This window comes from Variovorax flavidus, from assembly GCF_030317145.1.
Classification (GTDB): Bacteria; Pseudomonadota; Gammaproteobacteria; order Burkholderiales; family Burkholderiaceae_C; genus Variovorax; species Variovorax flavidus.
This window is the reverse complement of sequence record NZ_JASZYE010000006.1, coordinates 55,997-111,288: the sequence shown is the minus strand read 5'-3', so window position 1 is coordinate 111,288 and position 55,292 is coordinate 55,997. Positions and strand designations below refer to the sequence as shown.

Annotated in this window: 55 protein-coding genes and 1 tRNA gene (2 of these 56 running past the window's edge); 42 read left to right on the top strand and 14 right to left on the bottom strand. The window is 65.8% G+C overall.

The annotated features are described in order from the left end of the window. The 12 genes from QTH90_RS24175 to QTH90_RS24120 form a co-directional block, all read left to right on the top strand. On the top strand, window positions 1-373 hold the 3' portion of the coding sequence (locus QTH90_RS24175) for a type III PLP-dependent enzyme domain-containing protein (protein WP_286667115.1). Its footprint begins 797 nt before the window's first position; 373 of the gene's 1,170 nt are visible here — the last part of the coding sequence; its start codon lies off the left edge, out of view; it ends in the stop codon at window positions 371-373. A gap of 5 nt (window positions 374-378) precedes the next feature. Then, window positions 379-960, top strand: a complete 582-nt coding sequence (locus tag QTH90_RS24170; RefSeq protein ID WP_286667114.1) for a hypothetical protein — start codon at window positions 379-381, stop codon at window positions 958-960. Beyond that, entirely contained in the window at window positions 957-1,829 is an 873-nt protein-coding gene (locus QTH90_RS24165) for a hypothetical protein (protein ID WP_286667113.1), read from the top strand. The genes QTH90_RS24170 and QTH90_RS24165 overlap by 4 nt, the downstream gene beginning before the upstream one ends. Next, window positions 1,826-2,719, top strand: a complete 894-nt coding sequence (locus QTH90_RS24160) for a hypothetical protein (protein WP_286667112.1) — start codon at window positions 1,826-1,828, stop codon at window positions 2,717-2,719. Before QTH90_RS24165 ends, QTH90_RS24160 begins: the two co-directional genes overlap by 4 nt. Window positions 2,720-2,731: 12 nt before the next feature. Further along, entirely contained in the window at window positions 2,732-3,700 is a 969-nt protein-coding gene (locus tag QTH90_RS24155; RefSeq protein WP_286667111.1) for a beta-ketoacyl-[acyl-carrier-protein] synthase family protein, read from the top strand. Next, a complete protein-coding gene (locus tag QTH90_RS24150; protein ID WP_286667110.1) occupies window positions 3,673-4,701 on the top strand; it encodes a 3-oxoacyl-[acyl-carrier-protein] synthase III C-terminal domain-containing protein in 1,029 nt (342 codons plus the stop codon). Before QTH90_RS24155 ends, QTH90_RS24150 begins: the two co-directional genes overlap by 28 nt. Before the next feature lie 13 nt (window positions 4,702-4,714). Continuing rightward, entirely contained in the window at window positions 4,715-5,185 is a 471-nt protein-coding gene (locus tag QTH90_RS24145; RefSeq protein ID WP_286667109.1) for a DsrE family protein, read from the top strand. A 14-nt stretch (window positions 5,186-5,199) separates the two neighbouring features. Then, window positions 5,200-5,997 (top strand): c-type cytochrome, encoded by a 798-nt coding sequence (locus QTH90_RS24140; protein ID WP_286667108.1) that lies wholly within the window; start codon window positions 5,200-5,202, stop codon window positions 5,995-5,997. 7 nt (window positions 5,998-6,004) lie between these two features. Further along, window positions 6,005-7,297, top strand: coding sequence for a SulP family inorganic anion transporter (locus QTH90_RS24135; RefSeq protein ID WP_286667107.1), 1,293 nt, complete (start codon window positions 6,005-6,007; stop codon window positions 7,295-7,297). Window positions 7,298-7,315: 18 nt separating this feature from the next. Beyond that, complete coding sequence (locus tag QTH90_RS24130; protein ID WP_286667106.1) at window positions 7,316-8,671, top strand: serine hydrolase domain-containing protein; 1,356 nt, start codon at window positions 7,316-7,318, stop codon at window positions 8,669-8,671. Window positions 8,672-9,250: 579 nt separating this feature from the next. Beyond that, window positions 9,251-12,994: an Ig-like domain-containing protein gene (locus QTH90_RS24125; RefSeq protein WP_286667105.1), complete on the top strand. Its 3,744-nt coding sequence runs from the start codon at window positions 9,251-9,253 to the stop codon at window positions 12,992-12,994. Between the two features lie 123 nt (window positions 12,995-13,117). After that, window positions 13,118-14,092 carry an OmpA family protein gene (locus QTH90_RS24120; protein ID WP_286667104.1) on the top strand — a complete coding sequence of 325 codons (975 nt, stop codon included), beginning with the start codon at window positions 13,118-13,120 and terminating at the stop codon, window positions 14,090-14,092. A 108-nt stretch (window positions 14,093-14,200) separates the two neighbouring features. Here QTH90_RS24120 and lipA read toward each other — a convergent pair whose 3' ends face one another. Genes lipA through QTH90_RS24100 form a run of 4 tightly spaced genes read right to left on the bottom strand, consistent with a single transcriptional unit; the run spans window position 14,201 to window position 17,106 of the window. Beyond that, window positions 14,201-15,202 (bottom strand): lipoyl synthase, encoded by a 1,002-nt coding sequence (gene lipA, locus QTH90_RS24115; RefSeq protein WP_286667103.1) that lies wholly within the window; start codon window positions 15,200-15,202, stop codon window positions 14,201-14,203. A 19-nt stretch (window positions 15,203-15,221) separates the two neighbouring features. Further along, window positions 15,222-15,905, bottom strand: a complete 684-nt coding sequence (gene lipB / locus QTH90_RS24110; protein ID WP_286667250.1) for a lipoyl(octanoyl) transferase LipB — start codon at window positions 15,903-15,905, stop codon at window positions 15,222-15,224. Further along, entirely contained in the window at window positions 15,905-16,204 is a 300-nt protein-coding gene (locus tag QTH90_RS24105) for a YbeD family protein (RefSeq protein ID WP_286667102.1), read from the bottom strand. Before QTH90_RS24105 ends, lipB begins: the two co-directional genes overlap by 1 nt. After that, complete coding sequence (locus QTH90_RS24100) at window positions 16,201-17,106, bottom strand: D-amino acid aminotransferase (protein WP_286667101.1); 906 nt, start codon at window positions 17,104-17,106, stop codon at window positions 16,201-16,203. Before QTH90_RS24100 ends, QTH90_RS24105 begins: the two co-directional genes overlap by 4 nt. Before the next feature lie 171 nt (window positions 17,107-17,277). Between QTH90_RS24100 and QTH90_RS24095 the strand changes: the two genes are divergently transcribed. The 14 genes from QTH90_RS24095 (at window position 17,278) to QTH90_RS24030 (ending at window position 30,656) form a co-directional block, all read left to right on the top strand. After that, a complete protein-coding gene (locus tag QTH90_RS24095) occupies window positions 17,278-17,766 on the top strand; it encodes an ATP synthase subunit I (RefSeq protein ID WP_286667100.1) in 489 nt (162 codons plus the stop codon). Window positions 17,767-17,778: 12 nt separating this feature from the next. Then, a complete protein-coding gene (gene atpB / locus QTH90_RS24090) occupies window positions 17,779-18,636 on the top strand; it encodes a F0F1 ATP synthase subunit A (protein ID WP_286667099.1) in 858 nt (285 codons plus the stop codon). Between the two features lie 58 nt (window positions 18,637-18,694). Then, complete coding sequence (atpE, locus tag QTH90_RS24085) at window positions 18,695-18,958, top strand: F0F1 ATP synthase subunit C (protein WP_019657641.1); 264 nt, start codon at window positions 18,695-18,697, stop codon at window positions 18,956-18,958. Window positions 18,959-19,038: 80 nt separating this feature from the next. Continuing rightward, window positions 19,039-19,509, top strand: a complete 471-nt coding sequence (locus QTH90_RS24080) for a F0F1 ATP synthase subunit B (protein ID WP_286569560.1) — start codon at window positions 19,039-19,041, stop codon at window positions 19,507-19,509. 6 nt (window positions 19,510-19,515) lie between these two features. Then, window positions 19,516-20,049 (top strand): F0F1 ATP synthase subunit delta, encoded by a 534-nt coding sequence (locus QTH90_RS24075; RefSeq protein ID WP_286667098.1) that lies wholly within the window; start codon window positions 19,516-19,518, stop codon window positions 20,047-20,049. A gap of 36 nt (window positions 20,050-20,085) precedes the next feature. Then, on the top strand, window positions 20,086-21,639 hold the full coding sequence (gene atpA, locus QTH90_RS24070; protein ID WP_286667097.1) for a F0F1 ATP synthase subunit alpha: 1,554 nt from the start codon (window positions 20,086-20,088) through the stop codon (window positions 21,637-21,639). Between the two features lie 21 nt (window positions 21,640-21,660). Further along, on the top strand, window positions 21,661-22,536 hold the full coding sequence (gene atpG, locus QTH90_RS24065; protein ID WP_286667096.1) for a F0F1 ATP synthase subunit gamma: 876 nt from the start codon (window positions 21,661-21,663) through the stop codon (window positions 22,534-22,536). Window positions 22,537-22,579: 43 nt separating this feature from the next. Beyond that, window positions 22,580-23,995 carry a F0F1 ATP synthase subunit beta gene (gene atpD, locus QTH90_RS24060; protein ID WP_286667095.1) on the top strand — a complete coding sequence of 472 codons (1,416 nt, stop codon included), beginning with the start codon at window positions 22,580-22,582 and terminating at the stop codon, window positions 23,993-23,995. A gap of 12 nt (window positions 23,996-24,007) precedes the next feature. Further along, window positions 24,008-24,427, top strand: coding sequence for a F0F1 ATP synthase subunit epsilon (locus QTH90_RS24055; protein WP_286569566.1), 420 nt, complete (start codon window positions 24,008-24,010; stop codon window positions 24,425-24,427). A gap of 225 nt (window positions 24,428-24,652) precedes the next feature. Next, a complete protein-coding gene (locus tag QTH90_RS24050) occupies window positions 24,653-25,822 on the top strand; it encodes an ROK family protein (protein WP_286667249.1) in 1,170 nt (389 codons plus the stop codon). Then, window positions 25,819-27,351 (top strand): sugar ABC transporter ATP-binding protein, encoded by a 1,533-nt coding sequence (locus tag QTH90_RS24045; RefSeq protein ID WP_286667094.1) that lies wholly within the window; start codon window positions 25,819-25,821, stop codon window positions 27,349-27,351. The genes QTH90_RS24050 and QTH90_RS24045 overlap by 4 nt, the downstream gene beginning before the upstream one ends. Further along, on the top strand, window positions 27,320-28,342 hold the full coding sequence (locus QTH90_RS24040) for an ABC transporter permease (protein WP_286667093.1): 1,023 nt from the start codon (window positions 27,320-27,322) through the stop codon (window positions 28,340-28,342). Before QTH90_RS24045 ends, QTH90_RS24040 begins: the two co-directional genes overlap by 32 nt. Window positions 28,343-28,395: 53 nt before the next feature. Further along, window positions 28,396-29,358, top strand: coding sequence for a substrate-binding domain-containing protein (locus tag QTH90_RS24035; protein WP_286569570.1), 963 nt, complete (start codon window positions 28,396-28,398; stop codon window positions 29,356-29,358). Between the two features lie 131 nt (window positions 29,359-29,489). Further along, window positions 29,490-30,656, top strand: coding sequence for a Gfo/Idh/MocA family protein (locus QTH90_RS24030; protein ID WP_286667092.1), 1,167 nt, complete (start codon window positions 29,490-29,492; stop codon window positions 30,654-30,656). A 21-nt stretch (window positions 30,657-30,677) separates the two neighbouring features. On the opposite strand, the gene QTH90_RS24025 is transcribed toward QTH90_RS24030, so the two are convergent. The 3 genes from QTH90_RS24025 to QTH90_RS24015 are packed head-to-tail and all read right to left on the bottom strand — an operon-like array spanning window position 30,678 to window position 32,531. Continuing rightward, a complete protein-coding gene (locus tag QTH90_RS24025; RefSeq protein ID WP_286667091.1) occupies window positions 30,678-31,034 on the bottom strand; it encodes a hypothetical protein in 357 nt (118 codons plus the stop codon). A 25-nt stretch (window positions 31,035-31,059) separates the two neighbouring features. Next, window positions 31,060-31,962 carry a DUF6402 family protein gene (locus QTH90_RS24020; protein ID WP_286667090.1) on the bottom strand — a complete coding sequence of 301 codons (903 nt, stop codon included), beginning with the start codon at window positions 31,960-31,962 and terminating at the stop codon, window positions 31,060-31,062. Next, window positions 31,959-32,531 carry a PAAR domain-containing protein gene (locus QTH90_RS24015; protein WP_286667088.1) on the bottom strand — a complete coding sequence of 191 codons (573 nt, stop codon included), beginning with the start codon at window positions 32,529-32,531 and terminating at the stop codon, window positions 31,959-31,961. Before QTH90_RS24015 ends, QTH90_RS24020 begins: the two co-directional genes overlap by 4 nt. A gap of 196 nt (window positions 32,532-32,727) precedes the next feature. Between QTH90_RS24015 and QTH90_RS24010 the strand changes: the two genes are divergently transcribed. The 5 genes from QTH90_RS24010 to QTH90_RS23990 are packed head-to-tail and all read left to right on the top strand — an operon-like array spanning window position 32,728 to window position 39,377. Next, window positions 32,728-33,789, top strand: a complete 1,062-nt coding sequence (locus QTH90_RS24010) for a ligase-associated DNA damage response exonuclease (RefSeq protein ID WP_286667087.1) — start codon at window positions 32,728-32,730, stop codon at window positions 33,787-33,789. Next, window positions 33,786-35,432: an ATP-dependent DNA ligase gene (locus tag QTH90_RS24005; RefSeq protein WP_286667086.1), complete on the top strand. Its 1,647-nt coding sequence runs from the start codon at window positions 33,786-33,788 to the stop codon at window positions 35,430-35,432. The genes QTH90_RS24010 and QTH90_RS24005 overlap by 4 nt, the downstream gene beginning before the upstream one ends. Continuing rightward, window positions 35,429-38,074 (top strand): ligase-associated DNA damage response DEXH box helicase, encoded by a 2,646-nt coding sequence (locus QTH90_RS24000; RefSeq protein WP_286667085.1) that lies wholly within the window; start codon window positions 35,429-35,431, stop codon window positions 38,072-38,074. Before QTH90_RS24005 ends, QTH90_RS24000 begins: the two co-directional genes overlap by 4 nt. 39 nt (window positions 38,075-38,113) lie before the next feature. Further along, window positions 38,114-38,776: a ligase-associated DNA damage response endonuclease PdeM gene (pdeM, locus tag QTH90_RS23995; protein ID WP_286667084.1), complete on the top strand. Its 663-nt coding sequence runs from the start codon at window positions 38,114-38,116 to the stop codon at window positions 38,774-38,776. 25 nt (window positions 38,777-38,801) lie between these two features. Beyond that, window positions 38,802-39,377, top strand: coding sequence for a Crp/Fnr family transcriptional regulator (locus QTH90_RS23990; RefSeq protein WP_286667083.1), 576 nt, complete (start codon window positions 38,802-38,804; stop codon window positions 39,375-39,377). A gap of 19 nt (window positions 39,378-39,396) precedes the next feature. Here the strand turns inward: QTH90_RS23990 and QTH90_RS23985 are convergent, their stop codons facing one another. The 3 genes from QTH90_RS23985 to QTH90_RS23975 are packed head-to-tail and all read right to left on the bottom strand — an operon-like array spanning window position 39,397 to window position 41,492. After that, entirely contained in the window at window positions 39,397-39,915 is a 519-nt protein-coding gene (locus tag QTH90_RS23985) for a TPM domain-containing protein (RefSeq protein WP_444814754.1), read from the bottom strand. 2 nt (window positions 39,916-39,917) lie between these two features. Beyond that, the gene (locus tag QTH90_RS23980) at window positions 39,918-40,877 is read right to left on the bottom strand and encodes a TPM domain-containing protein (RefSeq protein WP_286667082.1); all 960 of its coding nucleotides are present in this window, start codon (window positions 40,875-40,877) and stop codon (window positions 39,918-39,920) included. An 18-nt stretch (window positions 40,878-40,895) separates the two neighbouring features. Continuing rightward, window positions 40,896-41,492 (bottom strand): LemA family protein, encoded by a 597-nt coding sequence (locus QTH90_RS23975; RefSeq protein ID WP_286667081.1) that lies wholly within the window; start codon window positions 41,490-41,492, stop codon window positions 40,896-40,898. A gap of 45 nt (window positions 41,493-41,537) precedes the next feature. Here QTH90_RS23975 and QTH90_RS23970 point away from each other — a divergent pair, with 45 nt between their 5' ends. The 4 genes from QTH90_RS23970 to QTH90_RS23955 all read left to right on the top strand — a co-directional run bounded on the left by QTH90_RS23970 (window position 41,538) and on the right by QTH90_RS23955 (window position 44,419). Then, entirely contained in the window at window positions 41,538-42,311 is a 774-nt protein-coding gene (locus tag QTH90_RS23970; protein ID WP_286667080.1) for a Rossmann-fold NAD(P)-binding domain-containing protein, read from the top strand. A gap of 77 nt (window positions 42,312-42,388) precedes the next feature. After that, on the top strand, window positions 42,389-42,841 hold the full coding sequence (locus QTH90_RS23965) for a YybH family protein (RefSeq protein ID WP_286667079.1): 453 nt from the start codon (window positions 42,389-42,391) through the stop codon (window positions 42,839-42,841). Next, window positions 42,841-43,818 carry a YheT family hydrolase gene (locus tag QTH90_RS23960; RefSeq protein WP_286667078.1) on the top strand — a complete coding sequence of 326 codons (978 nt, stop codon included), beginning with the start codon at window positions 42,841-42,843 and terminating at the stop codon, window positions 43,816-43,818. Before QTH90_RS23965 ends, QTH90_RS23960 begins: the two co-directional genes overlap by 1 nt. A 55-nt stretch (window positions 43,819-43,873) precedes the next feature. Continuing rightward, window positions 43,874-44,419, top strand: a complete 546-nt coding sequence (locus tag QTH90_RS23955) for a DUF2946 family protein (RefSeq protein WP_286667077.1) — start codon at window positions 43,874-43,876, stop codon at window positions 44,417-44,419. A 70-nt stretch (window positions 44,420-44,489) separates the two neighbouring features. Here the strand turns inward: QTH90_RS23955 and QTH90_RS23950 are convergent, their stop codons facing one another. The 4 genes from QTH90_RS23950 to QTH90_RS23935 all read right to left on the bottom strand — a co-directional run bounded on the left by QTH90_RS23950 (window position 44,490) and on the right by QTH90_RS23935 (window position 51,030). After that, window positions 44,490-45,134, bottom strand: a complete 645-nt coding sequence (locus QTH90_RS23950; RefSeq protein ID WP_286667076.1) for a c-type cytochrome — start codon at window positions 45,132-45,134, stop codon at window positions 44,490-44,492. A gap of 80 nt (window positions 45,135-45,214) precedes the next feature. Further along, window positions 45,215-46,618, bottom strand: a complete 1,404-nt coding sequence (locus QTH90_RS23945) for an efflux transporter outer membrane subunit (protein ID WP_286667075.1) — start codon at window positions 46,616-46,618, stop codon at window positions 45,215-45,217. Then, on the bottom strand, window positions 46,608-49,769 hold the full coding sequence (locus tag QTH90_RS23940) for an efflux RND transporter permease subunit (RefSeq protein WP_286667074.1): 3,162 nt from the start codon (window positions 49,767-49,769) through the stop codon (window positions 46,608-46,610). Before QTH90_RS23940 ends, QTH90_RS23945 begins: the two co-directional genes overlap by 11 nt. Before the next feature lie 13 nt (window positions 49,770-49,782). Further along, a complete protein-coding gene (locus QTH90_RS23935) occupies window positions 49,783-51,030 on the bottom strand; it encodes an efflux RND transporter periplasmic adaptor subunit (protein ID WP_286667073.1) in 1,248 nt (415 codons plus the stop codon). Window positions 51,031-51,190: 160 nt separating this feature from the next. Here QTH90_RS23935 and QTH90_RS23930 point away from each other — a divergent pair, with 160 nt between their 5' ends. The 7 genes from QTH90_RS23930 to QTH90_RS23900 all read left to right on the top strand — a co-directional run. Further along, window positions 51,191-51,829, top strand: coding sequence for a TetR family transcriptional regulator (locus QTH90_RS23930; protein WP_286667072.1), 639 nt, complete (start codon window positions 51,191-51,193; stop codon window positions 51,827-51,829). A gap of 44 nt (window positions 51,830-51,873) precedes the next feature. Continuing rightward, window positions 51,874-51,948: transfer RNA gene (locus QTH90_RS23925), tRNA-Arg, on the top strand. A gap of 175 nt (window positions 51,949-52,123) precedes the next feature. Then, entirely contained in the window at window positions 52,124-53,350 is a 1,227-nt protein-coding gene (locus tag QTH90_RS23920) for a tyrosine-type recombinase/integrase (protein WP_286667071.1), read from the top strand. 84 nt (window positions 53,351-53,434) lie between these two features. Beyond that, window positions 53,435-54,436 (top strand): hypothetical protein, encoded by a 1,002-nt coding sequence (locus QTH90_RS23915; protein WP_286667070.1) that lies wholly within the window; start codon window positions 53,435-53,437, stop codon window positions 54,434-54,436. 90 nt (window positions 54,437-54,526) lie between these two features. After that, on the top strand, window positions 54,527-54,817 hold the full coding sequence (locus tag QTH90_RS23910; protein ID WP_286667069.1) for a helix-turn-helix transcriptional regulator: 291 nt from the start codon (window positions 54,527-54,529) through the stop codon (window positions 54,815-54,817). Between the two features lie 8 nt (window positions 54,818-54,825). After that, window positions 54,826-55,068 (top strand): hypothetical protein, encoded by a 243-nt coding sequence (locus tag QTH90_RS23905; RefSeq protein ID WP_286667068.1) that lies wholly within the window; start codon window positions 54,826-54,828, stop codon window positions 55,066-55,068. Further along, window positions 55,065-55,292: the 5' end (the start) of a toprim domain-containing protein gene (locus QTH90_RS23900; RefSeq protein WP_286667067.1), read on the top strand. Its footprint extends 2,247 nt past the window's final position; only the first 228 of its 2,475 coding nucleotides appear in the window; its start codon is at window positions 55,065-55,067; the stop codon falls past the right edge of the window. Before QTH90_RS23905 ends, QTH90_RS23900 begins: the two co-directional genes overlap by 4 nt.

Sequence of the window (55,292 nt, the reverse complement as noted above, 5' to 3'; positions counted from 1 at the left end):
CTTCTCGCGCGCAGGCCACTTCGCGACTCGCGTGGTAGCGACCAAGGAGCTGCGCGACGGCCCCATCGTCGTGTGCGATGGCGGCCTGGCCCAATGCTTCAGCCTCGCGCAGACGGAGCATTTCGTGAAGCGCCGGCGTGAGCCCGCGTTGGTGCGGCTGTCGGACGGCCCCGTGCAGGCGGCGACTGGCACGCAGCCCTTCAAGGTGGTCGGCAGCAGTTGCAGCCCGGCGGACGTCATCGGCAGCCTGCCGGCCTCGGCCCTGCCGAACCCCGGCGACATGCTGGTGTTCGACCACTGCGGCGCGTACCACAGCTATTCGCCGACCGGATTTCTCAGTCTGCGCCAGGCCCGGCGCTACATCGCGGCATGAGCGGGATGGCGAGCCATCTGGCCGGCCTGGGCCCGCTGAGCGGCTGGTGCGCCGGCGGCGTCTACGTGCGTTCGCCTTTCGCCGGCAGTTACCACGAGGCCGAACTGCAATGCGTGCCGATAGGCCGGGCCGAGGAATACGCCCACGTTGCCGAGTTCGAGCATCGCGGCGAGGCGCCCGTGCTGATGTCGCTGAGCGAGCGCAATACGATGCTGGCGGACATCGTGCGGGATCTGCGAACCCATGTGCCGGACTTGAGCTGCGTGCTGATCCGCACCTACGGGCCGGACTTCAACGTGCAACTGCCGGCCGGCCTGCTGTCGGCCGATGTGGTCCTGGTGCACTGGCCGGCGGACGCATTGCCGATCGTGCTCGCATCCGGGCGCCGCAACGTGGCAGTGATCCATCACGATCTCCGGGCCGATGGCATCGAGCGCGGACGCAACGCGCTGTCGGTTGCGCTGCTGGCGCCATCCGAGCCCGGGTCCGGGCTGGCGGCCTTCTCACGTTTCGTCGCGGAGTGTTCATTCATGCAGCGCCTGGACGGGTTGCGCATGCACTCGCTCTGCGAGGCATCGGCGGTATGAGCGAACCCGCTTCTGCGGCGGTTGGCCGCCCTCTGGCGAAGGTGCGTGCCATCGTGCACGCCCCCATCGCTGCGCCCTTGCTGGGCGCCGAGGCCTCTTTCGCGGATCGCCACGCCTGGCTGCGGGACGAAGTCGGCAGCCAGGCCGCGCGCGTGGCCGAAGCCTTGCACGACGGCGCTCGCCTGCACCTGATCTGCACCTCGATGTTGAGCAAGGTGGCGACCGGATGGGACGAGCCCCGGCAAAGCTTCTTCGATGCGGTGACAGCACGCAGCGGGCAACGGCCTGCGGGGCTGCTGCAGGCCTACCAATGCGCGGGCTGGGGTTATGCGATCCGCTTTGCGGCGCAACACACGGATTGCCGCTGGCTGACCCTCACGATCCTGGATGCGGACCTGCACGAACTCTTCTCCGGGGAATACGAAGTCAACCTCGGAAGGATCGGCTACGGCGTCACCACCGTCGCGCTGGAGCTTCCGCCGGGAATGGTGCCGCCGGACTGCGATGGGCCGCTTCCGAACCATGGCTTTACCGACATGCTGCACGCGCTGCGTGCGCGCCGCAAGGCGACCGGCCCCGCGACCACCTTCCTGCCGTTCATGCCTGAAGGTCTTGACGGCATCGCCAGGCGTTCCATTGGTGACCGCATGGCGCCCAACCTGCATGCCGACCATGGCCACTGCTTCGGCGCGGACCCGTGGATCGGCCTCCTTGAACGGCTGCGCGTGCAGGCGCCGGCAGCGGCGGAGCGAGTCGTGCTCGGCTCCTTCGCCTTCAGCGGCTACTACGCGATCGGCAGCGTGGAGGTCGGGCCCTGGACCTCGGTGGAACTTCGCGAGGCGCCCATGTGCGAAGGGCAGTCATCATGAGCCCCGTTGCATCCGCGTCGGATCGGTCCGCCGTGCCGCAGCTTTGCGGCGTGTGGCACTGGCGTGCCGAGCCACCTTTCGCGGGCGAGCAGGGCGATTGGCTGGAGCGTGCCGCGCTGGCCGGCCAGCTTGCCGGCGAGCAACTCCACGACGCCTGCGCCACGGCCGGCTTCGTGCCGGAAACGGTGGTGGTCGCGTCAAGCATCCTCGGCCCGAACTTCACGAGTTCGTCTCCCGCGGTGGAACGGTTCGTGTCGGCCGTCGAGACGTATTCGGGCCACCGGCCGCGAGGCATCCTCAACGCCTACCAGTGCGCCGGCTGGGGCTACGCGCTGCGGCACTTGATGCGGCACACCGCGGTGCGCCGGGTGGCGCTGCTGCTGGTGGATGTCGATTTGCACCAACTGGATTGGATGCTTGAGCATCCCGTGGTCGGCCGCTCCGGATTCGGCCTCACCAGCCTCCTGTTCGATCTGCCCGCAGGCGCGGAACCGCCGGAATGCGGCGGGCCGTTTGCCAACAGCGCCTACGGCGAACTGCTGATCGCGCTGCGCAAGCGCAACGTCGAGCGCGGCGCCGCCGTGCCGGTCTTCATGCCGTTCAGCCGTCCGCCGTTGTATGCCACGGCGCAGCGGGTGGTGGGCCAGGAGGCGCTGATGCCCAATTTCTACGAGCAATGGGGGCACTGCTTCGGCGCCGATCCCTGGATCGGATTGGTCCGCTGGCTCAACGCCGATGGGGCGGTCGACGCCTCCGCCGGCTGCCGCGTGCTGGCCGGGGCGGTCGGCTTTGCCGGCTACTACACCCTCTCCGACGTCGAAGTGCGGTCCGACATGCCGCGCCGGATGGCCCCGCTGAGCGGTGCGCGCCTGCCGACCCTCGACGCCTGAACTGCACACGTCATGGCTTACCTCTCTCCCATCGTCTCGCACGAAGGCCGCATCGACCGATGCATGGGCTTGCGCCGTGCCCTTATCACCCGGCGCGCGAACCTGGCTGACGGCTTCGATGTGCCCAGCGTCGTTCGCCGGCTGTTGTCCGAGTCGTCCATGCGCTATCCAGCCGCGGTGATTCCGCTGGCGCGGAAGCGATCCGGCGAGCACAGCGCGGTGGAACTGGCGCTGCAGGTTTCGGCGCATGCGCTGGCCGCGATCGACAGGGAGACGATCGGTGGCATCGCCTATTGCCACGCAGCGCCGGACGAACAACCGACAGACTCCAGCGTGGGCCGCCTGCAGTTCGAACTGGGGTTGCACCGTGCCTTCCCGTTCTCGGTCTCGCAGGCGCACAACACCGGTGTGCCGATCGCGCTGGACCTCGCCGCTGCGCTGATTCACGGACCGGAGGCAGCACAGAACGTGCTCGTGGTCGCGACCGACAAACTGCTCTTCGGCCCGGCGCCCCATCAGGCCCATCGGATGCGATGGCGCGACGTGGCGGCCGCAGTGGTCGTCGGCCGCGAGAAACGGGGCGGTTGGCAATTGCATCAGATTGCCGTTCACCATTTCGCCACCGACGTCCAGGCGCATCAACGCTGGCCCGAGGCTGAGGTGGATGCCTTTGCCGCCTTCTGCGCAGACCGCATCGCGGGCTGCATGGATGCGCTGGGCCTTGGAGGCGACGAGCTGGCGGCAGTGGTCCCGGTGTGCCCCGACGCCACCCTGGAGCGCAAGGTCCATGCACTGGCCGGACTGGGCACGCGGCGGCACGAGAAGCCTGCCGGATTCCGCGCCGCGCACATTGCATCCGCCGATCTGCTCGTGCGCCTGTCCGGGCTCGAAAGCCAACTCGACATCGATCGCCCGGTCCTGGCCTGGTGCACTGGCAACAACGGAGAGTTCGCATGCTGCGTCCTGACACGAACGGCCTGAAGCCTGTCGACCCTTCGGAGATTCCGCAGTTCGGCATCGCGGCCGGCGCCAGCTATCTGCCGCCGATCAGGAAGCGCATCGACGAATGGGCGGCCGAGGCAGGGCCGGCCGCACGCCAGCTGCTGCCGTCGATGGTCGCCTTCGGCATGGCGAACTACCACGTGGCGCCGGACCTCGACGTCGAAGGCTTGAGCTGCGCGGGCGTCCAGAAGCTGCTGGACGCTGGCGGCTTCGCGCCGGGCGACATCGACCTGGTCATCTTCTGCCATGCCGGCACGATGAGCACGATGGCGGCGCCGGCGAGCATCCCCGCCGTGCTCATGAAGCGCTTCGGCATGCGCAACGCCATCGGCTATTCGATCTCCCAGCAGAACTGCGCATCGATCGTGTGCGCGATCCGCCTGATCCGGACCCTGATGTGGCGGCACCGGACTCTGGAGAACGTGCTGATCGTCGGCGCCGACAAGGTCTTCGGCGAGCCGTTCAGGAATGTCGGCGCCTACGCGATCCAGAGCGATGGCGCACTGGCGCTGCTCATCCGCCGCAACAATCCGCTGAACCGGATCGGGCGCATCGTCTACTCGATCGACAGCCGCTACTACCGCGGCACGGCCAAGAGCGCCGAACTGGGCAAGCGCTACGTGCTCAGGTATCCGTTGCTTGCACACCAGATGATGGCGCAGGTGATGGACGAATCGGGATGGCAGGCCGAGGACGTGGACGCCGTGCTGCCGATGAACGCCAACCTGTCGGCGTTCCAGCGCGTGATGGAACTGCTCGGCCTGCCGCCGCACAAGCTGCACAGCCGGAACATCGGCGAGGTCGGCCACGTCTTCTGCTGCGACCCTTTCGCGAACTTCCTGCAGCGCTTTGCCGAGCCGGATGCCGTCGGCACCGGCAATGCGGTGGTGTTCGCCTCCGCGACCTCGGGCATCTTCTGCGCCCTTGGCATCAGCCGCTCCTGGACCGGCGCCACTGAATCGTCACCCTTTTCATCCTGAACCTGGAACTTCCATGAACCCGAAAAGCGCTTTTCTTCTCTCGAGTGTCGTTGCCTGTTTCTTCATCGCTGCAACGCCTGCGGCCAGTGCACAGGCCAACCCGGCTGCACCGGCCTCGGACACTGCCGTGCCTGCAGGTCTGCGCGTGGCCTACCACGTGGACGACGTCGGATCGCTGCGCAATGCGATGAACAACATCAACAACCAGTTGACCGCCACGCCCAATGCCAGCATCTCGCTGGTGGCCAATGGACGCGGGATCTTCTCGCTGGTCGGCGGTGAGCGCGACCGCCAGGGCGAGTTCGCCAGCGCCATCGCGGGCCTGCAGGCCAGGGGCGTGCGCTTCGTGGCTTGCGGCATGTCGATGAAGAAGCACAACATCGCCGAGTCCTCGCTCATTGCGAACGTCTCCACCGTTCCGTCCGGCGTGGTCGAACTGACGCGGCTGCAGGGTGCCGAGCGCTACGCCTACATCAAGCCCTGATCCTCGTATCCCGCATGAAACGCCTGGTGCTTTGGCTCGCGGCCGCGCTGGCGCTCGCCAGTTGCGGACGTCCCGCCGAACCCGAGGCCGAGGACCGGAGCGCGCGCGCGCAGTTCCCGCCGGACAAGCACGGCGAACTGGTCTACCAGGGCTACAGGGTGTTCACGCAGACGCCCAAGGCGGCGCGCATCTATACCGGCAACAGCCTGACCTGCGCGAGCTGCCACCTGGATGCGGGGCGCAAAGCCCACGCTGCGCCGATGTGGGCCGCATTCGCCATGTACCCGGCCTATCTCTCGAAGGTCGATCGCGTCGTCACGCTCGAAGAGCGCATCCAGCAATGCTTCCGCTTCAGCATGAACGGCTTCTCCCCGCCGCAGGACAGCCATGAGATGCGCGCGCTGATCGCGTACATGCAATGGCTGGCGATCGATCGCCCCGTCGGCGTGGAGCAGCCGGGTCGAGGTTTCCCCACTGTTCCGCGCACCGGTTCCGATCCCAACCCGCTCCGAGGAAAACAGATCTATGCCCAGCGCTGCGCCAGCTGCCATGGGGGGCAGGGCGAGGGCATGGGCTATCAGGAGATCCAGGGCACCTATGCCGTTCCGCCGGTGTGGGGCTTCAACAGTTTCAACAAGGGCGCGGGAATGCACCGCGCCGACCTGCTGGCCGGCTTCCTGAAGGCCAACATGCCTCTGGGCAATGCGGACCTGAGTGACCAGGATGCGCTGGATGTGGCCGCGTGGATGGGGTTGCAGGAACGTTGGCCGGACCCCCGCAAGGGTCTGTTGCCAGGGCTTCTCGCGCAGTAGGCCTCGGGTGCTCGACAGTTGCGTCAAAGCCCTGGGCGTGCGCCCGGGCGCCGGCTTGTTCTGGCGGCCCTTGCCGGGCGACTTGCGGGCCGCCTGGGTGTCGGCCCTGGTCATGCTGCCGCAGGGCATCGCTTTCGCGGTGCTAGCGGGGCTGCCGCCTGAAATGGGCATCTACGCCTCGGTCATTCCGGTCATCGTCGCCTCGCTGCTGGGGCCGTCCGGCGTGCTGCTGTCGGGCCCGAACACGGCGGTCGCGATGATGCTCGGCATCGCGCTGCTTCCGCTTGGCGTGCCCGGGAGCGTCGAGTACCTGCTGTTCGCAGCCACATTGACCGCCATGATCGGCATGGTGCAGTTCGCGGGCGCCTGGTGCGGCGTCGGCCGCTTCCTGGCGCTGCTGCCGCGATACGCCGCGACCGGTCTCAACATGGGGATCGGCATGCTCATGCTGGGCAGCCAGATCGCGCCCGCGATGGGGCTCCTGTCCGCACCCGACCTGCCGACCTGGGCGCTGCCCTGGGTGTACCTGCAGCGCTGGTCCGATGCGAATCCGTGGGCCTTGCTGGTCACGCTGACGTCCTTCGTGGCCGGCGGGCTATTCGCGCGTCTGCGCGCGCGCTGGATGCCCTCGCTGGTGGCGGCCATGCTCTTCGGCGCCATCGCGGGCGGCGTGCTCGATCTCTTCGTCGGCGCGGAGGCGATACGGCTCGAACGGGTGGGCCATCTGCAGCTGGAATGGGATGTTTTCCACTGGCCGCGCTTCGACGCCGACGAGCTCTACATCCTCAAGCAACTGGTGCTGAGCGCCGTGGGCATTGCGATCGTGGGCAGCCTCCAGTCGGTCATCATCCTCCGCTCGGTCGCGCCCGACGCCGATCACCGAGCCTGCCGGCGCGAACTGCTGGCGCAGGCCTGTTCGAACCTGTCCGCGTCCGTGAGCAGCGGCTTCGCCTGCTCGGGCTCCTTCAACCGCACGTCGGCCCATATCGAGGCCGGTGCCGTCACGCGCTCGGCGGCGGTGTTGTCATCCCTGTTCCTGCTGTTGCTGGCGTGGATCGCCTCGCCGGCGCTGGCCCATCTGACCCATGCCGCCATCGCGGGCACGCTGGCGCTGATCGGCTGGCGCATGGTGTGCGCCGGCTGGCAGAGCGCACGCCGGGACAGCCGCCTCGCCCGCCTCGCCGCCGTCGGGCTCGGCCTCTGTGTGCCGCTGGCGGGCATCGAGACCACGCTGCTGCTCGCCATCGTGCTCGTGATCGTGCAACTGGTCTTGAGCCAGAGCCGCGGCCATCCCCACTGATCCACTGGATTGCTCAAGATGAAACGTTTGCGCTGGCCGCTTCTCGCGGCCCTTGTCTGTGTCGGCCTCTGGTACTGCGTCTGGCTGCGGCCGGACCTGGCGTTGCGCGTGGCCATCGGCGTCGCGGCCCACGACATCTGCTCCGAGACCTTCGTCAGCGGCCTGGACCCGCAGCAGACTTTCATCGAGAGCCTGGCGCCCCGGCCGGGCTTCCGTCTTGTCGCGCCGCTGCTGCGCTACAGCGTCGATCGGGAGCGCGGCGAGGTGCGGGCCACCATCGCCGGTGTGTTCGAGAGCCGTGCGGTCCATGCGGGCGCCACCGGATGCATGCTGGTCGAGGATCGGGATGTGCGCTTGCTCGCTTCCGGGTCGATTCCGGCCGCTGCGCCCGCGCTGTCCGAGGGCGCCGTGATCGCCGCCCGGTCGCCGGTCCTGCAGGCGGCGCTGGCCGAGGCCTTTGTCGAAAACGATCCGCGCGCCGCACGCCACACCAAGGCCGTGGTGGTCATGCACAAGGGTCGGGTGATCGGCGAGCGCTACGCGCCGGGCTACGGACCCGACACGCCCCTGCTGGGCTTCTCGATGAGCAAGTCGGTGACCAATGCGCTCGTCGGCGTGCTCGTGCAGCAAGGGCGGCTGGATGTCGGCGCGACGCCCGCCTGGGCGGTCGAGGAGAGAGACGGCGTGACGCTCGAGCAACTCATGCGCATGACGAGCGGCCTGGACCTGGACGAGGTCGGCAGCGGCTTCGATCCTTCCAACCGCATGCTCTATGTGCATGGCGAGGACATGGCTGCGTTCGCTCGGCGGGCGCGTGTGCTGGCACCGCCGGGCCAGCGCTGGTTCTACAGCAGCGCCAGCACGCAACTGGCGGCGCGCGAGGTGCGCGATGCGGTCGGCGGCAATGCCGAGGCGGTGCAGCGATTTGTGCACGAGGGCCTGTTCGGGCTCGTCGGCATGCGCCACGCCACGATGGAGATGGACGTGTCCGGGACCCCGATCGGCGGGCACTACGTGCTGGCCTCTGCCCGGGACTGGGCGCGCTTCGGGGAATTGTTCCGGCGCGATGGCGTCACGGCGACAGGACGGCGCCTGCTGCCGGAAGGCTGGGTGGACTGGTCGACCACTCCGACCCTGGGCACATCCTATGGCGCGGGCTGGTGGATCAATCGCGGCGCTGGCCCGGGGCGGCGGCCGATGCCCGACGTCCCGGCGGACGCCTTCTACGCGCTGGGCAACCTGGGGCAGTACGTGGTGGTCGTGCCCTCGGAACAACTGGTCGTGGTGCGCCTGGGCCGTGCGCACACCGGTCGCTACGACATCGCGGGCACGAACCGGCTGGTGGGGGCGGCCATCGACAGCCTGCGCAAGTGATGCCGTGCCCCCGCTTGCCCGCACCTTGTTCGGGTTGACAAATACGACTAGTCCTATTTATCCGGCTTGGTCTCGTCCCTAGAATTTTTGGGCTCCCTCGAGTGGGCCCCGCACGGAAGCCCTTTCCGCCCCTGAGGGGTTCTGCAATCGGTGAGGCGTCGCCAGTTGCCCTCTCGATTCCGTTGCGCTCCGCGCCCCTTTCCACGGCCTACGGCGGGCCTTGCCATGGTTCCACGGCATTACGTCACGTTACGAGCAAGTAGTAGTTGTCCTCTTGACAAATACGACTTTTCTTATGTTCGTTGAAACACCCCATTCCTAGAATTTTGTGTTCGGTTGGGTGTGATCGCAGAAGTCCCTTTTTTGATTGTTTGAAGGGTCTTCAGCTGCTGAGGCGTCAAGCAATCACGCCCCGCGCCCACGCCTCACGGCCTCCGCCATGGCCTACGGCCCCCGCTCCATGTTCCACCCTCCGCGGCCTATGGCTTGGGCGGGTGGGGCTGGGCTGGGTTGGATCCGAAATCTGTCGATGGCATCGCGTTCGAAATTTCATTTAGCTGTTTCTTTCCAAGGAGTTTTATGTCTTCCAAGAAGACCAAGGTGGTCATCAACAACGGTAATGGCAAGAACGTCGTTCAAGACGTCGCCGCCCACGGGCAGGCACCGACCAAGATCAAGGTCCAACCGAAGGTCAAGTACCTGCTCAAGGGCGATGACGATGGGTTTGCGCCGGAGAACGTGACGGCGACCCGGGTTGGCAACGATCTGCACATCGCGATTGAAGGCGAATCGAATCCAGGCCTGATCCTGGAGGGTTACTTTTCCGAGTCGGACGTCGGCGGTCTCTTCGGCGTTGCCGAGGACGGGCAGCTGTACTCGTATGTGCCGACCGATGGCGGCGAAATCTTCACCCTGGCCGAAGGCGAGCAACTGCCGATGGCTCTGGGCGGTGAGTCCTATGGCGCTGGTGCGCCCTATCTCGTTGCCGGCGGCAACGATGGCGGCTTCGGCTTCCTTCCGCTGATGCTGTTCGGCGGCCTGGCTGGGCTCGGGCTGTATGCGGCTACCAAGGATCGCAGCTCCGGTGGTTTCCATCTTCCCGTCGCGGACAAGGAAGAGCCCCCGGCAAAGCCCGGCTTTCCCAGTCTGGGCGGCGCGATCGACGACCAGGGTCCGACCCAGGGTCCCATCGCCCCCAACGGCCTGACCGACGACCCCCAGCCCGAATTCTTCGGCGTGGGCACGCCGGGCAACATCGTCACCATCTATGACAAGGGCAACGTGGTCGGTTCGACAGTCGTCGACCCGGGGGGCGAGTGGCGCTTCACCCCCGAGGAGAAGCTGATCGACGGCGGGCACGAGATCACGATCACGGAAAAGAAACCGGGCGGCCCCGAAAGCCCGCCGTCCGAGCCGCTCGAGTTCGTGGTGGATACAGAGGCGCCTCCGAAGCCGGATCTCGGCCAGGTCCTCAAGGAAGTCGAAGACAACGTCGGCACGGTCAAGGGACCGATCGAGCCGAACGAAAGCACCGATGACAAGCAGCCCGAATTCAAGGGCGTGGGTACGCCGGGCGACCTCATCACCATCTACGAAGGCGACAAGCCGCTCGGCAGCGCGATCGTGAACGAGAAGGGCGAGTGGTCGGTGACGCCGACCGAGGAATTGCCCGAAGGCAAGCACGAGGTCGAGATTACCGTCACCGATCCCGCAGGCAACGAAAGCGAACGCTCGGACAAGTTCCCGTTCGAGGTGGACCTGACCGCTCCGGATGCGCCTGACTTCAAGGAAGTGGAAGACGACAAGCCGGCGATCATCGGTCCGATCGAGTCGGGCGAAAGCACCAACGACAAGCAGCCCGAATTCAAGGGCGAAGGTACGCCGGGCGACCTCATCACCGTGTACGAAGGCGACAAGCCGCTCGGCAGCGCGGTCGTGAACGAACAAGGCAAATGGTCGGTGATTCCGGAAGAACTGCCCGACGGCGAGCACAGCGTCGAAGTGACTGCCACCGATCCGGTTGGCAACGAGAGCGAGCGTTCGGAACCGTTCGAATTCACCGTGGACACGAAGGCGCCTGGCGCAATGGACGAAGACGACCTGAGCCTGGTCGACGACTTCGGCGACGTCACGGGCCCGATCGCGCCGGACAGCCTGGACGGCAAGGGCGAGCCGGGCAACACGATCACCATCACCGATGGCGAGACGGAGCTGGGCACGGCCATCGTGGGCGGCGACGGCAAGTGGACCTTCACGGTGCCCGAGGACAAGCAACTCGGCAGCGGCGAGCACACGCTGACCATCACCGAGACGGATCAGGCCGGCAACGTCAGCGAGCCGCTCGACGTGGCAACCTTCACGGTTGAATCCACGCTCGTGCTCAACGTGACCGACACCGTCGTCCATGAGGCCGCTCTGGACGGCGGCACCGGCAAGGACTGGCTGACCGGCGGCACCGCCGACACGAGCGACCTCAGCGCGGGCGGCAAGTTCAGCCTGGGCGATTCCGTGACCAGCGTCAAGATCGAACTGGGCGGACAGGCCACCGACATCACCCTGGCGGAACTGAAGGGCGGCCAGCCCGTCACGCGACAGATCGGCGGCGACACGCTCGTCGTCACGAGCGAGGGCAATGGCAACTATTCGTACAGCTACACGCTGGGCGGAGCGAAGAACCATGCCGTCGGCAGCAACACCTTGAACAACGACTTCAAGATCACAGCGACCGACGCTGAGGGCAAGAGCGTGTCGGAAACCGCCGAGATCAAGATCGTCGACGACGAGGTGACCGCTTCGCCTGGCAGCTTTGAAATCGTGTCGACGGCGGCTGCGAGTGGCGTGGGCCTCACGATCGTGTTCGATGCTTCGAATTCGATGAACGCCGTCGATCCGGGCAACACTCAGTCAAGGTGGGATCTGGCCAAGTCGGCCCTGGACAACCTGCTCGCCAAGTACGAGCAGTCCTACAGGGACGACGCCAAGTTCGAGATCAACCTGGTCTTGTTCGATGGCCTGCCGCAGGTGGCGGGGGCCTGGCCGAACGGGTTCATGTCCCAGAGCTTCACGTCGATCGCGGATGCGCGGGCATTCCTCGCGGCGCAGGACACGGGCAAGGGCTCGGCGACCTGGTACAAGGAGCCGCTGGAAGAGGCTCAGCGTCTCATCTCGAAGTCCCTGACCGCGCATCCGGACTACGACCAGAAGGTGTACTTCGTGACCGACGGCGTTCCGTTCGCCAATCACACGATCAGCAATTCAACCTGGGGCACCTTCGTGAACCAGAACAAGGACGCGCTGGATGTGTACGGCGTTGCCCTGGGTGCGACCGTGACCGGGGCGGCCGCCGAGACGGAGATCAGGAAGGTCCTGGCTCCGAACGACCCGGGTGATCTGTACTTCCCCGTCGAAAACCCGGAGGACCTGGCCAAGGTGCTGGAATCGACGCTGCCGGTGGTCGAGGGCAACCTGTTCCAGTCGTGGGACTTGCATGGCAAGTACCAGACCGCGGCACTGGGCGCCGACAAGGGCTTCCAGCTGTCGAAGGTGATGTTCGACGGCGTGCCTTACGACTTCGTCGATGACTCCGTCACGATCGCGGTCCAGCCGGGCGTGACGCTGAAGATCGAGAAGGACGGTACGTACTTCATCACCGGCTCCGACAAGTTGATCGACTTCGACGTGCCAGTGACCTTCGACCTGATGGACAAGGACGGCGACGTCGCGACCGTCACGGAGACGCTGCACTTCGTCAGCCCGCAATCCGCTGCGGCGGCCTCGGCCGCGCAGGCATCGGTGACGCTTCCCGAAGCGGACGCTGCGGAGGATGGCGGCTACCTCGTGACGGCCCCTGGCGAGTTCGAAGGCCTCGTGTTCTTCGACATCCAGGCGGGTGAACAGGTGAATGGCGGCTCGGGCAATGATCAGTTCAAGATCGCCGCGACCGACTTCGCGCGACTGGATGGCGGTGACGGCATCGATACCCTGGTCCTGGACGGCAACGACATGCATGTCGACCTCTCGGCACTGGGCTCGAAGGTGCAGCACATCGAGAAGTTCGACCTCGGCGCGGGCCACAACACGCTGGCGCTGAAGGCGGGCGACGTGCTGGCCAACGGGCAGGCCGACATGGTGCTGGCAGACGGCAAGACACAGATGGTCATCAACGGCGCCGAAGGCGAAGTAGATCTTCTCGATGGCCAGGCCGAAGGCTGGAGCAACCATGGCGCGACCACCGTGGAAGGTGTGACCTACAACGTCTACACCAACATGGCGGGCACCGCGGAGCTGCTGGTCGAAGACAAGGTCCAGGTCGCGATCCTGTAAGCGGCCCGTGTGGGCGTGACAGCCGGATGGCTGGCCGCGCCCACACGATCGCCCCTCTTTTCAGAACTTCAATTCTTCAATTCACAAAGATGCCTCCCTGGGGGAGGCATCCGGAGTTTCCTCATGAAATCGAAATTCATTCATTCCGGCGTGCGCCCGCATGCCGGCCGCCAGGTCCTCGCTTCGGTGCTGTCGCTGCTGTGTCTGGCAACCGCCCCGGCCGCGTTCGCGCAGACGGGATCGCAAAAAGTGCTTCGCGAAGGCCCCGTCTACCATTCGGTGCCGGCCGCGGCCTCTCACCAGGCCCAGGTGGTCCTCTTCCGCGGCGCGGCGCCGGCCGCGGTCCCCGGCAAGCGCGGTCAGGGCGCGCACGTCTATGTCGACGGCGAATTCCATACCTCCCTGCTGTCCAACGGCTGGACCCGCCTGTGCGTGGCGCCCGGCAGCCATTCGGTCGAGGCCTACGTCGGTGATGCGCCCCTTTACTCGGGCAAACCGCAGCCGAAGACCCGTGTGACCCTCGAAAGCGGAAAGACCTATTTCGCGGGCGTCTCGGAGCAAGGCGTGGTCGAACTCCAGCCGTTCCACCGGGCGGAAGCCGAGGGCCTGCTGCAGGGCAAGCGCGAGCAGCGTCACGTGGTCAGCCGCGCGAGCGCGGCCGAGCGCTGCGAGGATGGTCCTGCCGAACCGGTGGCGCCGGCGCCGGTCGAGCCGAAGAGCTTCACGCTGAGTTCGGACGCGCTGTTCGCATTCGGCAAGTCGGACTACGCTGCGATGAAGCCCGAAGGGCGCGCCGAACTGGCCCGCATTGCATCGGAGATCAAGTCGGGTGTCCTGGACTCGGTCGCCGTGGAAGTGCGCGGCCACGCCGATCCGATCGGTTCCGCCGCAAGCAACCTGAGGCTTTCCGAGCAACGTGCGCGCACCGTCAGCCGCATCCTGGCGGAACAAGGCATTCCGGCGAACCGCATCACCATTGAGGGTGTCGGCAGCGCTGAACCCGTCGTGTCCTGCAAGGCCACCGGCTCCAAGGAAGCGCGCGTGGCGTGCAATGCGCCGAATCGCCGCGTGGAAGTGATCGCCAAGGGCGCCAAGTAAGCGCCTGACCCGCGCATCGTGCGGATCGATGCGTGGATGTCATTCAAGAAAAAGCCCGGGATCGCGTTTTGCGAGCCCGGGCTTTTTTGCGTTTCAGTGAGTCGGCAATCAGGTGCCGGTCACGGCGGCATGCGAAGCGGCCGCATGCGCCTGCTGGTCCGCGTGGTAGCTGCTGCGCACCATCGCGCCCACGGCTGCGTGGCTGAAGCCCATCTTGTAGGCCTCTTCCTCGAACATCCGGAAGGTGTCGGGGTGCACGTAGCGGCGCACCGGCAGGTGGCTGTTGCTGGGCGAGAGGTACTGGCCGATGGTCAGCATCTCGATGTCATGCGCGCGCATGTCGCGCATGACCTGCAGGATCTCTTCGTCGGTCTCGCCGAGGCCGACCATGATGCCGCTCTTGGTCGGCACGTCGGGATGGAGCGCCTTGAACTTCTTCAGCAGGTTGAGGCTGAACTGGTAGTCGCTGCCCGGGCGCGCTTCCTTGTAGAGGCGCGGCGCGGTCTCGAGGTTGTGGTTCATCACGTCCGGCGGCGCGGCCTTGAGGATCTCGAGCGCGCGGTCGTCGCGGCCGCGGAAGTCGGGCACGAGGATCTCGATCTGCGTCAGCGGCGAGAGTTCGCGGATGTTGCGGATGCAGTCGACGAAGTGCTGGCTGCCGCCGTCGCGCAGGTCGTCGCGGTCCACGCTGGTGATCACCACGTACTTCAGGCGCAGCTTGGCGATGGTCTTCGCGAGGTTGAGCGGCTCGTCCTTGTCGAGCGGGTCGGGGCGGCCGTGGCCCACGTCGCAGAACGGGCAGCGCCGCGTGCACTTGTCGCCCATGATCATGAAAGTGGCGGTGCCGTTTCCGAAGCACTCGCCGATGTTCGGGCACGAAGCTTCCTCGCAGACGGTGTGCAGGTTGCTTTCGCGCAGGATCTGCTTGATCTCGTAGAAGCGGGTCGTGGGCGAACCGGCCTTGACGCGGATCCATTCGGGCTTCTTGAGGACTTCGCCCTGCACCACCTTCACGGGGATGCGCGAGAGCTTGGCCGCGGCCTTCTGCTTGGCGAGGGGGTTGTAGTCCTCGGGGCTCTGGGCGTCGCGGACAACTTGGAGTGTGCTCATGGCTTCTCTTTGGCGGGGCTCAAGGTGCGAGGTAGGCGCCGAGCTTGTTGCCCAGCACCCGCGCGGCTTCGTCCCAGGTTGTTTGAACGCCGATTGTAGAAAGATCGACGGTTTTCAGCCCCGCATAGCCGCAAGGGTTGATGCGCGTGAAGGGTTCCAGGTCCATTGCCACGTTGAGCGCGACGCCGTGGTAGGTGCAATGGCGGCTGACCTTGATGCCCAGCGCGGCGATCTTGCCCAGGCCGCGGAACGTGTCGTCGGGATGCACCGGGCCGGTCAGCGCGGCATGGGAAAAGGGGTCGTCGAGCCGCACGTAGATGCCGGGCGCGCCGCCCACGCGATGGCCGGTGACACCGAAGTGGGCCAGCGTGCGGATCACCGATTCCTCGATGCGGTAGACGTATTCCTTGACGTAGTAGCCGGCGCGCCGCAGGTCGATCAGCGGGTAGGCGACCACCTGGCCGGGCCCGTGATAGGTCACCTGGCCGCCGCGGTCGGTCTGCACGACCGGAATATCGCCCGGGTTCAACACATGGTCGGCCTTGCCGGCGAGGCCCTGCGTGTAGACCGGTGCGTGCTCGCAGATCCAGAGCGCGTCGGCCGTGTCCGCGTCTCGCTCTTGCGTCCACTGCCGCATTGCCGCGTAGGCGTCGGCATAGTCGACGCGGCCCAGCAGCGCGACTTCGGGCGCCTGGGCAGCGATCAGAGCACCACCTTCACCATCGGATGGCTGGACAGGGCACGGTAGATGTCGTCGAGCTGTTCGCGGCTGGTGGCGGTGACGGTGATCGTCACGCCCAGGTAGTTGCCGGCCTTGCTGGGGCGCAGTTCGATGGTCGACGCGTCGAAGGTCGGGTCGAACTGCTCGGCGACCAGCGTCACGGCGTGCACGAAGCCGTCGACCTTGGCGCCCATGACCTTGATCGGGAATTTCGAGGGGTACTCGATCAGCGATTCCTTGCGTGCGTCGAGAGGCGCGTCCGGCGGGGTGGGGGTGCTCATGCGGTGACTCCGTTGTCTTGCGTGCTGCGCGCCTTCGCCAGTTCATAGCCGGCACGCAGCGCCTGGTAGATGGGGCCGGGGCGGCCGGTGCCGATCGTCTGTCCGTCGAGCGTCACGACGGGCAGCACTTCCTTGCTGGCGGACGACAGCAGCAGCTCGTCGGCGTCGAACACCTCGCCGTGCGCGATGCGCCGCAGCGTGAATGGGATGCCGGCGTCGGCGCAGATGCGCTCGATCAGGCCGTAGCGGATGCCGGCCAATACCAGTTCATCCCTGGGCGGGCCGCTGACCACGCCGCCCTTCACCACCCACACGTTGCTGGACGAGGCCTCGCTGAGCCAGTCGCCGCGGAACATGATGGTTTCGGCCGCGCCGGCTTCGACGCTGATCTGTCGCGCCAGCACTGCGCCCAGCAGGCTGGTGCTCTTGATGTGCGCCTTCTGCCAGCGGAAATCCTGCGCGCTCACGCAGGCGACGCCCTTGGCGCGTACCGCGTCGGGCACAGGCTTCATCGGGTTGACCATGACGAACACCGTCGGGGTGAGCCCCTTGGGCATCGCATGGTCACGGGGCGCCACGCCGCGCGTCACCTGGATATAGACGCCCTGCATGCCCGCGCGCACGGCGGGCGGTGCGGCCTCGATCAGCCGCATGGCGACGGCGCGCCATTCGGCGTGGGAGAGCGGGTTCTTGATTTGCAGCTCGCCGAGCGAGCGATCGAGGCGCGCCATGTGCTCGTCGAAGCAGAACAGGCTCCCGCCGTAGACGGGCACGACCTCGTAGACGCCATCGCCGAAAATGAAGCCCCGGTCGAGCACGCTGACCTTGGCATCCCGCAGCGGGGCGTAGCTTCCGTCGAGGTAGCAGAGAGAGTCGGGGAGGGCGTCTGTGATCGGGTGCATGAGGAATTATGGTGGGGGCGCCCGGACGGTTTCCAACCCGGTGGCGATTCCGCAGCGGGCCGCAAGGATCATTTCCTCGATCGCCCCCGGGAACCGGCGGAAGGTCGTGGCTTTTTACTTATAATCAATGGCTTTGTAGAAATTCTGGGTCGTCATCCGGGCTTCATTCCAATGAAAACAATCGCCCGCGATGTCTCGAAGGACGTCCATGAGGACAGTTCCGACCTGGACGAGGATTTCAAGCCGTTGACCGCCGAGGAGGCCCAACGGCTACGCGACAGGAAGCCGTTGATCTCGCCGTGGCGCGTGATCGCGATTCAGGTCGTTGCGGGACTGCTGGTGGCGTTGGCCGCCTGGGGTCTGACGGGGAGGCAAAATCTGGGATGGTCCGCCGCATACGGCGCACTGGCAGTGGTTCTTCCATCTGCGGTGTTCGCACGGGGGCTGACCGGACGGTTTTCTTCCCTGAATCCAGGCACTGCGGTGTTTGGGTTCTTCTTGTGGGAAATGGTCAAGATGGCCTTGACGGTGGCGATGCTGATCGCCGCGCCAAGGCTGGTAGTGGCGCTGAGCTGGCCGGCAATGCTGGTGGGCTTGGTGGTGACAATGAAGGCGGCTTGGGTGGCGGTGATGCTGGCCCCCAAGCGCCTGAAACTTTGAGACGAGTAACGGATGGCTGCTGAAAACGCTGCGGAACACGGTATGACCGCTGGTGAATACATCGTTCACCATTTGACGCATCTTCAAAGCTCGAAGCCCGGAGGCGTCGCCGACCTCTCCGTTTTCAATTTCGACTCGCTGTTCTTCTCGATCGCGCTCGGCGTGCTCGGCTGCTGGCTCATGTGGCTGGCTGCGCGCAAGGCCACTTCGGGCGTGCCGGGGCGCTTCCAGGCTGCGGTCGAAATCCTGGTCGAAGTTGTCGACCAGCAGGCCAAGGGCATCGTTCACAACGCCGAGAGCCGCAAGTTCGTCGCTCCGCTGGCGCTGACGATCTTCCTGTGGATCTTCCTGCTCAATGCGATGGACTTGCTGCCCGTCGACCTGCTGCCCGCCATCTGGGGTCAGATCCACGGCGATCCGCACCATGCTTACCTGCGCGTCGTGCCGACGGCCGACCTCTCGGTGGCCATGGGCTTCTCGGTCACGGTCCTGCTGATCTGCCTGTACTACAACATCAAGATCAAGGGCCTGGGTGGCTGGGTGCACGAGCTCTTCACGGCACCTTTCGGCAACCACTGGGCGCTGTACCCCTTCAACTTCGCGATGCAGATGATCGAGTTCGTCGCCAAGACCGTCTCGCACGGCATGCGGCTGTTCGGCAACATGTACGCCGGCGAACTGATCTTCCTGCTGATCGCCCTCATGGGCGGGGCATGGACCCTGTCCGCCACCGGCATCCTGCTGGCCCTGGGCCACATCATCGCCGGCACGGCCTGGGCCATCTTCCACATCCTGATCATCACGCTGCAAGCCTTCGTGTTCATGATGTTGACGCTGGTGTACGTGGGCCAGGCGCACGATCACCACTGATCATCCCGTTCGTTTTCGTTTTTCTTTTCTCTTCAACCAAAGTCCTCTAGGAGTCATCATGGAAGTTATCAGCTTTGTCGCACTGGCCGCCGGCCTGATCATCGGTCTGGGCGCTGTCGGTGCATGTATCGGCATCGGCATCATGGGCAGCAAGTACCTCGAATCGGCTGCACGTCAACCCGAGCTGATGGGCGAACTGCAAACCAAGATGTTCCTGCTGGCTGGTCTGATCGACGCCGCGTTCATTATCGGTACCGGTATCGCGCTGTGGTTCGCAACGGCCAACCCCTTCCTCTCGCAAATCGCCAACCTGCCGAAGTAATCGGGTCCAGGCTTTCTCGTCGAACCCATGTCGTTCTTCGTTGAATGGCCGCGGATTCATTCCCAAAGAGAGGGTGAAAAGTGAGCATTACCGGTACCCTGATCATCCAGATGATCGTGTTCCTGATTCTTGTCGGGTTCACGATGAAGTTTGTGTGGCCGCCGATCGCGAAGGCGCTGGACGATCGTGCCCAGAAGATCGCCGAAGGCCTCGCAGCCGCCGACAAGGCCAAGAGCGAACTGTCCGCCGCCAACAAGCGCGTGGAAGTCGAGCTCGGCCAGGCGCGTAACGAGTCCGCCCAGCGTCTTGCCGATGCCGAACGTCGTGCGCAGGCCATCGTTGAAGAGGCCAAGGCCCGCGCCACGGAAGAAGGCAACAAGATCGTTGCGGCAGCCCGCGTGGAAGCCGACCAGCAGGCCCTCAAGGCACGCGAAGCACTGCGCGAGCAGGTCGCTGCTCTGGCCGTCAAGGGCGCTGAACAGATCCTGCGCAAGGAAGTGAATCCGGCCGTCCACGCCGATTTGCTCGCCCGCCTGCAAACGGAACTCTGATCAGCCATGGCAGAACTCGCCACCATTGCACGTCCCTACGCCGAGGCGCTGTTCAAGGCGTCCTCGTCGGACCTGGCCGGTGCCGGCGCATGGCTCGAACAAGTCGCAGCCATCGCCAGCAACCCCGAGCTCCAGCAGTTCGCGGACAACCCCAAGGCCACGCCCGAACAGGTGCTCGGCGTGATCGCCGGTGCCAACGGTTCGCCGCTGCCGCCCGCAGCGAACAACTTCCTGACGGCATTGCTCGAGAACGGCCGCTTCACCGCGCTGCCGGAAATCGCGAAGCAATTCCGGACGCTGGCGAACGCCCAGAGCGGCTCGTCCGATGCGGTGGTGTACAGCGCCTTCCCCATCGATGCCAGCGCGCTGGGAACCGTCGCCGCAACGCTCGAAAAGCGCTTCGGCCGCAAGCTGCAGGTCACGGTCCAGCAGGATCCGTCGCTGATCGGCGGCATCCGTGTGGTGGTCGGCGACGAGGTGCTCGACACCTCCGTCAAAGCGCGCCTTGAACAAATGAAAGTTGCGCTGGCAGCCGCCTGAGGCCGTCAGCCCCCTTAAAGAAAGAAGGAAAGAGTCATGCAACTCAATCCCGCAGAAATTTCCGAACTGATCAAGAGCCGCATCGAGGGTCTCGGCGTCAGCGCGAACATCCGCAACGAAGGCACCGTGGTGTCGGTGACCGACGGCATCGTGCGCGTGCACGGCCTGTCGGACGCGATGCAGGGCGAAATGCTCGAGTTCCCGCCCAGCGCCGACGGCACGCCGTCGTTCGGCCTCGCGCTGAACCTCGAGCGCGACTCGGTGGGCGCCGTGATTCTGGGCGAGTACGAGCACATCTCCGAAGGCGACACCGTCAAGTGCACGGGCCGCATTCTGGAAGTGCCCGTCGGCCCCGAACTCATCGGCCGCGTGGTGAACGCCCTGGGCCAGCCGATCGACGGCAAGGGTCCGGTCAACGCCAAGATGACCGACGTGATCGAAAAGGTCGCTCCCGGCGTGATCGCACGGAAGTCCGTCGACCAGCCGATGCAGACCGGCCTGAAGTCCATCGACTCGATGGTGCCGATCGGCCGTGGCCAGCGCGAGCTGATCATCGGCGACCGCCAGACCGGCAAGACCGCCGTGGCGATCGATGCGATCATCAACCAGAAGGGTCAGAACATGACCTGCGTCTACGTTGCGATCGGCCAGAAGGCTTCGTCGATCAAGAACGTGGTGCGCGCTCTGGAACAAGCCGGCGCGATGGAATACACCATCGTGGTTGCCGCCTCCGCTTCGGAATCGGCCGCCATGCAATACGTCAGCGCCTATTCGGGCTGCACGATGGGCGAATACTTCCGCGACCGCGGCCAGGACGCGCTGATCGTCTATGACGACCTGTCCAAGCAAGCCGTGGCTTACCGTCAGGTCTCGCTGCTGCTGCGCCGCCCGCCAGGCCGCGAAGCCTACCCCGGCGACGTGTTCTATCTCCACAGCCGTCTGCTCGAACGCGCAGCCCGCGTGAACGCCGACTACGTCGAAGCCTTCACCAAGGGTGAAGTCAAGGGCAAGACCGGTTCGCTGACCGCACTGCCCATCATCGAAACGCAAGCCGGCGACGTGTCCGCCTTCGTTCCGACGAACGTGATCTCGATCACCGACGGCCAGATCTTCCTGGAAACCAACCTGTTCAACGCCGGTATCCGCCCCGCCATCAACGCCGGTATCTCGGTGTCGCGCGTGGGTTCGTCGGCACAGACGAAGGTCATCAAGGGCCTGTCCGGCGGTATCCGTACCGACCTGGCGCAGTACCGTGAACTGGCTGCGTTCGCGCAGTTCGCTTCCGACCTCGACGAAGCCACCCGCAAGCAGCTCGACCGCGGTGCCCGCGTGACCGAACTGCTGAAGCAGGCGCAGTACAGCCCGCTGCCCATCTCGCTGATGGGTGCCTCGCTGTTCGCCGTGAACAAGGGCTTCATGGACGACCTGGACGTGAAGAAGGTTCTGCCTTTCGAACACGGCCTGCACCAGTTCCTCAAGTCCAGCTACGCCCCGCTGCTCGACAAGATCGAACAGGCCAAGGCCATCGACAAGGACGCCGAGGCCGAGCTGACCGCAGCCGTCACGTCGTTCAAGAAGTCGTTCGCCTGATCGACCACGCAAGGAGCCCCAATGGCAGCTGGTAAGGAAATCCGCGGCAAGATCAAATCGGTGGAGAACACCAAGAAGATCACCAAGGCCATGGAAATGGTGGCCGCGTCGAAGATGCGCAAGGCGCAGGAACGCATGCGTGCCGCCCGCCCCTACAGCGAGAAGATCCGCAACATCGCGGCCAATCTCGGCCAGGCGAACCCGGAGTACACGCACGCCTTCATGAAGACGCACGACGTCAAGGCGTCGGGCTTCATCCTCGTCACGACCGACAAGGGTCTGTGCGGCGGCATGAACACCAACGTGCTTCGCGCCTTGACCACCAAGATGCGCGAAGAGCAGTCGGCTGGCGTCGCCATCGAGGCCGTCGCGATCGGCAACAAGGGCCTGGGTTTCCTGAACCGTGTTGGCGCGCGCGTGGTCTCGCATGTCACCCAGCTGGGCGACACGCCGCACCTCGACAAGCTGATCGGCCCGGTCAAGGTGCTGCTCGACGCTTACGCCGAAGGCAAGCTCAGCGCGGTCTACCTCTGCTACACCAAGTTCATCAACACGATGCGCCAGGAGTCGGTGGTCGAGCAACTGCTGCCGCTGCAGGCCGACTCGCTGAAGGTCGAGAAGGGCCAGCACTCGTGGGACTACATCTACGAGCCCGATGCGCAGAGCGTGATCGACGAGCTGCTGGTGCGCTACGTCGAATCGCTGGTGTACCAGGCCGTGGCCGAGAACATGGCTTCGGAGCAGTCGGCACGCATGGTCGCGATGAAGTCGGCCACCGACAACGCGGGCAACGTCATCAACGAACTCAAGCTGGTCTACAACAAGACCCGCCAGGCAGGCATCACCAAAGAGCTGTCGGAGATCGTTTCGGGCGCCGCGGCGGCCGCGGGCGTCTGAGCCCTTCGGACCTCAACAGATTTAAATTTTTATCGGAGCAGACATGGCTCAAGCAGAAGCAGTTCAAGGCAAGATCGTTCAATGTATCGGCGCCGTGGTCGACGTGGAATTTCCGCGCGACAAGATGCCCAAGATCTACGACGCCCTGAAGTACGAAAGCGGCGGGCTGACCCTCGAGGTGCAGCAGCAGCTCGGCGACGGCGTGGTGCGCACCATTGCGCTGGGCTCGTCCGACGGCCTGCGTCGCGGCCTGATCGTGACCAACACCGGCGCACCCATCACGGTGCCCGTGGGCAAGGCCACGCTGGGCCGGATCATGGACGTGCTGGGTCGTCCCATCGACGAACGCGGTGAAGTGGGCCAGGAACTCCAGGCCTCGATCCACCGCAAGGCACCCGAGTACGACGAACTCTCGCCCTCGCAAGACCTGCTGGAAACCGGCATCAAGGTGATCGACCTGGTGTGCCCGTTCGCCAAGGGCGGCAAGGTGGGCCTGTTCGGCGGTGCCGGCGTGGGCAAGACCGTGAACATGATGGAGCTCATCAACAACATCGCCAAGGCGCACTCGGGCTTGTCCGTGTTTGCCGGCGTGGGTGAGCGCACTCGCGAAGGCAACGACTTCTATCACGAGATGGCCGACTCCGGCGTCGTGAACCTCGAGAAGCTCGAAGACTCGAAGGTGGCCATGGTCTACGGCCAGATGAACGAACCCCCGGGCAACCGTCTGCGCGTCGCGCTGACCGGCCTGACCATCGCCGAGTCGTTCCGCGACGAAGGCCGTGACGTTCTGTTCTTCGTCGACAACATCTACCGCTACACGCTGGCCGGTACCGAAGTGTCGGCTCTGCTGGGCCGCATGCCTTCCGCCGTGGGCTACCAGCCGACGCTGGCCGAGGAAATGGGCCGTCTGCAAGAGCGGATCACGTCGACCAAGGTCGGCTCGATCACCTCGATCCAGGCCGTGTACGTCCCTGCCGACGACTTGACCGACCCGTCGCCCGCCACGACCTTCGCCCACTTGGACTCGACCGTGGTGCTGTCGCGTGACATCGCTTCGCTCGGTATCTACCCCGCCGTGGACCCGCTGGACTCGACCTCGCGTCAGCTCGACCCGCTGGTGGTTGGCGAAGAGCACTACAACGTGGCCCGCGCCGTGCAAGGCACGCTGCAGCGCTACAAGGAACTGCGCGACATCATCGCGATTCTTGGCATGGACGAACTGGCACCGGAAGACAAGCTGGCCGTGGCCCGCGCCCGGAAGATCCAGCGCTTCCTGTCGCAGCCCTTCCACGTTGCCGAAGTGTTCACCGGCTCGCCCGGCAAGTACGTGCCGCTGTCGGAAACCATCCGCGGCTTCAAGATGATCGTGAACGGCGAAGCCGACCACCTGCCGGAACAAGCGTTCTACATGGTGGGTGGCATCGACGAAGCGTTCGAAAAGGCCAAGAAGGTCGCTTAAGAAGGAATCACCATGGCAGGCACCATTCATGTGGACGTGGTCAGCGCCGAGGAGTCCATCTTCTCGGGCGAGGCCAAGTTCGTCGCGCTGCCCGGTGAAGCCGGCGAGCTCGGCATCTACCCGCGCCACACGCCGCTGATCACGCGCATCCGCCCCGGCGCGGTGCGCATCGAAACGGCCGATGGCGGCGAGGAATTCGTCTTCGTGGCCGGCGGCATCCTGGAAGTGCAGCCGAACACGGTGACCGTGCTGTCCGACACCGCGATCCGCGGCAAGGACCTCGACGACGAGAAGGCCAACGTGGCCAAGGCCGCCGCCGAAGAAGCGCTGAAGAACGCCAAGACGGACATCGACATCGCGATGGCTCAGTCGGAACTCGCCGTGATGGCCGCCCAACTGGCCGCACTGCGCAAGTACCGTCAGAAGAAGTAAGCGACACCGCTCGCTTCGAACAAAAAGCCGCCTTCGGGCGGCTTTTTTCATTTGCGCGTCGCTTTGGCGTCACTTCGGCTTGAATTTGGCCGAAGTTAAGTCTTGTTCGGCTGAAGCTCCGACCCTAGTATTCGCCTGCGCTCCGACCGGTCACACCGGCGGAGGCAAAGAAGAATACGACGGAGACAACGCTTGGCCCCCTGGAGCCGACTGACCGCGGACGAGATGCAACTGCTGGAGACCACGTTCTGGTCCGCCGGCGGGTCGCGCCATGGCATGGCCGAACAGCTCGGTTTCTCCAAGAGCAAAGCCAATTCACTCATCGCCGGTCTCGTCGAACAGGGGCTGCTCGCGGAGGCGGGATTGCAGCGCTCCTCCGGTGGCCGTCGCCCGGAAAACCTGCAACTGCATGGCGGCCTCGGGGCGCTGGTGGGGGTCGACATCGGCGCCACGAGTCTCGACGTGGCCGTTCTTGCCCCCGATATGGCAGTGCTTGCGCATCACGCCGAGCCGGCCGACGTGCGCGAAGGTCCGGGCGTCGTCCTGGCGCGCGTGCGCGTGCTGGTCCGTGAACTTCTGGCGCGGGCCGGCTTCGACGCCAGGCAGGTGATCGGCATCGGCATCGGCGTGCCGGGACCGGTCAACTTCGAAATCGGGCAACTGGTCAACCCGCCGCTGATGCCGGCCTGGGACAGCTTCTCGATCCGCGATTACCTGCGTGAAGACTACGCGGCGCCCGTGTTCGTCGACAACGACGTCAACCTGATGGCGCTCGGCGAACTCTGGCGGCTGAAGCGCTCGCTCTCCAACTTCCTCGTGATCAAGGTGGGCACCGGCATCGGCTGCGGCATCGTCTGCCATGGCGAGGTGTACCGCGGCGCGGCCGGGTCCGCCGGGGACGTCGGCCACATCTGCGTCGACCAGGAAGGGCCGCGCTGCCACTGCGGCAACCTCGGCTGTGTCGAGGCGATGGCGGCGGGCCCGGCGATCACTCGCATGGCGGTACAGGCGGCCGAAGCAGGGGAGAGCGATGCGCTGGCCGAATGCCTGCGCACGCAAGGCCGCATCGAAGCAGTCGATGTCGGGCAGGCCAGCCGTGCCGGCGATGCGGCAGCCAATGCGATCGTGCAGCGTGCCGGCAGCCTGATCGGACAGATGCTTGCGTCGATCGTCAACTTCTTCAATCCGTCGCACGTATTCATCGGCGGCGGCATCACGCGCATTGGTCCGCTATTTCTCGCGGCGGTGCGGCAGAGCGTGTATCAGCGCTCGTTGGCCTTGTCGACACGGCACCTGGAGATCCAGTACACGCCGCTGGGCGCGCAGGCTGGGCTGATCGGCGCGGGCGTGCTGGCGATGCAGGAGACGCTCAAGGCGCGGGGAGTGGCGCCATGAGCCCAGTGAGCGCGCAAGCGCTGAGCCCCAAGGCGGCCGTCTCGGTCGAGTTCGACAAGGTCCTGAAGTCCTTCGGCCCCGTCGAGGTGCTGCATGGCGTGAGCTTCTCGCTCGAACCCGGCCGCATCTACGGCCTGCTCGGCGAAAACGGCGCGGGCAAGTCCACGCTGATGAAGATCCTCGCGGGCTACGAATCGCTCACGGGCGGCAGCTTGCGGGTCAACGGCGAGCTGCACGAATTCGCCAGCTCGCGCGATGCCGAGGCGCTGGGCATCGTGCTGATCCACCAGGAGTTCAACCTCGCCGAAGACTTGAGCGTTGCGCAGAACATCTTCCTCGGCCACGAGAAGAAAAAGGGCTGGCTGCTCGACGACGCCGCGATGGAGCGCGACGCTGCCGCCGCGCTCGCGCAGGTCGGGCTGAACATCGATCCGACGACGAAGGTGCGTCGACTGATCGTCGCCGAGAAGCAACTGGTCGAGATCGCCAAGGCCGTCTCGCGCCATGCGCGGCTGCTGATCATGGACGAGCCCACCGCCACGCTCACGCCCGGCGAGACCGAACGCCTCTTCAAGCTGATCGCGCAACTCCGCGCGGACGGCGTGACCATCGTCTACATCTCGCACAAGCTCGACGAGGTGGAGCGCGTGACCGACGAGGTGGTCGTGATGCGCGACGGCCGCTTCGTGACGCGCGCGCTGACGTCGGACGTCACCCGCCACCAGATGGCGAACCTGATGGTCGGCCGCGAGCTGGCGGACCTCTACCCGCCCCGCGACGTGGTCGTCACGGACACCGCCCCGGCGATGCAGGTGCGCAACTTCACCGTGCCGGGCTGGGCGGACAACGCGAGCTTCGAAGTGCGCCCCGGCGAAATCCTCGGCTTCGCGGGCTTGGTGGGTGCGGGTCGCACCGAACTCTTCGAAGGCCTGCTGGGCCTGCGTCCCGCGAGCGGCACGGTCGAGATCCAGGGACGCGCGGTGACATTGCGCAACCCCCGCGAAGCTGCCCGCCACGGCCTGACCTACCTCAGCGAGGACCGCAAGGGCAAGGGCCTGCACGTGCACCTGGGCTTGCGCCAAAACCTCACGCTGATGGCGCTCGAACGCTACGCCAAGCCATGGCTGCAGCCCGATGCCGAACGCGCTGCGCTGGCCGAGGCCGTGAAGGACTATGGCATCCGCACCGGCGATCTCGATGCGCGGGCCTCGTCGCTCTCCGGCGGCAACCAGCAGAAGCTGGCGCTCGCGAAGGTGCTGCAGCCGCAGCCCAAGGTCGTGGTGCTCGACGAGCCCACGCGCGGCGTCGACGTCGGCGCCAAGCGCGACATCTATTTCCTGATCCAGCGACTGGCCCGTCAGGGGCTGGCCGTGATCGTCGTCTCGTCCGAGTTGATGGAACTGATCGGCCTGTGCCACCGCGTCGCGGTGATGCGCGCAGGTCGTCTCGTCACGACGCTCGACGCCGACCATCTAACCGAAGAGGAGCTCATCGCTCATGCCACCGGAACCGCCCCCAGCCACGCCTGAGGCCGCCGCGGCCCATCGCGGCGAATCCAAGGTGCACTGGCTCCAGCGCCTGCACGGCCTCGGCCCTGTCATCGGCCTGGTGCTGCTGTGCATCGCCGGCACGCTGCTCAATGGCGATTTCGCCACGCTCGACAACCTGATGAACGTGCTCACCCGCACGGCCTTCATCGGCATCATCGCGGTCGGCATGTGCTTCGTGATCATCTCCGGCGGCATCGACCTGTCGGTGGGCTCGATGGCCGCATTGATCGCCGGTTGCGTGATCATGTTCATCAACGCGATGGGCCCGGCGCTCGGTTCGCCGCTGCTGGCGGTGATGCTCGGCGCTGTGCTCGCCGTGGTGCTGGGCGCAACCTTCGGCCTCGCGCACGGCTTGCTGATCACCAAGGGGCGTATCGAGCCCTTCATCGTGACGCTGGGCACGCTCGGCATCTTCCGCGCTTACCTGACCTACTTTGCCGACGGCGGCGCGCTCACGCTCGACAACGAGCTGTCGGACCTCTACGCGCCGGTCTACTACGCGAGCCTGCTGGGCATTCCGGTGCCGGTGTGGGTGTTCTTCATCGTCGCGGTGATCGGCGGCGTCATCCTCAACCGCACCGCCTACGGACGCTACGTGCAGGCCATCGGCTCGAACGAGCAGGTGGCGCGCTATGCCGCCGTCGGCGTGGACGGCGTGAAGATCCTCACCTACGTGCTGCTCGGCGTCTGCGTCGGCATCGCGACCTTGCTCTACGTGCCGCGCCTCGGCTCGGCATCGCCGACCACCGGCCTGCTGTGGGAGCTGGAGGCGATCGCCGCGGTGATCGTCGGCGGCACCGCGCTCAAGGGCGGCGCGGGCAGCATCACCGGCACCGTGATCGGCGCGATCCTGCTCTCGGTCATCAGCAACATCCTGAACCTCACCAGCATCATCAGCGTGTACCTCAACGCGGCGGTGCAGGGCATCGTGATCATCGTCGTCGCCTTCCTGCAGCGCGGGCGACGCTGATGCGTGTGGATTTCCGTCCGTTCCATTTCATTCACCACAAGGAGACAAGCAGCATGACTTCCATCACCCGACGCCTGGCGCTGAGCGCCGTCGCCGCCGCGAGTTTCGCGGCCTTTCCGGCCCTCGCGGCCGAGCCGGTGAATCTCGGCGTGTCGATCCCCGCGGCGACGCACAGCTTCATGGGCGGCATCAACTACTGGGCCAACCAGGCGAAGAAGGACCTCGAGAAAGAGCACAAGGACCTGAAGATCACCATCAAGACAGCAGCCAACGCGCCCGAGCAGGCGAACCAGCTGCAGGACTTGTCGACGGTGACGAAGATCAACGCGCTCGTGATCTTCCCCTTCGAGTCGGCAGCGCTCACCAAGCCGGTCGCCCAGGTCAAGGCCAAGGGCACCTACGTCACCGTGGTCGACCGCGGCCTGACCGACACCAGCGCGCAGGACGCCTACGTGGCCGGCGACAACACCGCCTTCGGCAAGATTCCGGCCGAGTACATCGCGAAGAAACTCAACGGCAAGGGCAACGTGGTTGCGCTGCGCGGCATCGCCACCACGCTGGACAACGAGCGCATGGACGCCTTCAACAGCGTGCTCAAGAACTACCCCGACATCAAGCTGCTCGATGCCAAGTACGCCAACTGGAACCGCGACGACGCCTTCAAGGTCACGCAGGACTACCTGACGCGCTTCAAGAACATCGACGCCATCTGGGCCGCCGACGACGACATGGCCGTGGGCGTGCTGAAGGCGGTCGAGCAGGCCAAGCGCGATGACATCAAGGTGATCTTCGGCGGCGCGGGCGCCAAGGGCATGGTCAAGACCATCATCGACGGCAAGGACCCGCGCATCGATGCGGACGTGAGCTATTCGCCCAAGTTCATCTACGACGCGATCAAGCTCACGGCCGAGGCGCGCCTGAAGGGCGAGAAGCTGCCGGCGACGACGATCATTCCTTCGGTGCTGATCACCAAGGACAACGCCAAGAGCTTCTATCACCCCGATAGTCCGTTCTGAGCTCGCCCCCAGGCTGCGCGCACTTCGTGTCGCTTCGCCTACCCCCTGACCGGGGGCAACACCAGCGGACCGGCAAAGCCGGTTCCGCGGTGTTTCACCAACGGCGCGCGCTTCGCGGCGCATGAATATCCATGACTCACGATACTTTTCAACGCAGGCTGCGCTACGCCATGGTTGGCGGAGGGCGGGATGCATTCATCGGCGCGGTGCATCGCAAGGCGATTGCGCTTGACGGGCAGGTCGAGCTGGTGGCGGGTGCGCTGTCCTCAAGTCCTGAGAAGGCGAAAGCCTCGGGGCGCGATCTGTTCCTTGCGGACGATCGCAATCACGGGGACTGGCGGGCGCTGCTGGATGACGAGCTGAAGCGACCGGCCGATGAGCGGATCGACTTCGTTTCGATCGTCACGCCGAACCATGTGCACTTTCCGGTGGCGCATGCGTTCGTGGAGGCTGGCTTTCACGTGGTGTGCGACAAGCCGCTGGTGCATACCGGCGATCAGGCCGATGCGCTGGTGGAGGCGGTGGCGCGCAAGGGCACGGTGTTCGGCGTCACCTACAACTACACCGGGTATCCGATGGTTCGGCAGGCGCGCGAGATGGTGCGCTCGGGCGAACTGGGCGAAATCCGCAAGGTGGTTGTCGAATACAACCAGGGCTGGCTGGCGACGCGGCTCGAAGGCGAGGGCAACAAGCAGGCGGCCTGGCGCAGTGATCCGGCGCGCAGCGGGGCTGCGGGTGCCATCGGCGATATCGGGTCGCATGCGGAGAACCTGGTGGCCACGGTCACGGGTCTGGAGATCGAAAGCCTCTGCGCGGACCTGAGTTCGATGGTGGCCGGGCGTGCACTCGATGACGATGGGAGCGTGCTGCTGCGCTTTCGGGGTGGGACGCGCGGCGTGCTGATTGCGTCGCAGATCAATACGGGGCTGGAGAACGACCTGCGGCTTCGTGTCTCGGGCTCGCTGGGCACGCTCGTGTGGCGGCAGGAGCGGCCGAGCGAGCTGGTGCATCTGCCGCTCGATGGGCCGAAGCGCGTCCTCACGCGGGGAGCGCCGTGGCTGTGCGAAGCCGCCCAGCGCGCAAGTCGCTTGCCGGCGGGGCATCCGGAAGGCTTCATCGAGGCTTTCGCGAATGTCTATGGCGGCGTTGCGGCGGATATTCGCGCCCGGCTTTCGGGTGTGCAGGTCGACCCGCTGGCCGCGGACTATCCCCACGTGAAGGATGGTGCGCGCGGGGTGCGCTTCATCGAGCGCACGGTGGCTTCGGCGCACAGCGAGGCCAAGTGGACGGTGTGGTGAGGTCGTTCGAGTCGCCCGTACCTATTCATCACGTCCCGGCGAGGTGGGGAGCTCGTAGTTCCAATACTGCCCGTCGTCGTCCTCACTCATAAAGACTTTAGGCTTGGGGTGCGGGTCGCCGTCAAAACCTGGGAACCAGTGGGGGCCAGCGCCATCACCGAACCGGGTTTTGCCCTCGTACAGCAACTTGCCGGTCTTCTCGTAAAGGCGTGCCGTCCCATATTGGTCGGGGTAGGTGCGCCAGAGTCTTTCCCATACCGTCTGGTGCCTCGTGATGTAGTACTCGCCGTTGGGACTTGGATACGGATTGTTGTATGGATAGTCGAGTGCGTTCCACTTGAACACCAAGTACCAGGCGCAGCCTAGAAGGGCCGCCACGATTGCCCAGCGCCTGACTCGCCTACTAAAGTTCAATGGCCGGTCCACGATAGGCCTCCCAAAGAACGTCCGAGAAAACAAAGAAGTCTCCGCCTTCGTTGCGCTTCTGTTGCCAGCGCCGGAAATCGGCGTTCTCAACCTGCACGAAGTACGGGTATCTCAAGTGGCGGGCCATCAGCGACGCTGGCGTCCGGCTACTGAGCGCCTTGTATTCCGCCATTTGGGCCTTGGTCAGTACGCGCTCCTTGCTCCATACACCGAGGCCCATGAAAGCATCGTCGTACCAACTGGCATTGAAGTCGTAGGTGTCGCGGATGTAGAACCCAAGTTGCTCGACTTCGAACAAGTTCTTGCCGGTCAGCAGGCTGCGGTAGGCCTTCCCGACGACGGCCACTTTCAGCGAGGCTTTGAAAATCGCGCCGAAGTAGTCGTTGAGCGTGTCCCAGGCGCTGCCCAGTTTCAGCGCATTGACCTGGGACTCAAGGTCAAGCTGCATGGCGGACATGTGTTTGTTCCCCAAACGAAGGGTCTGACCAGTCTTCCAACCTGCGTGCTTCAATCGAGTCCGTAGAACGTCGATGCCGTTGGGGGAGTTCCAGCTTCCCTGCAATACCGCCCTGACCGCCTTGACTTGGTCGAAGTTGAGGGCCCAGGCCATCTTGACGATTTGCTCGTCGACCTGGCTCTTGGGGAGCAAGGTGTAATTGATGGGCATCTTGGACGGATGCTCACCGTCACGCCACTCCTGCGGCATGACCCAGGCCGGCTTGGTCGCGAACCAGCGGCGCATCAGCTGTGCCGACACGGTCCACCCCATCTTGTCCATCGCCTTGGGGATATCGTCCAGGTAGACCGCATCCACCTCCACGCGCACTCCCTGCCTGTTTTCCGCCGGTGTCATCCGGGTCGTCTTCACCGGTGCGTTCATGGGCGTATCCCCATGGAAGTCTGGACGAGGTAGGTCAGCACTAGGTTCTGCGCATCCTCCGCATAGGCCTTGGCGGTCGCGCCGTCGTCATAGAGCGTGTCGTGGTGCTCCAGGGCGGTCGTCTTCAGGCCGTAACTGAAGCCGCTGACAGGCTGCCTGGTCTGCTTGTCATGCGCCACGAAGAATTGATCGAATCGTGAGATCGCTTGTTGGTGCCCCGCATAGGCCAGCCAACCCGAGGAGCCGGCCATGGCGGCCACCTCGTGCTTTTCGAATTCCATCCACATGCTGTCGAACAGCGCCTTGAGTCGCGGTGGACTGGCGCATGCACAGATGCACAAATCCCCGTCCAGATTGACTTGGCGTCCGTCAGGACCGGTGTATGGCCGGAACGGCGGGATGCATCGCGTGACGCCCGTCGTCTTGCAATCGGGGCAGTCAACCGGGTCGCCCTCGAAGCAGAGGTATTTGGGCGGTGTTCCCACCGTCACCGTACCTGGTGGCACTCGCACCTTTCCGTTGACCGTGGTGGTGTCGCCATCACGGATGAATGATCGTATAAGTTTCATATCTCCCTTTCTTAGCGATGCGATCGTAGTGGCCGCAGGCTGCCAGGCTTCACGACCAAGGGCTGCGTGGCCGCCGTGACGGACCTTCGGGAGATTTCCCCATCGTTCTTCGGAAAGGTAGGTGCGCGCCGACAGAGCGTCGCGCCTCCAACGTGGCGCGGGACCGGGCGGCACGACCTACGATGTCGGTCGCCTCATGACCCATCCACCGTCCGACGTCCCCGCTTCGAGCGACCTCGTCGTCGCTCGCCCCGAGGGCCTCTACTGCCCGCCGGGCGATTTCTACATCGACCCATGGCGTCCGGTCGATCGCGCCGTGATCACGCATGCGCACTCGGACCATGCACGCGTGGGCCACGGCCACTATCTCGCGCACACCGACAGCGCGGGCACGGTGCGCACCCGGCTCGGCGAGATCACGCTGCAGACGCTGGCCTATGGCGAGAGCATCGTCCACAACGGCGTGCGGCTGTCGCTGCATCCGGCGGGCCACGTGCTCGGCTCGGCGCAGGTGCGGCTGGAGCATGGCGGGCGGGTGTGGGTCGCGTCGGGCGACTACAAGACCGAGCCTGACGGCACCTGCGCGCCCTTCGAACCGGTGCCTTGCGACACCTTCATCACCGAGTCGACCTTCGGCCTGCCGATCTACCGCTGGCCGACACAGCAGGTGCTGTTTGCCGAGATCAACGACTGGTGGCGTGCCAACGCGCAGCAGGGCAGGGCGTCGGTGCTGCTCTGCTATGCGTTCGGCAAGGCGCAGCGCATCCTGCACGGCGTGGACGCGAGCATCGGGCCGATCGTGGTGCACGGCGCGGTCGAGCCGTTGAATGCCGTGTATCGCGCGGCCGGTGTCGCCTTGCCGCCGACCTTGCGCGTGAGCGATCCGGGTGTCGATGCGGCGCTGCTTCAACGCGCGTTGGTGCTCGCGCCGCCGTCGGCCCAAGGCACGCCGTGGATGCGCCGCTTCGGCAACTACTCGGATGCCTTCGCGAGCGGCTGGATGCAACTGCGCGGCACGCGGCGGCGCCGAGGCGTGGAAAGTGGCTTCGTGATGTCCGACCACGCCGACTGGCCCGGCCTGCAGCAGGCCATCGCCGGGACCGGCGCGGAGCGCGTGTTCGTCACGCATGGCAGCGTGGCCGTGATGGTGCGATGGCTCGGCGAGAACGGCCTGGATGCGCAGGCCTTCAGGACCGAGTACGGGGATGAAGATGCAGAGGGTGGCGCGGAGGCCGCTGCTGCCACCGCGACGCCATGAAGCAGTTCGCCGCGCTCTATCGCGAACTGGATGCGACCACTTCCAGCCTGGCGAAGCAGGCCGCCCTTCAGCGCTACCTGCAAATCGCCACGCCCGAGGACGCGGCCTGGGCCGTGTACTTCCTCGCCGGCGGCAAGCCGCGGCAACTCGTGCCTGCCAAGCTGCTGAGGCTGCTGGCGCAAGAGTCGGCAGGCTTGCCCGAATGGCTCTTTGACGAAAGCTACGAAGCCGTCGGCGACTTGGCCGAGACCATCTCGCTGTTGCTGCCGCCGCCGGACGAAACGCACGACCTGGGGCTCGCGGCCTGGATCGAGCAGCATCTGCTGCCCTTGCGCAAGACCCTGCCCGATGCACTGGCGGATGCGTTGCGGTCGCAATGGAAGCGGCTGGCCGTGGATGAGCGGCTGGTGTACTTCAAGCTCATCACGGGCGGCTTTCGCGTCGGCGTCTCGCGATTGCAGGTCACGCAGGCCCTGGCGGCGGTCGGTGCGCTCGATCCCAAGCGCGTCGCGCAGCGGCTCATGGGCTACACGCACATCAGCGGCCAGCCCACAGCGGCCGACTACGCCGCGTTGATTGCGCCGGAAAGCACCGGCGAACTCGACCAGCAGACGAGCGGCCAGCCTTATCCCTTCTTCCTCGCACATCCCTTCAACCTGCCTCTCGAAGCATTCGAAACCACGCTGGGTCCGCCCTCGCAATGGATCATCGAATGGAAGTGGGACGGCATCCGCGCACAACTGGTCAAGCGCGCAGGGCAAGTCTGGTTGTGGTCGCGGGGCGAGGAGTTGGTGACCGATCGCTTCCCCGAGCTCGCGGTGATGGGCGAGACGCTGCCCGAAGGCACCGTGCTCGACGGCGAGATCGTGGTGTGGCGCGACGACCGGGTGCAGCCCTTTGCCGAGCTGCAGAAGCGCATCGGGCGCAAGACGCTCGGCCCGAAGTTGCTTCGCGAGATTCCCGTCGTGCTGCTGGCCTATGACCTGCTCGAATGGCAAGGCCGGGACCTGCGTGCGTTGCCGCAGCAGGAGCGCCGTGTGCTGCTCGACGATCTTCTCGTCGATGCGCAACATCCCTCGCTCGTGGCCAGCCCGATGCTGCATGGAGAAAGCTGGGCCGATCTCGCTCGGCAGCGCGAAGCCGCCCGCTCGATGGGCGTCGAAGGGATGATGCTCAAGCAGCGTGATGCGCACTATGGCGTCGGGCGCACGAAGGACGTGGGCGTGTGGTGGAAGTGGAAGATCGAGCCGCTCTCCGTCGACGCCGTGCTGGTCTACGCCCAGCGCGGCCATGGCCGCCGAGCGAGCCTCTACAGCGACTACACCTTCGCCGTGTGGGACGGGCCACCCGAGGCCGAGGATCGCAAGCTCGTGCCCTTCGCCAAGGCCTACTCGGGGTTGACCGATGCCGAGATGGCGCGCGTGGATGCGGTGATCCGCAAGACCACGATCGAGAGCTTCGGCCCGGTCCGCAGCGTGCGGCCGACGCTGGTGTTCGAGCTGGGCTTCGAAGGCATCGCGCGGAGCACGCGGCACAAGAGCGGCATCGCGGTGCGCTTTCCGCGCATGCTGCGCTGGCGCGAGGACAAGCCGGTGGAAGAGGCCGACACCCTGCAGACGCTCGCTGCGCTGCTGCCCTCATGAAGATCACGAAGCGCGCACTGGATGAGTGGTTCGCCGCCCGCGGCTGGAAACCCTTCCAGTTCCAGAGCGACGTGTGGAAGGCCATCGCGGACGGCCATTCGGGTCTGCTGCACGCGACCACCGGCGCCGGTAAGACCTACGCGGTCTGGCTCGGTGCGCTGCTGGCGTTCGCCGGCGAGGCGAAAGAACGGCGCGCCGGCACTCGCCATGCGCCGCCGCTCACGGTGCTCTGGCTGACGCCGATGCGCGCCCTGGCGGCTGACACCTTGCGCGCCTTACAGCAGGCCCTGGAGGGCCTCGGTGCGGAGGCACACGACTGGAGCGCCGGCGCCCGAAGCGGCGATACCGGCGCGGCCGAACGCAGCGCCCAGAACCAGCGGCTCCCCACGGTGCTGGTCACCACGCCGGAGAGCCTGTCGCTGCTGCTCTCGCGTGCGGACGCAAGAGACGTGCTCGGCACGCTGCGCATGGTGGTCGTCGACGAATGGCACGAACTGCTTGGCAACAAGCGTGGCGTGCAGGTCCAGCTTGCGCTGGCTCGTCTGCGGCGCTGGAACGCGGGGCTTCGGGTGTGGGGCATGTCGGCCACGCTGGGCAATCTCGACGACGCGATGCGGGCGCTGCTGGCCGGCGAGCCGGGCGTGCTGGTGCAGGGCGAGGTGCCCAAGACGCTGGTCATCGATTCGCTGCTGCCCGGCCGTGCCGAGCGCTTTCCGTGGGGCGGGCACCTGGGCCTCACGATGCTGCCGCAGGTGATCGACGAGATCGCGGCCAGCACCACCACGCTGGTCTTCACCAACACGCGTTCGCAATCGGAGATCTGGTATCAGGCGATGCTCGAAGCGCGGCCGGAGTGGGCCGGGCTGATCGCGCTGCATCACGGCTCGCTGGATCGCGCGGTCCGCGAATGGGTGGAGCTGGGCCTGAAGAACGGCGAACTTCGTGCGGTGGTCTGCACGTCGAGTCTGGACCTGGGCGTGGACTTCCTGCCGGTGGAGCGCGTGTTGCAGATCGGTTCGCCCAAAGGCGTGGCGCGGCTGCTTCAGCGCGCGGGACGCTCGGGCCATGCACCCGGGCGACCATCGCGGATCACGCTGGTGCCGACCCACAGCATCGAGATCGTGGAGGGCGCGGCTGCACGCGCAGCAATCGCAGCCGGCCACATCGAGGCCCGGACTTCGCCGGAGCAGCCGCTGGACGTGCTGGTGCAGCACATCGTGACGATTGCGCTGGGCGGCGGCTTCCTGCCCGATGCGCTGTACGACGAGGTGCGCGAGACCGTCGCCTACGCCAACCTGTCGCGTGAAAGCTGGCAGTGGTGCCTGGACTTCGTCTCGCAAGGCGGACCGTCGCTGGCGGCCTACCCGGACTACCGCCGCGCCGTGCCCGATGCGGAGGGCATCTGGCGCGTGCCCGATGCGCGGCTCGCGCGTCGCCACCGGTCGAATATCGGCACCATCGTGAGCGATGCGAGCATGTCGGTGCAGTTCGTCAGCGGCGGGAAGATCGGCAGCGTGGAGGAGGGCTTCGTCGCGCGACTGAAGCCCGGCGACTGCTTCCTGTTCGGCGGGCGACTGCTGGAACTGGTGCGCGTCCACGAGATGACGGCGTGGGTCCGTCGGGCGAGCGGCAAGCGGCCCGCCGTTCCGCGCTGGAACGGCGGGCGTATGCCGCTGTCGAGCACGCTGGCCGACGCCGTGGTGCAGCAGCTTGCACTTGCGGGCGAAGGTCGCTACGACACGGCCGAACTCCAGTGCGTGCGCCCCTTGCTCGACATCCAGCAGCGCTGGTCCGCGCTCCCGACGCCGCAGACGCTGCTCGCCGAAGTGCTGAGGACGCGCGAGGGATGGCATCTGTTCCTGTATCCCTTCGCCGGGCGACCTGTGCATCTGGGCCTCGCGAACCTCATCGCGTGGCGCGTCGCGCAGCATGAGCCGCGCACCTTCTCGATCGCGGTGAACGACTACGGCTTCGAACTGCTGAGCGCGACCGAAGTCGATTGGCCGACCTTGCTGCCGCAGGTGCTGGTGGCCGGGCACGACGCCCTGGCGCTGGAGGCCATCGCGCAGCACGACGAGCGCACGGCACTGTTGCATGAGGTGCTCGCGTCGCTGAACGCGACCGAGCTGGCGCGGCGGCGCTTCCGCGAGATCGCACGGGTGTCGGGGCTGATCTTCCAGAGCTTTCCGGGCGAGAGGCGAAGCAACAAGCAGCTTCAGGCCTCGTCATCGCTGTTCTACGAGGTGTTTCGTAAATACGACCCGGCGAATCGCCTGCTGCAGCAGGCCGAAGAGGAACTGCTCGCGCAGGAACTCGAAATCGGGCGCCTGCGCGCCAGCCTCGTGCGCATGGCGACACAGCAGCTGGTCGTGCAATCGCTGGCGCGCCCCACGCCTTTCGCCTTTCCTCTGATGGTGGAGCGCTTTCGCGAGAAGCTCTCCAACGAAAGCGTGGCGGACCGCATCGCGCGCATGGTGCAGCAACTGGAGACGGCGGCGGGCGGTGCCATGCAGGTCGGCGGTGCGGAACAGGTCAAGGAGACGCTGCGCTTCGGCCAGGAGCAGGCGGCGGATGCGAGCGCGCCCGGTGACGCGGCGCCGCGCAGAAAGCGAAAGACCTCCCGGCCCCTTCCGCCGCTGTAGGCTGGCACGGGCGCGTCGCGCATCTGGGAAACTCGAAACGTGTCTTCCATCCCCAAAGCCTGCCGTATCGAACTGGCAGGCCAGCAGATCGACCTCCTGCCCGACCCGGCCCTCTGGTGGCCGGCCGAGCGCGTACTGTTCATCGCCGATCTCCACCTGGGCAAGGCGGCCACTTACCGTGCGCTCGGCCAGCCGGTGCCCAGCGGCACCACGCAGGAGAATCTGGCGCGCCTCGATCGGCTGATCGATCGCCATGCGCCGGGCGAGATCGTGTTCCTCGGCGACTTCCTGCACGCCGCCCAGGCTCGCACGCCGCAGTTGCTGGCGGCCGTCGAGGCTTGGCGCACGAGGCATCCGGCGTTGACCTGCACGCTGGTGCGAGGCAATCACGACAGCCGTGCCGGCGACCCACCTGCCTCGCTGCGAGTCCGCGTGGTGGACGAACCGCATCCCATGGGCCCCTTCGCCGCCTGCCATCACCCGCAGCAGCAGCCCTCGCACTTCGTGCTCGCGGGCCATGTCCACCCGACCTTGAAATTGCATGGGCGAGGCCGCGACAGCGTGCGCGTGCGCTGCTTCGTGCAGGATGGGGATCAACTGATCCTGCCCGCCTTCGGCGAGTTCACCGGCGGCTGGCGCGTCGACGCCGCGCCGGACCGCCGTTTCTATGCCGTCGGCGGCGAAGCCGTGTGGAAGGTGTGAAAATCGCCGTGGACGACATCACCCTATGGACAACTCTGGCGAATTGCACTCCGGCGCAGATCTGCGCGAACACGCCGTCTACCTGCTGACGGAAATCGCGCCGATGGCCGGCATGGCGATCGAAGAGGCGCGCGTCGTGGTGGATGCCATGCGGCCCGTGCACGTGCTGGCCGACACGCTGCTGTTCGAGGAAGGGGATTCGGTCGATAACGACTACATGGCGCTCGTACTGGACGGACAGGTCCGCGCCGAGACAAGCACCGGCATGCCGGGCGAGGACGTGGTGATTTCCGTCATCGGCCCCGGAAGCCTGATCGGCGAGATGGGCGTGATCGACGGTGGCCCGCGCTCCGCGAGCTGCACGGCGATCACTGAAGTCAAGATGGGCGTGCTCTCGCGTGCCGCGCTCATGAAGCTGATCACTGCGCACCCCGCCGCTGCGGCGCGCCTGATGCTGGGTTTGTCCAAGGGGCTCGCCGAGCGCCTGCGCGAAAGCAATCGGCGGCTGCGCACGGTCTCACAGGTCACGCGCGCATTGCAGTCCGAACTGGACGCGGCGCACTCCGTGAACCGCCGGCTGCTCGATTCGCAGGATCTCTGAAGCTCCGCCCCGGAGCGCTTCAGAGCACCACGGGCGCGTCAGGCAGTTCGTTGCGGTCGGCCTGGCCCTCGGCGAGCGGGAAGTGCTCGACCAGCAGTGCCGAGACTTCTTCAAGCGCCTGCGTGAGTCCATCCTCGAAGCGCCCTTCGCGAAAAGCCGCGCCCATGCGCCTTGCCATCGCGGCCCAGTCTTCGTCGCTCACGTGCGCGTCGATGCCGCGATCGGCGACGATCTCGATGGCGTGCTCGGCGAGCAGCAGGTAGATCAGCACGCCGTTGTTGTCCTCGGTGTCCCACACGCGCAGCTTGCCGAACAGCGTGATTGCGCGTTCCCGCGGCCGCGCGTCGCGCCAGAGATAAGACATTGGCAGGCCGGCCTCAACGCAAATGCGGATCTCGCCGCTGTGCCGACGCTCGCTCGCGCCCACGCGACGCTCCAGGCGTTCGAGCACATCGGGCGGCAAAGCGTGGCGCACTTCGGCTTCGTCGACCCACCGGTGACGCCAGAGCCGTGCGAGACGGGAAAGCATCGTTGCCATGGTCACCAGTCTCCCGAGGCGCCGCCGCCACCAAAGTCACCGCCGCCACCCGAGCTGAATCCGCCGCCGCCTGAACCACCGCCCCAGCCGCCACCGCCGCCGCGGCCTGCGCCCCAGCCTCCCAATCCGCCTCCGAGGCCGCCGCCCAGGGCGCCACCACCGAAGCCACCGCCGCGCCGTCCAGCGCCTGCGCCGAAGGCCATCGACAACAAGGTGAAGAGCAGGGCACCGAGCCCCGCCAGCACCGCGATCACGATGCTGGAGGTCAGCACCATCACGACGACGCCCGTGAGCCCGCCCATCGCGAGCGAGCCCGGGATCTTGCCCAGGATGCGGCGCGCGATCGGCCCGCCCACCAGCACGGCGATGAAGAAGAACACCGCGAGGTCCTGCCAGTTGAATCCCTCGTTGCCGCCCTGTCCGCCGCTGAAGTCACCGCCGCGGGCATCGACCTCCGGCAGCGCCTCGCCCTTGACCCTGGCGATGAGCTGGTCGGCCGCCGCATCGAGCCCGCCGGCGAAGTCGTTCTGCCGGAAGCGCGGCTTCATCGCGTCGTCGATGATGTGCGCGGCTGCGAGGTCGGGCACAGCGCCTTCCAGCGTCTTCGCGACCTCGATGCGCATCTTGCGGTCGTTCTTGGCGACCACCACGAGGATGCCGTCGCCGACCTGCTTGCGGCCGATCTTCCATTCGTTGCCGACCCGGTTGGCGTAGCTCGCGATGTCCTCGGGCTGCGTGGTCGGGACCATCAGCATCACGATCTGCGAGCCCTTCTGCTGCTCGAAGGCCTGCAACTTGGCTTCGAGCGCCTCGCGCTGAGCAGCGCTCAGCGTACCCGTCTGGTCGATGACGCGCGCGTTCAGCGCCGGAATCGGCAGCAGTCCCTGCGCGTGCGCACCGAAGAGCGCGCATGCCAGCAGCAGAAAGGCCGTCAGCGCGTGCCGGATGCGGACAGCCGTCATGGTGGATCGCTGCTGCGCCTACTTCTTCGGCGCGCTGAAATCGACCGTCGGCGGCGTCGAGATCTGGGCTTCGTTCTGCACCGTGAAGGTGGGCTTCGGTTCGTAGCTGAACACCTTGGCCGTCAGGTTGGTCGGGAAGCTGCGCGCGAGCACGTTGTATTCCTGGACCGTCTGGATGAAGCGGTTGCGCGCCACCGTGATCCGGTTCTCGGTGCCTTCCAGCGTCACGCGCAGATCGCGGAACGCCTGGTTGGCCTTGAGGTTGGGGTACTGCTCCGCCACGACCATCAGGCGCGACAGCGCGCCCGTGAGTTCACCCTGTGCCTGCTGGAACTTGTTGAAGGCCTCGGGGTTGTTGAGCGTCTCGGGCGTCACCTGGATCGAGGTGGCCTTGGCGCGCGCCTCGATCACTCGGGTGAGCGTTTCCTGCTCGAAATTGGCCTCGCCCTTGACCGTGGCGACGATGTTCGGAACCAGGTCCGCGCGGCGCTGGTATTGGTTGAGGACTTCGCTCCAGGCCGACTTGCTCGCCTCGTCGAGGCGCTGGAAATCGTTGTAGCCGCAACCCGCCAGCGTCAGCGCTGCGAGGATGATGAGTAGCCAGCGTTTCACCATGAGGGTGCTCCCTTGTTGCGAAGTTCGCGAAGGTAGCATAGATGGATGGCGGTCGACCCTCTTCAAGTGCTGCAGGCCGCGAACCGCCGGCCCGCGCCCAACCTTGCGCCCGGCGATCCGGCGGGCACGCTGCTGATCGCAGGCGCCACGGGTGCGCTGGGCCATGAGCTGGTGCGGCGCCTCGCCGGCAGGCATCGCTTCGACCACACCCACGTTTTGGCGCGCGAGCCGATCCGCGACGGCCTGCCGGGCGTCGAAACCGTGCTGACGCCGAACACCCCGATCGCGCAATGGCCATTGTTGAAGGCCGATACCGCGCTGGTCCTGTTCGAGCCGCCGCGTCTCTATTACGACCGTGAACGCGCGCTGTGGACGCCGGAGCCCGCGCAACTGCCCGCGCTCGCCGTCTGGCTCCGTGCCTGTGGCGTGCGGACGCTGGCCGTCGTGCAGCCGCATGCGCAAGGGCGCTTGCCGGAAGCACTGAAGCGCGGCCTCGCCAGTCTCGACGAGCAGGCCGTGGTGGCGCTCGGCTTCGACCGCGTGATCCTCGTGCGTTCGGCGCAGAAGCCGGCAAAGGAGCGTTTTGCCAACCCGGCTGAGCGACTTGCCGCGTGGATGCTCTCCATCACCCGGTTCATGGTGCCGGCCAGCGAGCAGCCGGTGCGTGCGTCCAAGGTGGCCGAGCTGGTCGACGTCGCATTGCGCATTGCGCCGCCCGGCGTGCACGTGGCCGCGCCCGAGCTGGTCTGGCAGGCGGCGCAGGGCGAACTGCGCGCCGTCGTGCAAGGCTGGGTGGCGCCTTCCTTGCCGCCTTCATGATGCGAAACGGCGCTACGCCGCGTCACCTCGGATCTTTCCGCCCGATGCAAAATCGGCGCTTCCCGACCGCACGACCCATGTCCACCAAGACCAAACTCCGCGCCGCCACCGTCGGCGGCACCGCCGACGACATCGAAGCGGCTTTCTACGAGGCCTTGCAACGCGGTGACGTCGATTCGCTGATGGACTGCTGGGCCGACGAGGAGGAGATCTTCTGCGTCCACCCCGGTGGTCCGCGCCTCGTGGGCGCCGATGCGATCCGCGCGGCGTTCGAGCACATGTTCAGCAATGGCGCCATCCATGCGACGCCGGCGCGCGTGCGCAAGGTCGAATCGCTCGCGAGCGCCGTACACAACGTGCTGGAGCGCATCGAGGTGCTGACGGCCGAAGGCCCGCGCCACGCCTTCGTGCTGGCCACCAACGTCTATCACAAGACCCCGCAAGGCTGGCGGATGGTCGCCCACCATGCCAGTCCGGGCAGTGCCCAGGAACCCGGGGACACGGGCGATGCACCCCAGACGATTCATTGATGGACTACGTTGCGCCCCGCTGGTTGCCTGGAGGCAACCTGCAGACCATCTGGCCCGCGCTGTACGCGCGGCGTGTCCACGCGCCTTTGCCCGGCTACCGGCGCGAGCGGTGGACCACGCCGGACGGTGATTTCATCGACGTCGATTTTCTCGAAGCCGCCGCGCCGCGGCCGAGGCCGCTGCTGGTGCTGTTCCACGGCCTCGAAGGCTCGTCGCGCAGCCACTATGCCGAGGCCTTTGCCGCCTTTGCGATGGAGCGGGGCTGGGATTACGCCGTCCCGCATTTCCGCGGCTGCAGCGGCGAGCTGAACCTCGCGCCGCGCGCCTATCACTCGGGCGATTTCGAGGAGATCGGCTGGATCCTCGACCGGCTGCGCGCGCGGCAGGACCAGAACGGCGGCGGCTCGATGCTGGCGGCTGGCGTTTCGCTCGGCGGCAACGCGTTGATGCGCTGGACGGAAGAGGCGGGCGGCGAGGCGTCGAAGCTGGTCAGCGCCGTCGCGTCGATTTCGGCACCCCTCGATCTCGCAGCGGGAGGCGCAGCCATCGGACGGGGTTTCAACCGGCTGGTCTACACGCGCATGTTCCTGTCGACCATGAAGCCCAAGGCGCTGGCGAAGCTGGCGCAGCATCCGGGGCTCTTCGACCGCGACACGCTCATGGCGGCCCGGAACCTGTACGACTTCGACAACGTCTTCACTGCGCCGCTGCACGGCTTTCGCGACACGGACGACTACTGGGCGCGGGGCTCGGCCAAGCCGCACCTGCACGCCATCCGCGTCCCCGCGCTGGTGGTGAACGCCGCCAACGATCCCTTCGTGCCGGCCAGCAGCCTGCCGCGCGCCGGCGAGGTCGGAAGCTACGTCACGCTATGGCAGCCTGCGCACGGCGGCCACGTAGGATTTCCGCTCGGCCTGCCGCCCGGCCACGTCCGCGGCATGCCCGAGCGCGTGGTCGACTGGTTGGCCGGCCGCTGACCGGTTCATCCGAAACACCGCGGAACCGGCTCCGCCGGGGGAGCAAAATAGCCTTATGGATGACATCGTCAAGCAGGCGTTGGCCAAGTGGCCGAATGTTCCGCATTGCTACGGCTGGCTCGGGCTCGACGCGCGCGGCAACTGGTACCTGCGCGACGACCGTACCCAAGCCACCGGGCCGTTTCCCGTCGCCAAGGGCTCGATGCTGCAGCATGAAAAGCTGATCGATTTCATCCAGCGCAACTACGAACACGACGAGCGGGGGCAGTGGTTCTTCCAGAACGGTCCACAGCGCGTGTATGTCGAACTCGAAGCCGCCCCCTGGATCTGGCGGCTCGGCGAGGATTTCTCGGTCAAGTCCCATTCGGGCCTGCAGGTCGAGCCCTCGGCCTGCCTGCTCGACGAGGAGGGCAAGCTCTATCTGGTCGCGCCGATCGGGCTGGGCCTGATCCACACGCAGGACACGGGCTTGGCCGCCGAGGCTGTGGAGCAGGGGCGCTGGGTGCCGGAAGACGTCCGTGTCGCAGATCTGCCCGCACGCTTCGGGCATGTGATGAGCCCGGCCGCCATCCAGCCCTCCAAGCCCTCCGCGCCGCACTGAAGAGCGGCCCAATGAGAAAAGGAAAAGCCCGCAGGATGCGGGCTTTGTCTTGTGAGGAAGGCGAGCCTTCTTACTTGGCGGCTGCCTCTGCGGCAGGCGCCGGCGCGGCTGCGGCGGCCGCAGGTGCTGCATCGGCGGCAGGTGCTGCCGCGGCTGTGTCGCCCGCTGCCGGACGATCGGGCACCGGGAACTTGGCGCCGCCAGCATTGGCCATGTAGACCACGGCACGGCCGATTTCGAGGTCTTCGAAGTCGCCGCCGCCTTGCGGAGGCATCGCGCCCTTGCCCTTGAGCGCATGCTCCAGCAGCGTCGCAAAACCCTGGCCGATGCGAGGGCCCCAGGCCGCTGCATCGCTCAGGTGCGGTGCACCGGGAATGCCGGGGCTGCCGTGGCAAGCTACGCACTGGGCCTTGAACACGGTTTCGCCGGTGGCGAGGGGACGGTTGGCATCGCGGATCTCGATCGAGCCCACCTTCTTCAGGCGTTCCGCGATCTCGCGATCCCGCGTTTCCTTCGAAACGCCGTAGAGCGACATGCTGTCACCCTCGGCCGAACCCGAGGGATGGGTGCCGGAGACCACGTACGACACGAGGCCGGCAATGATCAGGATGGGCGCAATGAAGGAGAAAAATACCGCCAGCAGCAGTTGCTTCGGGTTCTTGATCGGGCCGGTGTGGGCTTCTTCTGTCGCCTGGTAGTGCGGTTCTGCGCTCATTGCGTCCTCGGTATCGGGGGCTTTTTTCTCGGATCAGCGGGCGATTATAGAGAGGCGCCTGCGCGCCCCTCTTTCACGCCTCAGTGCGTGGCCCAACCGCCGCCCAGCGTCTTGTACAACGTCACCTGGTTCTGCAGCATCGACTGACGCGTCTGCGCCGTCGCGAGCTGCGACGTATACAGCGAGCGCTGGGCGTCCAGCAGGTCGAGCCCGCTGGCGATGCCGTTGCGATAACGCATGTCGGACAGCCTGAAGCGCACCTCCTCCGCGTTGGTCTGCGCCACGAGGGCGCGCAGCTGCTCTTCGAAGGTGGCGCGGCCCGCGAGAGCGTCGGCAACCTCGCGGAAGGCCGTCTGGATGGACTTCTCGTACTGCGCCACCGCGATCTCGCGCCCCGCGCGGGCCGAGTCCAGCGTGGCCTGGTTGGCGCCGGCGTTGAAGATCGGCAAGGTGATCTGCGGCGCAAAGGCCCAGGCCTTCGAACCGCTCTTGAAGAGCCCCGAGAACTCCGAGCTGGCGGTGCCGATCGATGAGGTCAGCGTGACGCGAGGGAAGAAGTTCGCCCGCGCCGCGCCGATGTCGGCATTGGCCGCGATCAGCTGTTGCTCCGCGGCGCGGATGTCCGGACGCTCGCCCAGCAGGTCGGACGGCAGCCCGGCCGGCAGTTCCTGCATCGGCGCCAGGACCTTGAGCCCTTCCTTGCTGCCTGCGGTCGCTTCGGGCGGCACTGGCGCGCCGATCAGCTGCGCGAGCGCGTTCTCGTTCTGCATGCGCACGCGCTGCTGTTGCGCGTAGGCGGCGCGGGCGGTCTCGGCCTGCGATTCCGCGAAGCGGAAGTCGATCTCCGAGGAGACGCCGTTGTCGAAGCGCAGCTTCGTGAGCTTGAGCGACTCGTCGCGCGTCACCATCGTCTGGCGCGTGATCTCCAGCACCTCGTCGTCGCCCAGCACCGTGAGCCATCCGTTGGCCACGGAGGCGATCAGGCTGATCTGCGTCGCCTTGCGCGCTTCCTCGGTGGCGAGGTACTGCGCGAGCGCCGAGTCCTTGAGGCTGGCGATGCGGCCGAAGAAATCGATCTCCCACGCCGTGAAGCCCAGCCCGACCGAGTAGCTTTCAGAGATGCCAGTGCCCAACAGCGAAGGCCGCTGCCGGGTGCCGCTCGCACTCGCGTCCACCGCCGGGAACAAGGCCGAGCGCGTGATCTGGAACTGCGCACGTGCCTGCTCGATGTTGAGCACCGCCACCCGCAGGTCACGGTTGTTGGCCAGTGCCAGTTCGATCAGCTTTTGGAGCCGCGGGTCCGTGAAGTAGTCCTGCCACGCAATCGTGGCAGCCAACGGCTGCGCCGTACCCGAAGGCTGCGCGTTCGGGAAAACCGCCGGCACCGGAGCCTCCGGGCGCTCGTACTTCGGAATGAGCGAACAGCCGCTCATCAACAGGGCCGCGCCAAGCGCAGCGAGGCTTGGGGTGAACTTATTCTTCATGAGATTCCTCGATGCCAGCGGCCTGGGCATGACGCTTGTCCGCTGCGCGCTGCCGCTCGCTGCCCTTGAACAGGCTGCGCACGACCACGAAAAACACCGGCACAAAAATCACCGCAAGCGCGGTACCGGTCAACATGCCGCCCAGCACGCCGGTGCCGATCGCGCGCTGGCTCGCCGAGCCCGCGCCCGTCGCCAGCACCAGCGGCAGCACGCCGAGGCCGAATGCGAGCGAGGTCATCACGATCGGCCGGAACCGCAGGTGCGCCGCGGCCAATGCCGACTCGATCACGCCCTTGCCCTGCGCCTGCAGATCCTTGGCGAACTCGATGATCAGAATCGCGTTCTTCGCCGAGAGGCCGATGATCGTGATCAGGCCCACCTGGAAGTACACGTCGTTCGCCAACGAGCGGAACATCGTCGCCAGCAGCACGCCCAGCACGCCCAGCGGCACGACCAGAATCACCGCCAGCGGAATCGTCCAGCTCTCATACAGCGCGGCCAGGCACAGGAACACCGCCAGGATCGCGAAGCCGTACAGGATGATGGCCTGCGAGCCCGCGAGTTTTTCTTCGCGCGATTGGCCGGTCCACTCGTAGCCGAAGCCCGGGGGCAGCTGCGCGGCGAGCTTTTCCATCTCGGCCATCGCGGCGCCCGAGCTGTAGCCCGGTGCCGCCGAGCCGGAGATGCGGATCGCCGGGTAGCCGTTGTAGCGCACCGTCTGCTGCGCGCCTGTGATCCAGCGCGTCGTCGCAAAGGCCGACAGCGGCACGGGCAGGCCCTTGCTGTTGCTGGCGTTGAGCTTGAGCAGATCCTCCGGCTGCATCCGTGCCGGCGCGTCGGCCTGCACGACCACCCGCTGCAGACGACCCCGGTTGGGGAAGTCGTTCACGTAGGTCGAGCCGAGCGCGGTCGACAGCGTCGTGTTGATCGCATCGAAGGTCACGCCCAGCGCGTTCGCCTTGTCGCGGTCGATGTCGATCTGAAGCTGCGGTGCGTCTTCAAGACCGTCCGGCCGCACTTGCGTCAGCAGGGGGCTCTTGCTCGCCATGCCCAGCAACTGGTTGCGCGCGTTCACCAGCGCCTCGTGGCCCGCGCCGGCGCGGTCCTGAAGGCGGAAGGTGAAGCCGCTCGCGTTGCCCAGTTCAGGAATGGGCGGCGGGCTCAGCGGATAGATGAAGGCATCGCGCACGCTGGAGAGCGCAACGAAGGCACGCCCCGCCAGCGCATCGGCCGACTGGCTGTGCTCGTGGCGCTTGTCCCAGTCCTTGAGCGTCACGAAGGCGAGACCCGCGTTCTGGCCCTGACCCGAGAAGCTGAAGCCCAGCACGCCGACCATGCTCTGCACTTCAGGCTGCTTGAGGATGTAGCCCTCGACATCCTTGATCACCGACAGCATGCGTTCCTGCGTCGCACCCGGCGGCAGTTGCACGTTGATGATGATGTTGCCCTGGTCTTCCTGCGGAAGGAAGGAGGTCGGCAGCTGGCGATACACCACCACCACCGCGCCGATGATCGCCGCGTAGATCACGAGGTAGCGCGCCGCACGCTTCAGGATGCGCGCCACGATGCTCTCGTAGCCCTTGGCCGTGCGCGAGAAACCGCGGTTGAACCAGCCGAAGAAGCCCTTCTTCTCGTGGTGATGCCCGGCTTCCACCGGCTTCAGCAAGGTCGCGCACAGCGCCGGCGTGAGCGACAGCGCCATGAAGGCCGAGAAGCCGATCGACGCCACCATCACCGCCGAGAACTGGCGATAGATGTTGCCGGTGGAACCCGCGAAGAAAGCCAACGGCACGAACACCGAGATCAGCACCACGGTCACGCCGATGATGGCGCCCGAGATCTGCCGCATCGCCTTGCGCGTGGCTTCGAGCGGGGAGAGACCTTCCTCGCTCATGATGCGCTCGACGTTCTCGACCACCACGATCGCATCGTCCACCACGATACCGATCACCAGCACCATGCCGAACATCGTCAGCACGTTGATCGAGAAGCCCAGCGCGAGCAGCGTCGCGAAAGTACCCAGCAGCGCGATCGGCACCACGATGGTCGGGATGATCGTGTAGCGCCAGTTCTGCAGGAACAGGAACATCACCAGGAACACCAGCGCCACCGCCTCGAACAGCGTCTTGACCACTTCGGTGATCGAGATGCTCACGAAGCGCGAGCTGTCGTAGGGGATGGTCCACTTCACGCCTTCTGGGAAGAAGCGCGAGAGCTCGTCCATCTTGGCGCGGATGGCCTTGGCCGAAGCCAGCGCATTGCCGCTTGGCGCGAGCTGGACGCCGATACCTACGGCTGGCTCGCCGTTCAGACGCGCCGAGGTCGAATAGGCCTGACCGCCCAGCTCGATGCGCGCGACGTCGCGCAGCCGCACGGCCGAGCCGTCGGTGTTGGCGCGCAGCACGATGTTGCCGAACTGCTCGGCCGTCGTGAGCTGGCCGTTGACCACCACCGTGGCGGCAATCGCCTGGCCCGGCACGTTGGGCAGGTCGCCGATGATGCCCGAGGACACCTGCGCGTTCTGCGCCCGGATCGCCGCGTTCACGTCGGCCGGCGACAGGTTGAAGCCCTGCAGCTTGGCCGGGTCGATCCAGATGCGCATGGAGCGCTCGGTGCCGAACAGCTGCGCCTGGCCGATGCCGGCGACGCGCTGCAGTTCAGGCACGACGTTGCGCGAGGCGTAGTCGCCCAGCGCGATCGGATCGTAGGCCGGGTTGTCGGAGGACAGGATCGTGAACAACAGGAAGTTGTTGCGCGACTTGTCCACGCGCACACCCTGCTGCGTCACTGCCGCCGGCAGGCGCGGTGTGGCGCGCGACAGGCGGTTCTGCACGTCGACCTGCGCGAGGTCGGGATCGGTGCCCGTCTGGAAACTGATCGTGATCGTGCCGGTGCCGTCCGCCTGCGCGACCGACTCCATATAGATAAGACCCGGCGAGCCGTTCATCTCGCGCTCGATCACCGACAGCACGCTGTCTTCCAGTGTCTGGGCCGAGGCGCCGGGGTAAGCCGTGCTGATGACGATCGCCGGCGGAGCCACCGGCGGGTATTGCGAAATCGGAAGCTGCGTGATCGCCACGCTGCCCATCACGATGATGAACAGCGCGATCACCCACGCAAAGATCGGTCGGTCGATAAAGAACTTGGCCATGCGGGCGCGCTCCTTACTGCTTCGCGGCGGGAGCCGGAGCGGCTGCCGCGGCAGCAGGAGCGGCCGGTGCAGAAGGTTTCCACGGCACCGCCTTCACGGGCGTGCCGGGCGGCATCATCTGGAGCTTCTGGAAGCCGTCGACCATCACCTGTTCGCCGGCCTTCAGGCCTTCGAGCACCACCCACTGGTTGTTCTGCGCGGCGCTGATCTTCACGTTGCGCTTGGTCAGCTTGCCGTCGGCTTCGACCACGGTCAGCGTGTCACCCTGCTGCGTGCGCGTGACAGCTTGCTGCGGCACCGTGATGGCGTTGGCGGCCTGCGCCTGTTCCACCCGCACGCGCACGTACAGGCCGGGCAGCAGCTCGCCCTTGGGATTCGGCACCTCGGCGCGCAGCGTGACCTGGCCCGTGGTCGCGTCGACCGTCAGGTCGGAGAACAGCAGCCGGCCGGGCAGGGCGTATTCGGTGCCGTCTTCCAGCACGACGCGGACAACTGCGGCATTCGGGCCGCTGGCGCGCTTGAACTGGCCGGCTTCCATCGCGCGGCGCAGGCGCAGCACGTCGGTGGCCGACTGCGTGAAGTTCACGTACATCGGATCGATCTGCTGGATCACCGCCAGCTCCGTCGCGTCGCCCTGGCCCACCAGCGCGCCTTCGGTCACCAGCGCGCGGCCGATGCGGCCGGAGATCGGCGCGGTCACGGCGGCGTAGCCCATGTTGATCTTGGCGGTTGTCAGCGCCGCGCGGCTCACGCCCACGTCGGCCTCGGCCGTCTTCTGCGCGGCGACCGCGTTGTCGTATTCCTGCTTGCTGACCGCGTTGGCGGCCACCAGCGGCTTGTAGCGCTCGGCCAGCGCCTTGGCCTGCGCCGCATTGGCTTCGGCGCGCGCCAGGCTGGCTTCCGCACTGCGCTGGGCGGCGGCGTAGGGGGCCGGATCGATACGGAACAGCGGCTGGCCCGCCTTCACGTCGCTGCCTTCCTTGAAGAGCCGCTCCAGCAGGATGCCGGCCGCACGGGCACGCACCTGCGAAACACGCGAGGCTTCGAGCCGGCCCGGCAGCTCGGTGATCAGCCCGACATTGGTCGGCGTGGCGACCACCACGCCCACTTCGGGCGGCGGCGGCGCGGCGCCACCGGCTCCGGCCCCCGGGGCGGCACCCTTGCCGCAGGCCGTCAGTGCCAGAAGCACGGCGGTGGCGGCGGCAGCAGCCGCAAGGCGCGGGGAGAACAATGATTGGCGCGAGACATGCAGGACGGGCATGCGATTCCTTTGAAGCGAGGAAGAGGACGATGCATGGTTCGCGCCAGCGCCTAAAGCAACACGGCGAACATGACCATCGGGAAAGGGCTGTATCTTACATACATTCATGCATGTATAGTGACAGCCGTGCGCAATTGCGCATTCTAAGAAGGGAGACTCAGTGGTTCGTCGTACAAAGGAAGAGGCGCTCGAGACGCGGCATCGGTTGCTCGATGCAGCCGAAGTGCTCTTCCAGGCCCAGGGGGTATCGCAGACCTCGCTGCAGCAGATCGCGCAGCAGGCTGGAGCCACGCGCGGCGCGATCTACTGGCACTTCAAGGACAAGGCCGACCTCTTCAACGCCATGATGGACCGCGTCAAGCTGCCCCTAGAGGCGGCCGCGCAGCAGGTGACCGGCGGCCCCGAGGCCGACCCCATCGACGACGTCGAACGCATGATGGTCGAGGCGCTGAAATTGATGACCAGCGACCCCCAGGTACGCCGCGTTTTCGACATCGCCACACACAAGGTCGAATACACGCACGACATGCAATCGGTGCACCAGCGGCACCTGGACGCCCGCAACGCCTGCGTGATCGATTTCGAGAAAGCCATGCTCGCCGGCGCCCGCCGCGCCCGCATCCGCCTGCCGATCCCGGCCGCGGCGGCGGCGCTGGGGCTGCATGCTCTGATCAGCGGATTGATCCAGGACTGGCTGCTCGACCCCGAGGCTTTCGACCTGGTGTCGACCGGGCGGCGGACCTTCCGGGTGTACCTGTCAGGGCTTGGTTTTGTCAGGCCGTTGGCGAGCGGTGGCTGATAGGCGATAATGGAGGGCTTCTGACATCGTCAGAGGACACCCATCTCGCTGTATTTCAACGGATAGAATTCGGCCCTCCGAAGGCTGAGATCCAGGTTCGATTCCTGGCGGCGGGACCAGATACCTGAGTCGCAGCGTGTCACCAAGCATCAAAACCCGCACGTTTCCCCAGCGTAGCGGGTTTTTCTTTGCCTCACGCCATCTCACCGCGTAGCATCCCATCGCACGGAAATACCATCATTTTTGTTGGTATCCCTGAAATCCCGAAAACCCGATACCAACAGAAGGGCAGCGATGGCACTCACCGACACGCGCGTCAAGCAACTCAAGTACATGGGCGCGGCCAACGGGGAGAAGTACGCTGACGGAGGCGGCATGTACCTGCACGTCACCGCGACCGGAAAGTACTGGCGGCTCAGCTACCGCTTCGCTGGGAAGCAGAAGACCCTAGCCCTCGGTGTCTACCCCGATGTCGCGTTGGTCAAGGCTCGCGAGCGGCGCGCCGACGCGAGGACGCTGTTGGCGGACGGAGTTGACCCTGGCGTAGCCAAACGCGAGGAAAAGCAGAACAGGGCCGATGCTGCTACAAACACCTTCGAGACGGTGGCCCGTGACTGGCTGGCCAAGACGGCCAACAAGCGCGCCGCGGTCACGCAGGCCAAGGTCACAAGCTGGCTCGAGAAGGATGTGTTTCCGTTCATCGGCAAGCTGCCCGTCTCGACGATCCGGGCGAAGGATGTGCTCGACAAGGTCGCTCGTCGCATGGAGGCGCGCGGCATCCACGAAAGCGCGCACCGCATCGTCCAGATCTGCTCGCAGGTGTTCCGTTACGCGGTGGCGATCGGTCTCGTGGAGCGTGACGTGACAGTTGACCTTCGCGGCGCGCTGGTATCAGTGGATAAAACCAACTATGCGGCGATCATCGAGCCGAAGCAGGTGGGCCAGCTGATGCGCTCGATCCATTCCTATGGTGGGCATCCGACGGCAGTGGCCGCTCTGAAGCTGACGCCGTTGGTATTCGTGCGCCCCGGCGAGCTGCGGGCCGCCGAGTGGGCCGAAATGGATCTGGATGCGGCCGAATGGCGCATCCCCGCCTCCAAGATGAAGATGAAGGTCGAGCACCTTGTACCGCTGTCGCGGCAAGCCGTGGAGATCCTGCGGGCCTTGCAGCCGTTCAGCGGGCACGGTCGATATGTGTTCCCCAGCATCCGCACGGGCGAGCGCTGCATGAGCGAAAACACCATCAACGCCGCGCTGCGGGGCATGGGCTATGCAAAGGAAGTCATGACCGCTCACGGCTTTCGTGCCATGGCCCGAACGATCATGGATGAAGTGCTGGGCGAACGTGCCGATCTGATCGAGCACCAACTCGCGCACACCGTCAAAGATCCGAATGGGCGGGCCTACAACCGCACCGCTCATCTTCCGGCACGCCGGGACATGATGCAGCGGTGGTCCGACTACCTGGACAAGCTACGCATTGGTGCAGACGTGATACCGCTGCGCACGGCAGCAAAGTAAGACAGTTTTGCCGACCCTAGGCAGGCTCCAAAAAATCCCCGCTTTCTGAAATTGAGTCGGCATTTTTTTGAATTCGAGAGACGAATGAAGGCAGCACGCGACGCAATTTTTTTTAATGACAAACTTCGGGTAGTCAATGAACTGCAGGAAAAATACGCTCAGTCGGAGCCGGCAATAGTCAATGTTGAAATAAATGATGACCTAAAAAAAGAGGTTCAACAGTTCAAATCCTACGCGATAGATCAAGAGCAACTGAGTGCTGACGCCTGGAGATGGGTATTTCTTGAATCGCTGGCTGAAAGACGAAAGAACCCGATTTTCTATTCGGATCTTCCTCAACTGCTAGATCAAGAAACATGGGCCCCTCCGGACGGCATGTTGATCTTGGCCGGCGTCGCGCCACGCGCCGCGGTCATGGAGTGGAGCTACAGGAATTTCATGGGGGCCGAAATCGATACGCCTAGGATCAAGCACGCCAACTGGTTTACTTGCACGTCGGATCTTTACACCCTTCCAGTAGTCGATGACTTCAAGGTTTCCGCGGATGAGCTGAGGGAGTGGAGCCGGAAGTCCGAGAAGGGGGAAATCACTTTAGAGGAAAACAGAGCATTGGACCACCGGCTATCCGAAGAAGTCAGATGGGCAGAGGACAAGAGTTCGAACTACAAGAGCGAGGTTCTCAGGCTGCGCGCGGAGATGGTTGGAGCGCTCAAACGACGATGGGATAGCGGCGAGCATGATCCTTCCCAACGGCGCGCCCCAGCTTTCTTCGTTCGTTGGGCTGAATCGAGGGGCTTCGAGGTCGAATGGGCTGCGTGGGCGCGTGAGCAAGGATTCCTTGAGCGAGACGCGCCCGCAACCGAACCTCCGTACTTCGATGCGGACAGCGAGGACTACCCGGAGCTTCTTCATATCGCGGTCCGAGCTTGGGACCACGCCAGGAAAGGAGCAGGCGGCACACCGAAAAAGCGGATCACTGCGTTCGTCGCTGCGCGCTACCCGCACATCTCTGACGGCGCGAAGGACGCCATCTCGCTGATTGCGAACTGGCAGAAATCCGGGGGTAGACCAAGAATGGGGGGGTAGGTTTTGGTGAATTCCCCGGGAATGTTTCACCTATTCCGTTAGCGAAGCAATTTCTACATTGCGCCGTCTACTTTTCAAGGACGGCACGCAATGTCACCCAAACCCAAGCCACCACACCCGGCGATCGCAGCGGCGATTCCCACCATCAAGCCGTCGGTCTTCGACGCCCTGCCCGACAGCGCATTCATCCGTGAATCGCAACTGGTGCAGAGCCCGAAAAGACCGGAGATGCCGGCGCCCTTGCCTTTCAGCGCGCCGACTCTCTGGCGCAAGGTGAAGTCGGGTACGTTCCCGGCGCCATGCAAGCTTTCCGAGCGCGTCACCGCGTGGAACGTGGGTGACGTCCGCGCATGGATCAAAGCGCAAACCGCGGCGAGCTGAGGGTGGAAATGCACATAGCCCCCACCCAAGACCGCGACGGGGAATTCCCCTCCGCGTTCAAGCCGGCGGACACCGAAAAGGCATTCGCCACGCTGGCGGCGCAATACGCGCTCAAGGGCCACGAACTGATCCGTAGCAACCCCGCGGACGGTGCAGCCGCCTACTACGCCATGCGCTGCGGCATGGTCAAGGCCATGCCCACGCTCGATGCAGCGCTCGCATTCCTGGTGCAGATCGGAGGTGCGGCTTGATCGACCCGATCCAACAATTCCGCGCTGCGCTCGCGTCTCGCGACATCATTCCTCCCGACGACATCCTTGCTGATGGCGAGCTGCATCGCTGCGATGCCAAGGGCAAGAACGGCCAACACGACGCGGTCTACGTCCTGCACCTCGACGGGGTGCCGGCTGGCGGCTTCGAGAATCACCGCGACGGGCTCGGGTGGCAGCCCTGGAAGAGCGATCCCGGCCGCACC

Bases quoted from the DNA above. Each gene is read 5' to 3' on its own strand.
- QTH90_RS24170 (WP_286667114.1), top strand. From the start codon at position 379: ATGGCGAGCCATCTGGCCGGCCTGGGCCCGCTGAGCGGCTGGTGCGCC.
- QTH90_RS24165 (WP_286667113.1), top strand. From the start codon at position 957: ATGAGCGAACCCGCTTCTGCGGCGGTTGGCCGCCCTCTGGCGAAGGTG.
- QTH90_RS24160 (WP_286667112.1), top strand. From the start codon at position 1,826: ATGAGCCCCGTTGCATCCGCGTCGGATCGGTCCGCCGTGCCGCAGCTT.
- QTH90_RS24155 (WP_286667111.1), top strand. From the start codon at position 2,732: ATGGCTTACCTCTCTCCCATCGTCTCGCACGAAGGCCGCATCGACCGA.
- QTH90_RS24150 (WP_286667110.1), top strand. From the start codon at position 3,673: ATGCTGCGTCCTGACACGAACGGCCTGAAGCCTGTCGACCCTTCGGAG.
- QTH90_RS24145 (WP_286667109.1), top strand. From the start codon at position 4,715: ATGAACCCGAAAAGCGCTTTTCTTCTCTCGAGTGTCGTTGCCTGTTTC.
- QTH90_RS24140 (WP_286667108.1), top strand. From the start codon at position 5,200: ATGAAACGCCTGGTGCTTTGGCTCGCGGCCGCGCTGGCGCTCGCCAGT.
- QTH90_RS24130 (WP_286667106.1), top strand. From the start codon at position 7,316: ATGAAACGTTTGCGCTGGCCGCTTCTCGCGGCCCTTGTCTGTGTCGGC.
- QTH90_RS24125 (WP_286667105.1), top strand. From the start codon at position 9,251: ATGTCTTCCAAGAAGACCAAGGTGGTCATCAACAACGGTAATGGCAAG.
- QTH90_RS24120 (WP_286667104.1), top strand. From the start codon at position 13,118: ATGAAATCGAAATTCATTCATTCCGGCGTGCGCCCGCATGCCGGCCGC.
- lipA (WP_286667103.1), bottom strand. From the start codon at position 15,202: ATGAGCACACTCCAAGTTGTCCGCGACGCCCAGAGCCCCGAGGACTAC.
- QTH90_RS24105 (WP_286667102.1), bottom strand. From the start codon at position 16,204: ATGAGCACCCCCACCCCGCCGGACGCGCCTCTCGACGCACGCAAGGAA.
- QTH90_RS24100 (WP_286667101.1), bottom strand. From the start codon at position 17,106: ATGCACCCGATCACAGACGCCCTCCCCGACTCTCTCTGCTACCTCGAC.
- QTH90_RS24095 (WP_286667100.1), top strand. From the start codon at position 17,278: ATGAAAACAATCGCCCGCGATGTCTCGAAGGACGTCCATGAGGACAGT.
- atpB (WP_286667099.1), top strand. From the start codon at position 17,779: ATGGCTGCTGAAAACGCTGCGGAACACGGTATGACCGCTGGTGAATAC.
- atpE (WP_019657641.1), top strand. From the start codon at position 18,695: ATGGAAGTTATCAGCTTTGTCGCACTGGCCGCCGGCCTGATCATCGGT.
- QTH90_RS24075 (WP_286667098.1), top strand. From the start codon at position 19,516: ATGGCAGAACTCGCCACCATTGCACGTCCCTACGCCGAGGCGCTGTTC.
- atpA (WP_286667097.1), top strand. From the start codon at position 20,086: ATGCAACTCAATCCCGCAGAAATTTCCGAACTGATCAAGAGCCGCATC.
- atpG (WP_286667096.1), top strand. From the start codon at position 21,661: ATGGCAGCTGGTAAGGAAATCCGCGGCAAGATCAAATCGGTGGAGAAC.
- atpD (WP_286667095.1), top strand. From the start codon at position 22,580: ATGGCTCAAGCAGAAGCAGTTCAAGGCAAGATCGTTCAATGTATCGGC.
- QTH90_RS24055 (WP_286569566.1), top strand. From the start codon at position 24,008: ATGGCAGGCACCATTCATGTGGACGTGGTCAGCGCCGAGGAGTCCATC.
- QTH90_RS24050 (WP_286667249.1), top strand. From the start codon at position 24,653: ATGCAACTGCTGGAGACCACGTTCTGGTCCGCCGGCGGGTCGCGCCAT.
- QTH90_RS24045 (WP_286667094.1), top strand. From the start codon at position 25,819: ATGAGCCCAGTGAGCGCGCAAGCGCTGAGCCCCAAGGCGGCCGTCTCG.
- QTH90_RS24040 (WP_286667093.1), top strand. From the start codon at position 27,320: ATGCCACCGGAACCGCCCCCAGCCACGCCTGAGGCCGCCGCGGCCCAT.
- QTH90_RS24035 (WP_286569570.1), top strand. From the start codon at position 28,396: ATGACTTCCATCACCCGACGCCTGGCGCTGAGCGCCGTCGCCGCCGCG.
- QTH90_RS24030 (WP_286667092.1), top strand. From the start codon at position 29,490: ATGACTCACGATACTTTTCAACGCAGGCTGCGCTACGCCATGGTTGGC.
- QTH90_RS24020 (WP_286667090.1), bottom strand. From the start codon at position 31,962: ATGAACGCACCGGTGAAGACGACCCGGATGACACCGGCGGAAAACAGG.
- QTH90_RS24015 (WP_286667088.1), bottom strand. From the start codon at position 32,531: ATGAAACTTATACGATCATTCATCCGTGATGGCGACACCACCACGGTC.
- QTH90_RS24010 (WP_286667087.1), top strand. From the start codon at position 32,728: ATGACCCATCCACCGTCCGACGTCCCCGCTTCGAGCGACCTCGTCGTC.
- QTH90_RS24005 (WP_286667086.1), top strand. From the start codon at position 33,786: ATGAAGCAGTTCGCCGCGCTCTATCGCGAACTGGATGCGACCACTTCC.
- QTH90_RS24000 (WP_286667085.1), top strand. From the start codon at position 35,429: ATGAAGATCACGAAGCGCGCACTGGATGAGTGGTTCGCCGCCCGCGGC.
- QTH90_RS23990 (WP_286667083.1), top strand. From the start codon at position 38,802: ATGGACAACTCTGGCGAATTGCACTCCGGCGCAGATCTGCGCGAACAC.
- QTH90_RS23985 (WP_444814754.1), bottom strand. From the start codon at position 39,915: ATGGCAACGATGCTTTCCCGTCTCGCACGGCTCTGGCGTCACCGGTGG.
- QTH90_RS23980 (WP_286667082.1), bottom strand. From the start codon at position 40,877: ATGACGGCTGTCCGCATCCGGCACGCGCTGACGGCCTTTCTGCTGCTG.
- QTH90_RS23975 (WP_286667081.1), bottom strand. From the start codon at position 41,492: ATGGTGAAACGCTGGCTACTCATCATCCTCGCAGCGCTGACGCTGGCG.
- QTH90_RS23970 (WP_286667080.1), top strand. From the start codon at position 41,538: ATGGCGGTCGACCCTCTTCAAGTGCTGCAGGCCGCGAACCGCCGGCCC.
- QTH90_RS23965 (WP_286667079.1), top strand. From the start codon at position 42,389: ATGTCCACCAAGACCAAACTCCGCGCCGCCACCGTCGGCGGCACCGCC.
- QTH90_RS23960 (WP_286667078.1), top strand. From the start codon at position 42,841: ATGGACTACGTTGCGCCCCGCTGGTTGCCTGGAGGCAACCTGCAGACC.
- QTH90_RS23955 (WP_286667077.1), top strand. From the start codon at position 43,874: ATGGATGACATCGTCAAGCAGGCGTTGGCCAAGTGGCCGAATGTTCCG.
- QTH90_RS23950 (WP_286667076.1), bottom strand. From the start codon at position 45,134: ATGAGCGCAGAACCGCACTACCAGGCGACAGAAGAAGCCCACACCGGC.
- QTH90_RS23945 (WP_286667075.1), bottom strand. From the start codon at position 46,618: ATGAAGAATAAGTTCACCCCAAGCCTCGCTGCGCTTGGCGCGGCCCTG.
- QTH90_RS23940 (WP_286667074.1), bottom strand. From the start codon at position 49,769: ATGGCCAAGTTCTTTATCGACCGACCGATCTTTGCGTGGGTGATCGCG.
- QTH90_RS23935 (WP_286667073.1), bottom strand. From the start codon at position 51,030: ATGCCCGTCCTGCATGTCTCGCGCCAATCATTGTTCTCCCCGCGCCTT.
- QTH90_RS23920 (WP_286667071.1), top strand. From the start codon at position 52,124: ATGGCACTCACCGACACGCGCGTCAAGCAACTCAAGTACATGGGCGCG.
- QTH90_RS23915 (WP_286667070.1), top strand. From the start codon at position 53,435: ATGAAGGCAGCACGCGACGCAATTTTTTTTAATGACAAACTTCGGGTA.
- QTH90_RS23910 (WP_286667069.1), top strand. From the start codon at position 54,527: ATGTCACCCAAACCCAAGCCACCACACCCGGCGATCGCAGCGGCGATT.
- QTH90_RS23905 (WP_286667068.1), top strand. From the start codon at position 54,826: ATGCACATAGCCCCCACCCAAGACCGCGACGGGGAATTCCCCTCCGCG.